52 protein-coding genes (2 of these 52 cut by a window edge) are annotated in these 56,915 nt (G+C 55.3%); 25 read left to right on the top strand and 27 right to left on the bottom strand.

What is annotated here, in order from left to right:
- On the bottom strand, positions 1-491 hold the 5' end (the start) of the coding sequence (locus ABLU67_RS04710; protein WP_014227544.1) for a quinone oxidoreductase. The gene continues 493 nt to the left of window position 1, outside the view; only the first 491 of its 984 coding nucleotides appear in the window; its start codon is at positions 489-491; the stop codon falls past the left edge of the window.
- Positions 492-552: 61 nt separating this feature from the next.
- Here ABLU67_RS04710 and dnaB point away from each other — a divergent pair, with 61 nt between their 5' ends.
- The 4 genes from dnaB (at position 553) to aphA (ending at position 5,539) form a co-directional block, all read left to right on the top strand.
- A complete protein-coding gene (gene dnaB / locus ABLU67_RS04705; protein ID WP_004097788.1) occupies positions 553-1,968 on the top strand; it encodes a replicative DNA helicase in 1,416 nt (471 codons plus the stop codon).
- 151 nt (positions 1,969-2,119) lie between these two features.
- Positions 2,120-3,199, top strand: coding sequence for an alanine racemase (gene alr / locus ABLU67_RS04700; RefSeq protein WP_004097789.1), 1,080 nt, complete (start codon positions 2,120-2,122; stop codon positions 3,197-3,199).
- 238 nt (positions 3,200-3,437) lie between these two features.
- The gene (tyrB, locus tag ABLU67_RS04695; protein WP_049079200.1) at positions 3,438-4,631 is read left to right on the top strand and encodes an aromatic amino acid transaminase; all 1,194 of its coding nucleotides are present in this window, start codon (positions 3,438-3,440) and stop codon (positions 4,629-4,631) included.
- A 194-nt stretch (positions 4,632-4,825) separates the two neighbouring features.
- Complete coding sequence (aphA, locus tag ABLU67_RS04690) at positions 4,826-5,539, top strand: acid phosphatase AphA (RefSeq protein ID WP_348852179.1); 714 nt, start codon at positions 4,826-4,828, stop codon at positions 5,537-5,539.
- Between the two features lie 13 nt (positions 5,540-5,552).
- Here aphA and ABLU67_RS04685 read toward each other — a convergent pair whose 3' ends face one another.
- Complete coding sequence (locus ABLU67_RS04685) at positions 5,553-5,690, bottom strand: hypothetical protein (RefSeq protein WP_157214916.1); 138 nt, start codon at positions 5,688-5,690, stop codon at positions 5,553-5,555.
- Here ABLU67_RS04685 and ABLU67_RS04680 point away from each other — a divergent pair.
- Positions 5,682-6,098 carry a secondary thiamine-phosphate synthase enzyme YjbQ gene (locus ABLU67_RS04680; RefSeq protein WP_038423946.1) on the top strand — a complete coding sequence of 139 codons (417 nt, stop codon included), beginning with the start codon at positions 5,682-5,684 and terminating at the stop codon, positions 6,096-6,098. The genes ABLU67_RS04685 and ABLU67_RS04680 overlap by 9 nt on opposite strands.
- Positions 6,099-6,100: 2 nt before the next feature.
- Positions 6,101-6,454 carry an MmcQ/YjbR family DNA-binding protein gene (locus ABLU67_RS04675; protein ID WP_004097793.1) on the top strand — a complete coding sequence of 118 codons (354 nt, stop codon included), beginning with the start codon at positions 6,101-6,103 and terminating at the stop codon, positions 6,452-6,454.
- 2 nt (positions 6,455-6,456) lie between these two features.
- Here ABLU67_RS04675 and ABLU67_RS04670 read toward each other — a convergent pair whose 3' ends face one another.
- The 3 genes from ABLU67_RS04670 to uvrA all read right to left on the bottom strand — a co-directional run bounded on the left by ABLU67_RS04670 (position 6,457) and on the right by uvrA (position 10,145).
- Complete coding sequence (locus tag ABLU67_RS04670) at positions 6,457-6,774, bottom strand: hypothetical protein (protein ID WP_004097794.1); 318 nt, start codon at positions 6,772-6,774, stop codon at positions 6,457-6,459.
- Positions 6,775-6,776: 2 nt separating this feature from the next.
- Positions 6,777-7,187, bottom strand: coding sequence for a hypothetical protein (locus ABLU67_RS04665; protein WP_014837137.1), 411 nt, complete (start codon positions 7,185-7,187; stop codon positions 6,777-6,779).
- 132 nt (positions 7,188-7,319) lie between these two features.
- Positions 7,320-10,145, bottom strand: coding sequence for an excinuclease ABC subunit UvrA (gene uvrA, locus ABLU67_RS04660; RefSeq protein WP_004097797.1), 2,826 nt, complete (start codon positions 10,143-10,145; stop codon positions 7,320-7,322).
- Positions 10,146-10,391: 246 nt separating this feature from the next.
- Here uvrA and ssb1 point away from each other — a divergent pair, with 246 nt between their 5' ends.
- Complete coding sequence (gene ssb1, locus ABLU67_RS04655; protein ID WP_004097799.1) at positions 10,392-10,919, top strand: single-stranded DNA-binding protein SSB1; 528 nt, start codon at positions 10,392-10,394, stop codon at positions 10,917-10,919.
- An 86-nt stretch (positions 10,920-11,005) separates the two neighbouring features.
- Here the strand turns inward: ssb1 and ABLU67_RS04650 are convergent, their stop codons facing one another.
- Positions 11,006-12,709: a lytic transglycosylase F gene (locus ABLU67_RS04650; RefSeq protein WP_348852178.1), complete on the bottom strand. Its 1,704-nt coding sequence runs from the start codon at positions 12,707-12,709 to the stop codon at positions 11,006-11,008.
- A 595-nt stretch (positions 12,710-13,304) separates the two neighbouring features.
- Between ABLU67_RS04650 and ABLU67_RS04645 the strand changes: the two genes are divergently transcribed.
- On the top strand, positions 13,305-15,566 hold the full coding sequence (locus ABLU67_RS04645; protein ID WP_025107697.1) for a TonB-dependent siderophore receptor: 2,262 nt from the start codon (positions 13,305-13,307) through the stop codon (positions 15,564-15,566).
- Positions 15,567-15,834: 268 nt separating this feature from the next.
- Here ABLU67_RS04645 and ABLU67_RS04640 read toward each other — a convergent pair whose 3' ends face one another.
- Positions 15,835-16,185 (bottom strand): AraC family transcriptional regulator, encoded by a 351-nt coding sequence (locus ABLU67_RS04640; protein ID WP_014227551.1) that lies wholly within the window; start codon positions 16,183-16,185, stop codon positions 15,835-15,837.
- A gap of 447 nt (positions 16,186-16,632) precedes the next feature.
- On the opposite strand from ABLU67_RS04640, the gene bamA reads away from it, so the two are divergent.
- Positions 16,633-19,056, top strand: coding sequence for an outer membrane protein assembly factor BamA (gene bamA, locus ABLU67_RS04635; RefSeq protein ID WP_025107695.1), 2,424 nt, complete (start codon positions 16,633-16,635; stop codon positions 19,054-19,056).
- 319 nt (positions 19,057-19,375) lie between these two features.
- Entirely contained in the window at positions 19,376-19,765 is a 390-nt protein-coding gene (iraM, locus tag ABLU67_RS04630; RefSeq protein WP_004097807.1) for an anti-adapter protein IraM, read from the top strand.
- 156 nt (positions 19,766-19,921) lie between these two features.
- On the opposite strand, the gene ABLU67_RS04625 is transcribed toward iraM, so the two are convergent.
- The gene (locus tag ABLU67_RS04625; protein WP_004097808.1) at positions 19,922-20,203 is read right to left on the bottom strand and encodes a YjcB family protein; all 282 of its coding nucleotides are present in this window, start codon (positions 20,201-20,203) and stop codon (positions 19,922-19,924) included.
- 543 nt (positions 20,204-20,746) lie between these two features.
- Here ABLU67_RS04625 and ABLU67_RS04620 point away from each other — a divergent pair.
- Positions 20,747-22,351 carry an EAL domain-containing protein gene (locus tag ABLU67_RS04620; protein WP_025107694.1) on the top strand — a complete coding sequence of 535 codons (1,605 nt, stop codon included), beginning with the start codon at positions 20,747-20,749 and terminating at the stop codon, positions 22,349-22,351.
- Here ABLU67_RS04620 and soxS read toward each other — a convergent pair.
- Complete coding sequence (soxS, locus tag ABLU67_RS04615; RefSeq protein WP_004097813.1) at positions 22,336-22,665, bottom strand: superoxide response transcriptional regulator SoxS; 330 nt, start codon at positions 22,663-22,665, stop codon at positions 22,336-22,338. The genes ABLU67_RS04620 and soxS overlap by 16 nt on opposite strands.
- A gap of 84 nt (positions 22,666-22,749) precedes the next feature.
- Here soxS and soxR point away from each other — a divergent pair, with 84 nt between their 5' ends.
- The 4 genes from soxR (at position 22,750) to ABLU67_RS04595 (ending at position 27,667) form a co-directional block, all read left to right on the top strand.
- On the top strand, positions 22,750-23,208 hold the full coding sequence (soxR, locus tag ABLU67_RS04610; RefSeq protein ID WP_004097815.1) for a redox-sensitive transcriptional activator SoxR: 459 nt from the start codon (positions 22,750-22,752) through the stop codon (positions 23,206-23,208).
- A gap of 257 nt (positions 23,209-23,465) precedes the next feature.
- Positions 23,466-24,134 carry a glutathione S-transferase gene (locus tag ABLU67_RS04605; RefSeq protein ID WP_014227554.1) on the top strand — a complete coding sequence of 223 codons (669 nt, stop codon included), beginning with the start codon at positions 23,466-23,468 and terminating at the stop codon, positions 24,132-24,134.
- A 389-nt stretch (positions 24,135-24,523) separates the two neighbouring features.
- Positions 24,524-25,873 carry an NCS2 family permease gene (locus ABLU67_RS04600; protein ID WP_004097818.1) on the top strand — a complete coding sequence of 450 codons (1,350 nt, stop codon included), beginning with the start codon at positions 24,524-24,526 and terminating at the stop codon, positions 25,871-25,873.
- 147 nt (positions 25,874-26,020) lie between these two features.
- A complete protein-coding gene (locus ABLU67_RS04595; RefSeq protein WP_004109468.1) occupies positions 26,021-27,667 on the top strand; it encodes a Na+/H+ antiporter in 1,647 nt (548 codons plus the stop codon).
- A 48-nt stretch (positions 27,668-27,715) separates the two neighbouring features.
- Here ABLU67_RS04595 and ABLU67_RS04590 read toward each other — a convergent pair whose 3' ends face one another.
- Positions 27,716-28,597, bottom strand: a complete 882-nt coding sequence (locus ABLU67_RS04590) for a LysR family transcriptional regulator (protein WP_025107691.1) — start codon at positions 28,595-28,597, stop codon at positions 27,716-27,718.
- A gap of 103 nt (positions 28,598-28,700) precedes the next feature.
- Here ABLU67_RS04590 and ABLU67_RS04585 point away from each other — a divergent pair, with 103 nt between their 5' ends.
- The 7 genes from ABLU67_RS04585 to ABLU67_RS04555 all read left to right on the top strand — a co-directional run bounded on the left by ABLU67_RS04585 (position 28,701) and on the right by ABLU67_RS04555 (position 35,958).
- Positions 28,701-29,111, top strand: coding sequence for a CidA/LrgA family protein (locus ABLU67_RS04585; RefSeq protein WP_004097823.1), 411 nt, complete (start codon positions 28,701-28,703; stop codon positions 29,109-29,111).
- Positions 29,104-29,793 carry an LrgB family protein gene (locus tag ABLU67_RS04580; protein WP_046876820.1) on the top strand — a complete coding sequence of 230 codons (690 nt, stop codon included), beginning with the start codon at positions 29,104-29,106 and terminating at the stop codon, positions 29,791-29,793. The genes ABLU67_RS04585 and ABLU67_RS04580 overlap by 8 nt, the downstream gene beginning before the upstream one ends.
- Positions 29,794-30,390: 597 nt before the next feature.
- The gene (locus tag ABLU67_RS04575) at positions 30,391-30,930 is read left to right on the top strand and encodes a fimbrial protein (protein ID WP_032747511.1); all 540 of its coding nucleotides are present in this window, start codon (positions 30,391-30,393) and stop codon (positions 30,928-30,930) included.
- Positions 30,931-30,991: 61 nt separating this feature from the next.
- A complete protein-coding gene (locus ABLU67_RS04570; RefSeq protein WP_025107688.1) occupies positions 30,992-31,678 on the top strand; it encodes a fimbrial assembly chaperone in 687 nt (228 codons plus the stop codon).
- Positions 31,632-34,220 carry a fimbria/pilus outer membrane usher protein gene (locus ABLU67_RS04565; RefSeq protein WP_348850863.1) on the top strand — a complete coding sequence of 863 codons (2,589 nt, stop codon included), beginning with the start codon at positions 31,632-31,634 and terminating at the stop codon, positions 34,218-34,220. Before ABLU67_RS04570 ends, ABLU67_RS04565 begins: the two co-directional genes overlap by 47 nt.
- The gene (locus ABLU67_RS04560; RefSeq protein ID WP_077254480.1) at positions 34,217-34,831 is read left to right on the top strand and encodes a fimbrial protein; all 615 of its coding nucleotides are present in this window, start codon (positions 34,217-34,219) and stop codon (positions 34,829-34,831) included. The genes ABLU67_RS04565 and ABLU67_RS04560 overlap by 4 nt, the downstream gene beginning before the upstream one ends.
- A 23-nt stretch (positions 34,832-34,854) precedes the next feature.
- Positions 34,855-35,958, top strand: a complete 1,104-nt coding sequence (locus tag ABLU67_RS04555) for a type 1 fimbrial protein (RefSeq protein WP_025107685.1) — start codon at positions 34,855-34,857, stop codon at positions 35,956-35,958.
- A 38-nt stretch (positions 35,959-35,996) separates the two neighbouring features.
- Here the strand turns inward: ABLU67_RS04555 and actP are convergent, their stop codons facing one another.
- From actP to acs, 3 genes are all read right to left on the bottom strand, one after another.
- Positions 35,997-37,646, bottom strand: a complete 1,650-nt coding sequence (actP, locus tag ABLU67_RS04550) for a cation/acetate symporter ActP (protein WP_025107684.1) — start codon at positions 37,644-37,646, stop codon at positions 35,997-35,999.
- A complete protein-coding gene (locus ABLU67_RS04545) occupies positions 37,643-37,957 on the bottom strand; it encodes a DUF485 domain-containing protein (RefSeq protein ID WP_025107683.1) in 315 nt (104 codons plus the stop codon). The genes actP and ABLU67_RS04545 overlap by 4 nt, the downstream gene beginning before the upstream one ends.
- A gap of 180 nt (positions 37,958-38,137) precedes the next feature.
- Positions 38,138-40,096, bottom strand: a complete 1,959-nt coding sequence (gene acs, locus ABLU67_RS04540; protein ID WP_047724829.1) for an acetate--CoA ligase — start codon at positions 40,094-40,096, stop codon at positions 38,138-38,140.
- A gap of 411 nt (positions 40,097-40,507) precedes the next feature.
- Between acs and gltP the strand changes: the two genes are divergently transcribed.
- On the top strand, positions 40,508-41,821 hold the full coding sequence (gene gltP / locus ABLU67_RS04535) for a glutamate/aspartate:proton symporter GltP (RefSeq protein WP_004109428.1): 1,314 nt from the start codon (positions 40,508-40,510) through the stop codon (positions 41,819-41,821).
- A gap of 36 nt (positions 41,822-41,857) precedes the next feature.
- Here gltP and ABLU67_RS04530 read toward each other — a convergent pair whose 3' ends face one another.
- The 8 genes from ABLU67_RS04530 to alsR form a co-directional block, all read right to left on the bottom strand.
- Positions 41,858-42,541, bottom strand: a complete 684-nt coding sequence (locus ABLU67_RS04530) for a tetratricopeptide repeat protein (protein ID WP_014837150.1) — start codon at positions 42,539-42,541, stop codon at positions 41,858-41,860.
- Between the two features lie 204 nt (positions 42,542-42,745).
- Positions 42,746-44,893, bottom strand: coding sequence for a formate dehydrogenase subunit alpha (gene fdhF, locus ABLU67_RS04525; protein WP_077598952.1), 2,148 nt, complete (start codon positions 44,891-44,893; stop codon positions 42,746-42,748).
- A gap of 256 nt (positions 44,894-45,149) precedes the next feature.
- The gene (gene alsK, locus ABLU67_RS04520; RefSeq protein WP_348852177.1) at positions 45,150-46,061 is read right to left on the bottom strand and encodes an allose kinase; all 912 of its coding nucleotides are present in this window, start codon (positions 46,059-46,061) and stop codon (positions 45,150-45,152) included.
- Entirely contained in the window at positions 46,045-46,740 is a 696-nt protein-coding gene (gene alsE, locus ABLU67_RS04515) for a D-allulose 6-phosphate 3-epimerase (protein WP_032695089.1), read from the bottom strand. The genes alsK and alsE overlap by 17 nt, the downstream gene beginning before the upstream one ends.
- 10 nt (positions 46,741-46,750) lie before the next feature.
- On the bottom strand, positions 46,751-47,731 hold the full coding sequence (alsC, locus tag ABLU67_RS04510; protein ID WP_014837152.1) for a D-allose ABC transporter permease: 981 nt from the start codon (positions 47,729-47,731) through the stop codon (positions 46,751-46,753).
- Positions 47,710-49,242 carry a D-allose ABC transporter ATP-binding protein AlsA gene (gene alsA, locus ABLU67_RS04505; protein WP_025107678.1) on the bottom strand — a complete coding sequence of 511 codons (1,533 nt, stop codon included), beginning with the start codon at positions 49,240-49,242 and terminating at the stop codon, positions 47,710-47,712. The genes alsC and alsA overlap by 22 nt, the downstream gene beginning before the upstream one ends.
- A gap of 65 nt (positions 49,243-49,307) precedes the next feature.
- A complete protein-coding gene (gene alsB / locus ABLU67_RS04500) occupies positions 49,308-50,243 on the bottom strand; it encodes a D-allose transporter substrate-binding protein (RefSeq protein WP_025107677.1) in 936 nt (311 codons plus the stop codon).
- A 59-nt stretch (positions 50,244-50,302) separates the two neighbouring features.
- Positions 50,303-51,190: a D-allose utilization transcriptional regulator AlsR gene (alsR, locus tag ABLU67_RS04495; RefSeq protein WP_004097852.1), complete on the bottom strand. Its 888-nt coding sequence runs from the start codon at positions 51,188-51,190 to the stop codon at positions 50,303-50,305.
- Between the two features lie 364 nt (positions 51,191-51,554).
- Between alsR and rpiB the strand changes: the two genes are divergently transcribed.
- Together rpiB and yjdP are read left to right on the top strand one after the other, a co-directional pair.
- Positions 51,555-52,004, top strand: a complete 450-nt coding sequence (gene rpiB / locus ABLU67_RS04490) for a bifunctional allose-6-phosphate isomerase/ribose-5-phosphate isomerase RpiB (protein WP_064358237.1) — start codon at positions 51,555-51,557, stop codon at positions 52,002-52,004.
- Between the two features lie 69 nt (positions 52,005-52,073).
- Positions 52,074-52,406: a DDRRRQL repeat protein YjdP gene (yjdP, locus tag ABLU67_RS04485; protein WP_014837157.1), complete on the top strand. Its 333-nt coding sequence runs from the start codon at positions 52,074-52,076 to the stop codon at positions 52,404-52,406.
- A gap of 33 nt (positions 52,407-52,439) precedes the next feature.
- Here the strand turns inward: yjdP and phnP are convergent, their stop codons facing one another.
- The 6 genes from phnP to ABLU67_RS04455 form a co-directional block, all read right to left on the bottom strand.
- On the bottom strand, positions 52,440-53,198 hold the full coding sequence (gene phnP / locus ABLU67_RS04480) for a phosphonate metabolism protein PhnP (protein WP_116280003.1): 759 nt from the start codon (positions 53,196-53,198) through the stop codon (positions 52,440-52,442).
- 15 nt (positions 53,199-53,213) lie between these two features.
- Entirely contained in the window at positions 53,214-53,777 is a 564-nt protein-coding gene (gene phnN / locus ABLU67_RS04475) for a ribose 1,5-bisphosphokinase (RefSeq protein ID WP_014837158.1), read from the bottom strand.
- A complete protein-coding gene (gene phnM / locus ABLU67_RS04470) occupies positions 53,777-54,913 on the bottom strand; it encodes an alpha-D-ribose 1-methylphosphonate 5-triphosphate diphosphatase (RefSeq protein WP_049083643.1) in 1,137 nt (378 codons plus the stop codon). The genes phnN and phnM overlap by 1 nt, the downstream gene beginning before the upstream one ends.
- Positions 54,910-55,596: a phosphonate C-P lyase system protein PhnL gene (gene phnL / locus ABLU67_RS04465; protein WP_004097859.1), complete on the bottom strand. Its 687-nt coding sequence runs from the start codon at positions 55,594-55,596 to the stop codon at positions 54,910-54,912. Before phnL ends, phnM begins: the two co-directional genes overlap by 4 nt.
- 197 nt (positions 55,597-55,793) lie before the next feature.
- Positions 55,794-56,552, bottom strand: a complete 759-nt coding sequence (gene phnK / locus ABLU67_RS04460; protein WP_004097860.1) for a phosphonate C-P lyase system protein PhnK — start codon at positions 56,550-56,552, stop codon at positions 55,794-55,796.
- Positions 56,549-56,915 carry the final stretch of an alpha-D-ribose 1-methylphosphonate 5-phosphate C-P-lyase PhnJ gene (locus ABLU67_RS04455; RefSeq protein WP_004097861.1) on the bottom strand. 482 nt of this gene lie beyond the right edge of the window, so only the last 367 of its 849 coding nucleotides appear in the window; the start codon falls outside the window, past its right edge; its stop codon occupies positions 56,549-56,551. Before ABLU67_RS04455 ends, phnK begins: the two co-directional genes overlap by 4 nt.

The raw sequence follows: 56,915 nt of genomic DNA, 5'->3' as shown, positions 1-56,915 counted from the left end.
AGCGCTTTGGCCCACTGACAGGCGATGAGCCCGACGCCGCCGGCCGCCGCATGAAATAAGAACGGCTCGCCCGCTTTGATCTCGTAGGTTTTCCGCAGCAGGTAATAGACCGTGAGCCCTTTCAGGAATGAGGCCGCCGCCTGCTCGAAAGAGATCGCGTCCGGCAAAATGGCGGCCTTATCCGCGGGCACGTTGTGGACGGTGCTATAGGCTCCCAGCGCCGATTGCGCGTAGACCACCCGATCGCCGGCTTTGATATGTTTCACGCCGCTGCCGACTTTGCTTACTACGCCAGCGGCTTCGGTACCCAGACCGCTCGGCAATGACGGGGGCGGGTAGAGGCCGCTGCGGATATAGGTATCAATGTAGTTGATGCCGATGGCCTTATTCTCTACCTGAATTTCGTGCTCTGCGGGATCTTTCGGCGTGAACTCCAGCGCTTGCAGAACATCAGGCCCTCCGTGCTGGTGAAATTCAATTCGTGTTGCCATGCTTCCTCCAGAAATGTGGTAATCTTTCGACCCATTCACTATCTCGGTAACTCCATTCACTATGGCAGGAAATAAACCCTTCAACAAACCACAGACTGAACCCCGCGAGCGTGATTATCAGCTCGATGGGTTGAAGGTCCCGCCGCACTCGATTGAAGCGGAACAGTCGGTGTTGGGCGGTTTAATGCTGGATAACGAACGCTGGGACGATGTTGCCGAGCGGGTTGTTTCGGAAGATTTTTATACCCGTCCGCATCGCCATATTTTCACCGAAATGGCGCGCCTGCAGGAATCGGGCAGCCCGATTGACCTGATTACGCTCGCCGAATCGCTGGAGCGTCAGGGGCAGCTGGACAGCGTCGGCGGCTTCGCCTACCTGGCGGAATTATCGAAAAATACGCCAAGTGCGGCGAACATCAGCGCTTATGCCGATATCGTCCGCGAACGTGCGGTGGTACGCGAAATGATCTCCGTGGCGAATGAAATCGCCGAGGCCGGTTTCGATCCCCAGGGCCGCACCAGCGAAGATCTGCTCGACCTCGCCGAATCCCGGGTGTTTAAAATTGCCGAAAGCCGCGCGAATAAAGACGAGGGGCCGAAGAATATCGCCGACGTGCTCGACGCTACCGTGGCGCGTATTGAACAGCTCTTCCAGCAGCCGCATGACGGCGTCACCGGGGTGAATACCGGCTATGACGATCTCAATAAAAAAACCGCCGGTCTTCAGCCGTCGGACCTGATTATCGTCGCCGCGCGTCCGTCAATGGGTAAGACGACTTTTGCGATGAACCTCGTGGAAAACGCGGCGATGCTGCAGGATAAGCCGGTACTCATCTTCAGTCTCGAGATGCCCTCGGAGCAGATTATGATGCGTTCTCTGGCCTCGCTGTCGCGCGTTGACCAGACCCGCATTCGTACCGGCCAGCTGGATGATGAAGACTGGGCGCGCATTTCCGGCACCATGGGAATTCTGCTGGAAAAACGTAACATCTATATTGATGACTCCTCCGGCCTGACGCCAACCGAAGTGCGCTCCCGCGCGCGGCGCATCGCCCGCGAGCACGGCGGCATCGGTCTTATTATGATCGACTACCTGCAGCTGATGCGCGTGCCGTCGCTCTCCGATAACCGTACGCTGGAAATCGCCGAAATTTCCCGCTCGCTCAAGGCGCTGGCGAAGGAGCTACAGGTGCCGGTGGTGGCGCTGTCGCAGCTTAACCGCTCGCTGGAACAGCGTGCGGATAAGCGCCCGGTCAACTCCGACCTGCGTGAGTCCGGCTCCATCGAGCAGGACGCCGACTTAATCATGTTTATCTACCGTGATGAGGTTTATCACGAAAACAGTGACTTAAAAGGCATCGCTGAAATTATTATTGGTAAACAGCGTAACGGCCCTATCGGGACGGTGCGCCTGACGTTTAACGGTCAGTGGTCACGTTTTGATAATTATGCTGGGCCACAATACGACGACGAATAAATAATTTGGCTATTTTATTTGCGATTTTGGGATTGGGCAGTGCTCGCCATCCTCACGTACTTCAGTACGCTCCGGTGGCTGCGCGCTGGCCGCACCCAAACTCGCTGCATCAATAACGCCAAATTTGAGATAAATAATTCAAGGAATTCAAATGCAAGCGGCAACTGTAGTCATTAACCGCCGCGCTCTGCGACACAACCTGCAACGTCTGCGTGAACTGGCGCCCGCCAGCAAACTGGTTGCGGTGGTGAAAGCGAACGCCTACGGACACGGTCTTCTTGAGACCGCGCGAACGCTCCCGGACGCCGATGCTTTTGGCGTCGCCCGTCTTGAAGAAGCCCTGCGCCTGCGCGCGGGCGGTATCGCCCAGCCGATCCTGCTGCTGGAGGGATTCTTTGAGGCCGCCGACCTGCCGGTGATCTCCGCCCAGCGCCTGCACACGGCGGTACACAGCCCGGAGCAGCTGGCTGCGCTGGAGGAAGCGGATTTACCCGAGCCGGTAACCGTATGGATGAAGCTGGACACCGGGATGCATCGATTAGGCGTTCTGCCCGAACAGGCCGAAGCCTTTTATCAGCGCCTGAGCCAGTGTAAAAACGTCCGCCAGCCGGTCAATATCGTGAGCCATTTTGCCCGTGCGGATGAGCCTGAGTGCGGCGCGACCGAACGTCAGCTGGATATCTTTACCACCTTCACGGAAGGGAAACCGGGGCTGCGCTCAATCGCCGCATCCGGCGGTATATTGCTATGGCCGCAGTCGCACTTCGACTGGGCGCGTCCGGGGATTATTCTCTACGGCGTATCGCCGCTCGACGGTGGATCCACCGGCGCGGATTTTGGCTGCCAGCCGGTGATGTCTCTGACCTCCAGCCTGATCGCGGTCCGCGAGCATAAAGCCGGCGAGCCGGTGGGCTACGGCGGAACCTGGATCAGCGAGCGTGATACGCGTTTAGGCGTTGTGGCGATGGGCTACGGTGACGGCTATCCGCGCGCCGCGCCGTCCGGAACGCCGGTACTGGTTAACGGCCGGGAAGTGCCGATTGTCGGACGCGTGGCGATGGATATGATTTGCGTCGATCTCGGGCCTGAAGCACAGGACCACGCTGGCGACGCGGTCGTGCTGTGGGGCGAAGGCCTCCCCGTCGAGCGGATTGCCGAAATTACAAAAGTAAGTGCTTACGAACTTATTACGCGCCTGACTTCACGGGTATCCATGAAGTACGTGGATTAATGTCAGCCAGCGCGCTTTCCCCCGGTGGCGGCCGACGCCTCATCGGGGCTACGGGTTCGCTACCGGCTACGGGCCGGTAGCCCGGATAAGGCGGTTTAAGCCGCCATCCGGGATGGGCGTTCACGTTGTCGCGTCAAATCCTGCCCGTTCTGTTTTATCCGCCAACATCCCCTCGACCTTCTTTCACATCCAGTTTATTGTGTTATAACGAGCCCATGTAAACCTGGAGAAACATCGCGTGTTTCAGAAAGTTGACGCCTACGCTGGCGACCCCATTCTCTCCCTGATGGAGCGTTTTAAAGACGATCCGCGTAGTGACAAAGTAAATCTCAGCATCGGTCTTTATTACAACGAAGACGGCATCATTCCGCAGCTGAAGGCGGTTGCCGAAGCGGAAGCACGTCTTAACGCCCAGCCGCACGGCGCCTCAATCTATTTACCGATGGAAGGGCTGAACACCTATCGCCACGCGATTGCGTCGCTGCTGTTCGGGGCCGATCATTCGGTACTGGCGCAGCATCGCGTGGCCTCTATTCAGACGCTGGGCGGCTCCGGAGCCCTGAAAGTCGGCGCTGACTTCCTGAAACGCTACTTCCCGGGCTCGCGCGTATGGGTCAGCGACCCGACGTGGGAAAACCACATCGCTATATTTGAAGGGGCTGGATTCGAAGTAAGTACTTACCCTTGGTTTGATGATAAAACCAATGGCGTGCGTTTCGCGGCTTTCCTTGAAAAACTCAATACGCTACCGGAACGCGATATTGTGCTGCTGCATCCCTGCTGCCATAACCCAACGGGAGCCGATCTTACCAACGCTCAGTGGGATCAAGTGGTTGAGGTGCTGAAAGCGCGTAATTTGATTCCTTTCCTCGACATCGCCTATCAGGGCTTTGGCGCCGGCATGGAAGAGGATGCCTACGCTATCCGCGCTATAGCGAACGCCGGGATGCCTATGCTGGTCAGCAACTCGTTCTCGAAAATCTTCTCCCTGTACGGTGAGCGCGTTGGCGGGCTGTCGATCGTCTGTGAAGATACTGAAACCGCGGGGCGCGTACTGGGGCAATTAAAAGCGACCGTGCGTCGCAACTACTCCAGCCCGCCGAACTTTGGCGCGCAGGTGGTTGCGGCGGTGTTGGGCGACAGCGCGCTGAAAGCCTCATGGCTGGCGGAAGTGGAAGGGATGCGCACCCGTATTCTGGCCATGCGTCAGGAGCTGGTTGATGTGCTGAAAGAGACGGTTCCGGGCGGTGATTTTGACTATCTGCTTAAGCAGCGCGGCATGTTTAGCTATACCGGTTTCAGCGCGGCCCAGGTTGACCGCCTGCGCGATGAGTTTGGCGTCTACCTGATTGCCAGCGGCCGCATGTGCGTCGCGGGGCTGAATGCAGGAAACGTGCGCCGCGTAGCGCAGGCGTTTGCTGCGGTAATATAAGTTCTTCCTGACCTTTTGCCCGCGCCAAATCATGACGCGGGCAATTCGCTTCCCGAAGTGTGATCATTCTCTTTTTATATGACATCAGAGCAGAAAAACCTTCCTATCCGCCTTCGCGGGGGGTAAGGTCTGGGTGCATTAATAAGCGTACACATTATTGAAAATTATAACGATTCGATTATTTAGGGAAAAATATGCGCAAGATCACCCTGGCCTTTGGGGCCGTCTGCTTACTGTTCACGCTAAATAGCTCCGTCGTTGCTCGCGCCTCCACACCGCAGCCGCTGTGGACGGGCACCAATATGGCGAAACTCGCCGAACAGGCGCCGATCCATTGGGTTTCCGTCGCCCAGATTGAAAATAGCCTGCTGGGACGCCAGCCGATGGCCGTCGGTTTTGATATTGATGATACCGTCCTGTTCTCCAGTCCGGGCTTCTGGCGCGGGCAGAAAACCTATTCCCCCGGCAGCGATGATTACCTGAAAAATCCGGAGTTCTGGGAAAAAATGAACAACGGCTGGGATGAATTCAGCATGCCGAAAGAGGTGGCGCGCCAGTTGATTGCGATGCACGTAAAGCGCGGCGATAGCATCTATTTCGTTACCGGCCGTAGCCAGACCAAAACCGAAACAGTATCAAAAACCCTGCAGGATGATTTTCTCATCCCGGCGGCGAATATGAACCCGGTTATTTTTGCCGGCGATAAACTTGGCCAGAACACCAAAACGCAGTGGCTGCAGGAGAAAGGGATCAAAGTTTTCTACGGCGATTCGGATAACGATATCTCCGCTGCCCGCGAGGTGGGCGCGCGCGGGATCCGTATCTTGCGGGCCTCAAACTCTTCCTATAAGCCGCTGCCGATGGCGGGCGCTCAGGGTGAAGAGGTCATTGTGAATTCAGAATATTAAGCTGCCCGCCGGCTTAATCATCAATCGCTAAAACGGCAGCCGGCACGCTGCCGTTTTTTTGTGCAAAATAGCGTGCCAAAGGTTTTACCTTTTCGCTTATTGCTGCACACTTAGGAAGGTTCATTAGTAAAAGGAGTGGTTTATGTGGCATCAGCAAACCCTGACGTTAGGCCCGAAAGTACGGGGCTTCCATCTGGTCACTGATGAAATTCTCGGGCAAATCCGCGAAATATCGCGGGTGAAAACTGGCCTGCTGCATTTGCTGCTCCAGCATACATCTGCTTCCCTGACGCTAAACGAAAACTGCGATCCGACCGTTCGCTTCGATATGGAGCAGCATTTTCTGCACGCCGTACCGGATAACGCGCCGTATGAACACGATTATGAAGGTCCTGATGACATGCCCTCGCACATTAAATCGTCGATGCTGGGCGTATCGCTGATGCTGCCCGTACGGGATGGCAGCGTCAGGCTGGGGACCTGGCAGGGGATCTGGCTCGGGGAGCATCGTATTCATGGCGGATCGCGCCATATCATCGCGACGCTGATGGGGGAATAAAAATGACAATTTCGGATTTATTGCAGTACTGCATGGCAAAGCCGGGCGCCGAACAAAGCGTACATAGCGACTGGAAAGCGACGCAGATCAAAGCGGCGGACGTCCTGTTTGCGATGGTAAAAGAGGTTGAGGACAACCGGCCAGCGGTATCGTTAAAGACCAGCCCTGAGCTTGCGGAACTGTTGAGGCAGCAGCATCGCGATGTTCGCCCCAGCAAACATCTCAATAAAGCCCACTGGAGTACGGTGTTTCTTGACGGCTCCCTGCCTGATTCGCAAATTTACTATCTGGTGGATGCTTCCTACCAGCAGGCGCTTGATTCGCTTTCCGAGGCTAAGCGTAAGCTGTTGCCATAGCGCTAAATTCTGCCCAGCAGCGCCAGCAGGGTCACATCAAACAGACGAAGCAGCGTGGACTGCAGATGAGCCTGCATGGCGATCTGTTCGTTGTTGGCGCGAATGCTGGCAATATCGCGCTGCCCTTGCAGGAGCAGAATGAGGTCGTCCTGACTTAACCAGCCGCGCGCTTTCTCCTGTAACGCCTGAAGCGTGAGCATCCCGGCGTCGCGAATGTCGCTGTCTTCATCATTTACAATCGCGTGCATAAGCTGCAACCACTCTGCCGTATTCACGCCGGCGCCGGCCAGCTGGGCGCTTAACTCTTCTATGGTGGACATGCTTATCTCCCTGAACGCTGTTGTTCGCCGTTGATGGCCTGCTGGTAAAGTTTTTCCGTCTGTTGCGCCAGAATTCCGGCCTCGAAAGGCGTCAGCGCTCTCTCCTGGGGGACGACGCGCCGGTACAGCCGCTGATAATTTTTCTCCAGCACGTGAAGATTACTCTGCCGTAGCGCATCGCTATCGCTTAACGCCAGGCTGAATAGCGGGCGAATCTGGCGATCCTCGTAACTGAGCAAGCGTTGGTCGAGTGGCGCTGCCGCCGCGTCGCTGATGAACTGCAGATGAAGCTGTTCCAGCATCAGCAGCTGCTGATGAGCCGTGCTGCTGTAGCCGTCTATCCAGCTGCAGGCGGTCAGCGCGAATAACGCCGCGACGAGCGTAAATCGATAAAGTCCGTGCTTTAAGTACATGATGCATCCTGCAATTTATGGCGGTGGTGCTATCTGATGACAGATGCCGTCCGGCCGCAAATCACAAAATATCAGCGGGAGAAAATGAGAGGAAATGAGGCCTCTTCCCGGGACGGGAAGAGGCAGATGAGATTACTTCAGCATGGGCTTGAGGAAGCGAGCCGTATAGGAGGCCTCGCACTCAGCGACCGTTTCCGGCGTACCGGAAACGAGGATCTCTCCGCCGCCGCTTCCGCCTTCCGGCCCAAGGTCAACGATCCAGTCAGCCGTCTTGATGACATCCAGGTTGTGCTCAATCACCACGATGGTATTCCCCTGGTCGCGCAGCTGGTGCAGAACCTCCAGCAGCTGCTGAATATCGGCAAAGTGCAGACCGGTGGTCGGTTCATCAAGGATATACAGCGTTTGCCCGGTACCGCGTTTGGACAGCTCGCGCGCCAGCTTGACGCGCTGGGCCTCGCCGCCGGAGAGCGTGGTAGCCGACTGACCAAGGCGAATATAGGTCAGACCGACGTCCATCAGCGTTTGCAGCTTACGCGCCAGCGCCGGAACCGCATCGAAGAACTCACGCGCTTCTTCAATGGTCATATCCAGCACTTCATGAATCGTTTTGCCTTTGTACTTAATCTCCAGCGTTTCGCGGTTATAGCGTTTGCCTTTGCACTGGTCGCACGGTACGTAGATATCCGGCAGGAAGTGCATCTCGACTTTGATCACGCCATCGCCCTGGCAGGCTTCACAGCGGCCGCCGCGCACGTTAAAACTGAAGCGGCCGGGCGTGTAGCCACGCGAACGTGATTCAGGTACGCCGGCAAACAGTTCACGGACCGGCGTAAAGACGCCGGTGTAGGTTGCGGGGTTAGAACGCGGCGTACGGCCGATGGGGCTCTGGTCGATATCGATCACTTTGTCGAAATGTTCCAGCCCCTGCACGTCGCGGTAAGGTGCCGGTTCCGCGATGGTGGCGCCGTTGAGCTGACGCTGGGCAATCGGGAACAGCGTGTCGTTGATCAGCGTGGATTTACCCGACCCGGAAACGCCGGTGATACAGGTGAATAGACCCACCGGCAGCGTCAGCGTTACGTCTTTCAGGTTGTTGCCGCGCGCGCCGGACAGCTTCAGCACTTTCTCCGGATTGGCGGGTACGCGCTGTTTCGGCACTTCGATTTTACGCTTGCCGCTCATGAACTGGCCGGTCAGCGATTCCGGCACCGCCATAATATCTTCCAGCTTGCCTTCAGCCACGACCTGACCGCCGTGTACCCCAGCCCCCGGGCCGATATCGATAACGTGGTCGGCGGCGCGAATGGCGTCTTCATCGTGCTCAACGACAATCACGGTGTTGCCGAGGTTTCGCAGGTGGATCAGCGTGCCCAGCAGGCGTTCGTTATCGCGCTGGTGCAGGCCGATAGAGGGCTCATCCAGTACGTACATGACGCCGACCAGGCCTGCGCCGATCTGGCTGGCGAGGCGGATACGCTGCGCTTCGCCGCCGGAGAGGGTTTCCGCCGAACGGGAGAGCGTCAGGTAGTTCAGACCGACGTTGACGAGGAATTTCAGGCGATCGCCAATCTCTTTCAGTACTTTTTCAGCAATTTGCGCACGCTGGCCGGAGAGCTTCAGGTTGTTGAAGAAGTCCATCGCGTGGCCGATGCTCATATCCGAGATGGTCGGCAGCGGGGTATTCTCCACAAACACGTGCCGCGCTTCGCGCTTCAGGCGGGTCCCTTCACAGCTGGTGCAGGGACGGTTGCTGATGAATTTCGCTAACTCTTCACGTACTGCGCTGGATTCCGTCTCTTTATAACGGCGCTCCATATTATGCAGCACGCCTTCGAACGGATGGCGGCGCACCGAGGTATCGCCGCGATCGTTCATATATTTGAATTCAATATTCTCTTTGCCTGAGCCGTACAGAACCACTTTTTGTACGCTGCTATTCAGCGTGCCCCAGGGCGCTTCCACATCGAATTCATAATGTTCCGCCAGCGACTTCAGCATCTGGAAGTAGTAAAAATTGCGCCGATCCCAGCCGCGAATCGCCCCGCCAGCCAGCGACAGCTCTGGGTTCTGAATGACGCGTTCCGGATCGAAATACTGCTGGACGCCGAGACCATCGCAGGTCGGGCAAGCGCCAGCCGGGTTGTTGAAGGAGAACAGGCGCGGTTCCAGTTCGCGCATGCTGTAGCCGCAAATCGGGCAGGCGAAGTTGGCGGAAAACAGCAGCTCTTCGGCTTTCGGATCGTCCATATTGGCGACGATGGCGGTGCCGCCAGATAGCTCCAGCGCGGTTTCAAAAGACTCGGCCAGGCGCGTGCTGAGATCGTCGCGCACCTTAAAGCGGTCAATCACCACTTCAATGGTGTGTTTCTTCTGCAGCTCCAGCTTCGGCGGATCGGAGAGATCGCAGACCTCGCCGTCGATCCTCGCGCGGATGTAGCCCTGCCCGGCGAGGTTTTCCAGCGTTTTGTTATGCTCGCCTTTGCGCTCTTTAATGATCGGCGCCAGCAGCATCAGGCGCTGGCCTTCTGGCTGGGAGAGCACGTTATCGACCATCTGGCTCACGGTTTGCGCCGCCAGCGGGACGTCGTGATCCGGGCAGCGCGGCTCGCCAACGCGCGCGTACAGCAGACGCAGGTAGTCGTGAATTTCGGTAATGGTGCCTACCGTTGAACGGGGGTTGTGGGACGTTGATTTCTGTTCAATGGAAATCGCCGGCGACAGCCCTTCAATATGGTCGACGTCGGGCTTCTCCATCAGCGACAGGAACTGCCGCGCGTAGGCGGAGAGCGACTCAACGTAGCGACGCTGCCCTTCGGCATACAACGTGTCGAAAGCCAGTGAGGATTTGCCTGAACCCGAAAGCCCGGTGACGACAATGAGTTTGTCGCGCGGGATGACGAGGTTGATATTTTTGAGATTGTGGGTGCGGGCGCCCCGAACTTCGATCTTATCCATTCACCTTTCCCGGTAGATACGCGGATTGCCTGGTTTGTTAGAAGGACAAACGGCAGAAACGGCTAATTATGACACAATTTAACCTGTTTGAATATACAGTATTGGAATGCATTTTCCGGTGGGATGTGTAAAAATGTCGCACCGCGAGAGTTATCTGGAACCTACTTCCCAGCTATCAACATAGCACCTGGAAATGGTACACTCGCGCGTTTACACTATTAAGAAACGCATTCAGGAGACACAAACATGGCCAGCAGAGGCGTAAACAAGGTGATTCTCGTCGGTAATCTGGGCCAGGACCCGGAAGTACGCTACATGCCGAGTGGTGGCGCAGTTGCCAACATTACGCTGGCTACTTCCGAATCCTGGCGTGATAAAGCGACCGGTGAGATGAAAGAGCAGACCGAATGGCACCGCGTTGTGCTGTTCGGCAAACTGGCGGAAGTGGCCGGCGAGTATCTGCGTAAAGGTTCTCAGGTCTATATTGAAGGCCAGCTGCGTACCCGTAAATGGACTGACCAATCCGGTCAGGAAAAATACACCACCGAGGTTGTCGTTAACGTTGGCGGCACGATGCAAATGCTCGGCGGTCGTCAGCAGGGCGCGGGCGCCCCGGCAGGCGGTGGTCAGCAGCAGGGCGGTTGGGGCCAGCCTCAGCAGCCGCAGGGCGGAAACCAGTTCAGCGGCGGCGCGCAGTCTCGTCCGCAGCAGCAGGCGCCAGCTGCCCCTTCCAATGAGCCGCCGATGGACTTTGATGACGATATTCCGTTCTAACGAAGCGTTAGCGTCGTAAAGTCATCTCTGAAAAAGCCCCTGTTCGGGGCTTTTTCTATTTTGTCACCCAGGCCATCTGCGCTATTTCACTGCGTGGCAGGTGCGGCAGGCGTGGCAGGTGTGGCAGGCGTGGCAGGTGCGGCAGGCGTGGCAGGTGTGGCAGGTGCGGCAGGCGTGGCAGGTGTGGCAGGCGTGGCAGGTGCGGCAGGCGTGGCAGGTGTGGCAGGTGTGGCAGGTGTGGCAGGTGTGGCAGGTGCGGCAGGCATCCCCACTGTCGGCACGACCTGATTTTTGGAGGCCGTCGTCGCCTGCTGTTTACGCGCTATTTCATCCACGATCAGCCGGTAAGCGATGTAATATTTATAGATATTGCTGACATAGCTTACGGTCTCGGAGCCGATCTTCTCGGCGGCCAGATACTCCACGTTGCCAAACCAGACGTTCGGATCAAAACCGCGCTTTTTGGTATCCGCCCGCAGCCGGGCGATGCGCGCGGGGCCCGCGTTATAAGAAGCGAATGAGAATAGCGCCTTATCAAGCTGGGTCATCGGTTCATCGCCATAGTAGCGGTCTATCATCCAGCGCATATATTTCACCCCGGCATGAATGTTGGGGTCGAGCTGCTTAATATCGCCGACCTTCAGCTCCTTGCCGGTGCTCGGCATTACCTGCATAACGCCAATTGCGCCGACGTGGCTACGCACCGACTGATTTAGCCGCGACTCCTGATAGCCCTGCGCGGCCATCAGCAGCCAGTCAACATCGTAGCGATCGCCATATTTGCGGAAGATCTCCACCATGGTCAGAAATTTACGCCGCTCTTTTTGCGCCGCCGCGTTTTTAACGTACCTGGCATCCTTCAGGTAGCGCAGCAGAATCGTATTACCCAGCTTGCTGCCCTGACGATTCTTGTTGATGAATTCATTAAGCAAGGCCAGCAGCTGCGGGCTATTGTTGCGTACCGCCCAGCCGATATTGCCTTCCTTGCGCAGAATGATGTTCTGATGAACCTGAATGTTGGGGAAAACCTGTTTCCAGAACAGAGCCTTGTGGCGGTCGACGACGGTCAATGGAATCAGGCCCGCGTTAAGCATCTCTATCAGATCTTCATCCTCCAGCGCTTCGGGCGCCGGTTCGATGGTGATGGGGGGCAGCGATTGCTGGGCAAAACGCGCGTTGAGCGCGACCAGGCTCTCGTAATAGCTCGATGAGGTACGCACAAAGACCGTTTTACCGGAAAGCTGCTGCAGATTTTCCACTTTGGGCGAGCCGGGGCCGGAAAGAAGCAGCTCCTGAACGTGAGAGTAGATTGGCGCGGTAAAGGTCATCTCCTGCTGGCGAGCGGGGGTAATCGTCAGGTTGGCGGCGATAATATCCCCCTTACCAGAGTTAAGCGCGCTGATGAGCTGGTCGCGGGCAACCGGAACAAAGATGATACGGACCTTAAGATGACGATGTTTGAGCTTTTTCTCCTTCGTCAGGCTTTGATTGAGGCTTCGCTCAAACTCCATAAAAATATCGTGAGTGGCGCCGCGCTGCGTCCCTTTGTTAATAAAGAAAAAGGTTTTGCTGAAGGTGGTTAATACGCGAATGGTTCGCCGGTCGAGCATACCCGGTAAATCTCCCTTCCATGGCTGCAGCATATCGTCAACGTTGACTTCCAGGGCCTCGCGCTCCTCGGGCTCTGACAGTTTATTCTCTGTGGCGGCGTAAACGGATGTGAAGCATAGCAGGGCGGCAAGGCATGCAAGTCCGCCGACAAGGTATCGATAGAACGACGACGTATTCATGGCGCGGTGCTCCGCAGGAGGATTTCCTTATTTTAGTCAATTTCTGGCCGTTAGCATGCCCGGCGATCGAGAATGTCGGTCGGTTAATCAGCTATTTTATTAATTAACAGGCTCAGTATTTATAGTGAAATAATAAAGAAATAAATATCGGTAATTATGGAGAGAATATGCTCGGATTGTGTTTTTTTAGTGTGGATATATTTTGATTATTTAAAGTGCAAATAAGGAGTAAACGTAAGTAATCATTTCATCTTTTTGTTTTTATTGAATTATTTAAAATTATTGCTGTGATGCATAATTATCCACTTGATAATAAATCTCATTTCTAATAACGTTGTGTGGCACAATACTCCTATTACTGCTGTTCGGCGAATGCTATCAAAGAATAGCGCGGTGCGTTTATTTCTTCATTTTTGCCAGAGTAATAAATCTATTTTGGTCGCTCATTATTTATTACTATCCCTATTTAAACGGGAGGGCCTGACTACGCCAAAAAAAGAGATGTTACGCCAGGCATGGAAGACATGACCGGTGTTTATCTGGCGGATGAAGAAGGCGTGCCCCGACGGCTAAAAAGAAAAACAGGGCATATTCCATGAAATACGATTCACACTACTCGCTGGCCGTGCTGATCCCGATGGCCATCTGGGGAGGGATGCTGCCGGCGCAGGCCGCTGACAGCAACACGCCAGACGATACGAAGAAATCAGAAACGGCTACGGCAAATGATGACGAAACCATGGTGGTCACCGCGGCGGCGCAGACGCTGCAAGCGCCCGGCGTATCGACCATCACCGCTGAGGAGATCCGTAAACATCCGCCCGCGCGCGATGTCTCTGAGCTGATTCGTACCCAGCCCGGCGTCAACCTCACCGGCAACTCCACCAGCGGCCAGCGCGGTAATAACCGTCAGGTCGATATTCGCGGCATGGGGCCGGAGAACACCCTGATTCTGGTGGATGGTAAACCGGTGACCAGCCGTAATTCCGTGCGCTATGGCTGGCGCGGCGATCGAGATACGCGAGGTGATACCAGCTGGGTACCGGCGGAAATGATCGACCATATCGACGTGATTCGCGGCCCTGCGGCGGCCCGCTACGGTAATGGCGCGATGGGCGGGGTGGTAAATATCGTCACCAAACCGGCCACCAGCGAATGGCATGGATCATGGAATACCTATATGAACGCACCTCAGCACCGTAAAGAGGGCGCGACGAAGCGGACAAACTTCAGCCTCAATGGCCCGCTATCGGATGAGGTCAGCTTTAATTTATGGGGAAATCTGAGCAAAACGCAGGCCGATGCCCAGGATATTAATTCCGGTCACGAAGCGGCGCGAACCGGTAGCTATGCGGGATCGTATCCGGCTGGACGCGAAGGCGTAGTGAATAAAGATATCCACGGTAAGCTGCGCTGGGAATTTGCGCCGATGCAGGCGCTGGAGTTTGAAACCGGCTACAGCCGCCAGGGCAACCTGTATGCAGGCGATACCCAGAATACCAATACCAGCACGCTGGTGAAAAGTATGTACGGTAAAGAGACCAACCGCCTCTATCGTCAGACTTATGGCGTCACGTGGACCGGCGGCTGGGATAACGGCGTGACCAGCAATACTTACGCGCAGTATGAGCACACCCGTAACTCGCGTATGAACGAGGGTCTGGCGGGGGGAACGGAGGGGATCTTCTCCAGCAGCGAATTCTCCGATATCGACCTGTCGGATGTGCTGCTGCACAGCGAGGTGAATATTCCGTTTACCCTGGGATTCGAGCAGAATCTGACGCTGGGTACCGAGTGGAACCAGCAGCGGATGAAAGATGGCGTATCGACCACCCAGTCGCTCTCTTATGGCTCCATTGACGGTATCTCGGCAACCGGGCGTAGCCCCTATTCCAGCGCCGAGATTTTCTCGCTGTTTACCGAAGATAATATCGCGCTGACCGAGAGCACTATGCTGACGCCGGCTCTGCGCTTCGACCATCACAGCATCGTTGGCAATAACTGGAGCCCATCGCTGAACCTCTCGCAGGGGCTGTCGGATGACTGGACGCTGAAGCTGGGCATCGCCCGCGCCTATAAAGCGCCAAACCTTTATCAGCTCAACCCGAACTATATTCTCTACAGCAACGGCCAGGGCTGCTATGCCAGCAGCTCAGCCTGTTACCTGATGGGGAACAGCGATCTGAAGGCGGAAACCAGCGTTAATAAAGAGATTGGCCTTGAGTATAAGCACAACGGCTATCAGGCGGGGCTGACCTGGTTCCGTAACGACTATCATAACAAGATTGAATCGGGCTACTCGGCGGTGGGAACGGCCAGCAACGGCACGACCAATATTTATCAATGGGAAAACGTACCGAAGGCGCTGGTTGAAGGGCTGGAAGGCTCATTAAACCTGCCGGTAAGCGAAACGGTCAACTGGAGCAACAACCTGACGTGGATGCTGCAGAGTAAGAACAAGACCACCGGCGATCGCCTGTCGGTGATCCCGCAGTTCACCCTTAATTCGACCGTCAGCTGGCAGGTACGCGACGATCTTTCGCTGCAAAGTACTTTCACCTGGTATGGCCGACAAAAACCTAAGCGCTTCAACTATAAGGGCGAGGCGGTATCCGGCAGCGAGCTGAATGAAGTGAGTCCTTACAGTATCGTCGGGCTCAGCGCGACCTGGGATGTGAATAAAAACCTGAGCTTGACCAGCGGCGTGGATAACCTGTTCGATATTCGCCACTACCGCGCCGGTAACGCGCAGACCACGGGGAATTCGACGACCGGCGCCTATCTGTATGGCGCGGGCGCGGAGACCTATAATGAATCGGGTCGGACGTTTTATGTCAGCGTGAATACGCACTTCTGATTATCTATTCAAACACCCGCCGGGATAGTGAACTATTCCGGCTTTTTATTTTTTATGTCGGGGAAAAAGGCAGTGATATAAATGATGACAAAATCTCCACGGCTTCTACACAATTAACTCAACTTAGCAGCTTACACTGTTTCCTGTTGATCGGGTCTGCTTGATCCCGGAAACGATTAACGGTGGCATCCTGCCATTTCCATTCTAACGTTGTGTTCCTCTTCCCCCTTCCATTCCCAACCGCAGCAATGCGGAGGAGGGGGATCCCCTATCCGGAGATACACAGGATTTTGCGAAACTGGCCAGGCGTAATCGCATAGTATCTTTTAAAGGTACGGTTAAAGGCGCTGATATCTTCATAGCCCGCCATAATACAAATATCAACGATGCGAAAAGCCGGTTTAACCTTTAATAAATCAAGGGCTAATTGCATCCGCTGTTGGCGAATATAGGCCATTGGCGACATGTTAAAATAGTGACGAAACAGGCGAAAAAGATGCCATTCAGAATAGCCGGAAAAGAGGCTCAGCGCCCGCATGGTGAGCCTCTTTTCAAGATTGTTTTTTATCCATTGCACCAGCTCGCTAAGCACTGAGCGCTGAATTTCATTTCGTGGCATGATATCTACTCATTTCATTATAATGGCAATCTGGCTGCATAATTTATTCACTATCTCTTCATTTTATCTACGGGGTTATAGGTTAGTTTGTGGCTGTTCTTGGTTTATCCCAGAGAGCATCATTCCTAACAAGATCTTTTTCCCCCTTTCAACCAATGAGAAAGGGGGCTTTTTGTTTTTTTTTAATTAAAAAACAAAAGATGTTGAATTTTAATATTGCCAGGAAATGCTTATCTGACTGGGTGGGAGAAGGAAAGTTCCATTAAAAAATAATTTTTTCACCATTCTCATATATCCATTTTTTCTCCATTTTCTCGTCATAATTGCGTGCAATTCTGCGCCTCGTTCAGGTTATTTAAAACGGCGTCAGAATCTGTCTGGCGCAATGAACTGCATTATTCCCAGCAGGTATCTGCTATTGCCAAATATCTTTTAGACGACACCTCCATGCTAAAAAAAACGAGTCTCATCGCCGGTCTATTGATTTCCCCTTTAACGCTTTACGCATCAACCGCCTATACGGTAGATGACATTCGTTTCGAAGGGCTACAGCGCGTTACCGTTGGCGCTGCGCTACTGAGCATGCCTGTTCATACGGGAGAAGAGGTTTCTAACGAGGATATCAGTGATTCGGTCCGCGCCCTGTACGCCAGCGGCAACTTTGAGAACGTGCAGATCCTGCGCGATGGCAGCACGCTGGTGGTGCAGGTCACAGAGCGGCCAACCATCGCTAAAATCAGCTTTTCCGGGAACAAATCCGTTAAGGATGATGCCCTCAAGGAGAATCTGGCCGCCAGCGGTATTGAAGAAGGCAGCGCGCTGGATCGCAATGCGCTCACGGAAATAGAAAAGGGGCTCCAGGATTTCTATTACAGCGTCGGGAAATATAGCGCTCAGGTCCATGCTGTCGTCACGCCGCTACCGCGTAATCGCGTTGATTTAACCTTTGTCTTTCAGGAGGGGGTATCGGCAAAAATTGCGCAAATTAATATTATTGGCAACCAGGCCTTTAGCGCAGAAACATTGCTGGACCAGCTGCAGCTTCGCGACAGCGTTCCGTGGTGGAACGTGATTGGCGATAAGAAATACCAAAAGCAAAAAATGGCGGCGGATCTTGAGACCATCCGTAGCTATTATCTCGATCGCGGCTACGCGCGTTTTACCATTAACTCCAGTCAGGTCAGTATTACTCCGGATAAAAAATCGCTGTATATCACGATCAATCTTACCGAAGGCGATCGTTATAACGTGGCCAGTACGGTCGTGACCGGCGATATGGCGCAGCATAACCAGGAAATTGAAGCGCTGGTGAAGCCTTTAGCGGGGAAATGGTACAGCGGCGCGGAAATCACGGCGGCTGAGAACAGCATTAAGACGCTGCTGGGAAAATACGGCTATGCCTGGCCGCAGGTTAATACCGCGCCGGATATTGATGAGACGAAAAAAAGCGTCGTTTTGCATATTAACGTCAATGCCGGACGCCGTTATTCGGTTCGTCAGATTCGCTTTGAGGGTAACGATACTTCCCGCGATGCGGTGCTGCGTCGCGAAATGCGCCAGATGGAAGGCGCGTGGCTGAATGACGAGAAAGTCGAGCAGGGGAAAACGCGGCTGGATCGTACCGGATTTTTTGAAACCGTCGACAAGCAGATCGTTCCGGTAAGCGGTAGCCAGGATCAGGTGGACGTGGTCTATAAGGTGAAGGAGCGCAATACCGGCTCCTTTAACGTTGGTCTGGGCTTTGGTACCGACAGCGGCGTGAGCTACCAGCTCGGCGTCACTCAGGATAACTGGCTGGGGACCGGCAATAGCGTCAGCTTCAACGGCACGCGCAACAGCTACCAGTCCTATATTGAGCTGGGAGCGACGAACCCTTACTTCACCGTGGATGGCGTCAGCCTCGGCGGCAAAATTTTCTACAACAGCTACGACGCCTCGGATGCCGATTCCGGAAGCTACAACCAGCAAAGCTACGGCGTTGGCAGTACGCTGGGATTCCCGATTAGCGAGAATAACGCCCTCAACCTTGGCCTGGACTATGTCCATAACCGCCTGACCAATATGGAGCCGGAGCTCACCACCTGGAGCTATCTTAACTCACGTGGCATCTATCCTGACGTCGTCACCAAAGACGGCGACAGCGGTGCGACCTATAGCGCCAATGACTATTTTGCCAGCGTTGGCTGGAGCTATAACAACCTCGATCGCGGTTTCTTCCCGCGGGCTGGGAATAAAAGCAGCCTGACCGCCAAGGTTACCGTACCCGGTTCGGATAACAGCTATTACAAAGTGACTTTCGATACCACCCAATATATGCCGCTGGCCGAGAGCAAAAGCTGGGTATGGATGGAGCACCTGCGCGCGGGCTATGCCGATGGGCTGAACGGCAAATCGGTGCCGTTTTACGATAACTTTTATGCCGGCGGATCGTCGTCGGTTCGCGGTTTTTCGTCGAATACGATTGGCCCAAAAGCGGCTTATTATCGTTGTAATGGTTCTGAAAGCAGCTACAGCACCTGTCCGCTGGACTCATCATCCGATGCGGTTGGCGGTAACGCGATGGCGGTGCTGAACAGCGAGTTTATTGTGCCGACGCCGTTTGTGAATGACAAATATGCCGACAGCCTGCGAACGTCGCTATTCCTCGACGCCGGTACGGTATGGAGCACCTCCTGGCAAAATACCGGCCAGACGCTGGCGGCCGGGATCCCGGACTATGGCGATCCGTCGCATATCCGGATGTCTGCCGGGATTGCGGTGCAGTGGATGTCGCCACTGGGCCCGCTGGTGTTCTCCTGGGCCGAACCCTTTAAAAAATACGATGGTGATAAAGCCGAGCAGTTCCAGTTTAATATTGGTAAAACCTGGTAATCCTGCTGCTTATTATTTGAAGGAGAGCTCGGTTCTTTGTGGTAAATGCTAAAAATAGTACCGCAGGCTACCGCTGTGGGTAGCCTGTAATTAATTGTCAGTATATTCTTATTTATGTATATTCCTGCGGGGCGCGCTTCTGGCTATTATGGTTAACCATTCATTATTAGAACACTATATTTAAGGTAAGCCTTATTGAGTACGGGTGGTATTGAGTATTGTCTGATATCACATTATTAATCGATAACCTTGCGGTTAGCTATCATGGATGCTATCACTATATAGAGTCATTTATCAGCAATGCCAGCAAGGATAAAAAATGAAATGGACTATTCATAATACGCTTGTCTGCCCGTATTCCGGCGTGGCTTTTTCTTCGATTTCCAGCCTGCGGTTTTTAAAGTTTATTCTTTGGTATGAAGCCGACATTTTATTACTGCCGGGAGAGTCGATGAAGCTCTACTCGTCCAGCGTGTTAATTAACGAGCAATATCATGCGGTAAAGGTTTATAACATCACGCGATACGATGAAGCCCAGTGGGAGAAATTGCGGGAGCGGCCTTCTTGTCCGTATCAATCTACTGCCACGACGGCAAACGCCTGTTCTTACCAGGCGCACTGCGCAATAAAACGCTGCCCGAACAACTTTCCACGCGGGCTATTGGGCAGTCGTCCGTCGGCCAGCGGAAGCGTTATAACCAGACCATAATGGTGTCATCGCTGCGGTTTATATCGGTGATGGGGTTAGGCTGTCGCAGAGGGGGAAATCGCGGGTGGCGGTGCTGTGCACCTGTCCGGGCAACCGGTTCACCGCCGTCTGGTGGTCCGGTTAGCGACATCGGCGCCCGGATAAGGTGGGCCGACATCAGGTCATCATCATCGGCCATTCGGGCGGAGTCTGGCTCATGACTTCAATCATCACGTCCTTGATATTGCCCCAGATTTTCGCCACGTCCAGCAGCGTAATGCCTAACAGACCGGTGGCGAACCAGCAGGCTGCGGCCAGGCCCATACAGCTACAAATCACCGCTAAACCGGCATAATCGCTTTTACGTAGCTGAATGTTCAACGAGCTGGCCAGAAACATCAGCACTGCGCTCACGAGTGGCCAGCGCAAAAGCACGACACTGGTAGTAATGGAAGCCATCAACCTATCCTCAACGAAATTTGGGAGCCTTTGACAACCGGATGAGACTGACGATGGAACGGCGCTCTGGCTATCTTCAGGCAAACAAGATCGTAATGAAACAACGTTTTTGTTTCATCAGCTAATGTGAACTATATCACACTTGTTCTTTTATTCACCAGCCAAAAATGGTGTTTTCTTGCGCTTATTAGCCATGTAAATAGCAGGGTTAATAAGGAGGGCGCGGGGCTTTCTTGCAATGTGAAGGCTGATTATAAGGGATTATCGGCGGTTTTGGTTTTTTAATAAGGTTTATGTTCTGCGGATTTTATTACTTATTCTGGCTAATTATACGGATAAACCGAATGACATAGTGGGGCTAATCTCATTATGTTGAGAATGTTTCTCCAGTGGTCCTATAAGCCAGTATTATTCATAATTCATCGTCATGAGGTTTTTACGTCAAAGCGTGGGTTGCTGAGATGCTCCGTTCATATCACAGTAAGCAGAGTTATCGGGGCTGTTCACCTTGATTAAGGCGTATCGCATGGATAAAAAGCGGAAATGAATCATAGCGCGCCGCATAAGGCGTTGAGAATATTTGGCATCGTGCTGGTCATTCTGCTGCCGGTGCTGCTGGCGTTGTGGTTTGCGCAAATTCGCGCCAAAGCGGAAACCGCCGATCAGCTGAGGCTGTTTTCTCGACTGGCGCTGCAAAAAACGGAGATGGTGATTCGTGAAGCCGACGAAGCGCGCGATAAAGCCCGCTTGTATCAGGGAGCGATATGTTCACCACAGCATCAGCAATATTTGCTCGGTATTGTTCGCGGCCTGCTCTATATCGACGATTTAATCTACGCCAACGGCACCCATTTCTTCTGCTCCACTTCGGTTCGCCGCCAGACGGGGTGGCAAATTCCGGCCGCAACCTATACCAAAAAGCCGGATGTCGCGATTTACTACTACCGCGAGACCCCTTTCTACCCTGGCTATGCGATGAACTATATGCAGCGCGGCAACTATGTGGTGGTGGTTAATCCGCTCTCATACAGCGCGTTGATCACCAGCGACCGCGACCTCGCCTGGGGCGTTTTTGATACCAAAACCCACCAGTTTTTTTCCGTCAGCAAGAATGCCGACCCCGATGAGCTGCATCGCCTGATTCGCGCTGAAGCGTCTTTATTTCACCAGGACGGCCGCGTTTATACCATCGCCCATTCCACCGTTCGCCCGATAGCCGTCATTATGTCCACTTCGCGCGTCAGCTATTATCAGAATTTTTATAATCAGGTGACCCTGACGCTACCGCTGGGGCTGATTTGCAGCGTATTGCTCCTGCTGGTGTGGTCGCGCACCCGTCAGCAGTACCACTCTCCGCGGAAGATGCTGCAGCGCGCGTTAAACCGTCGTCAGCTGTGCCTTCACTATCAACCGGTTATCGATATTAAAAATAACCGCTGCGTCGGTACCGAAGCATTATTGCGCTGGCCAGGCTTTGATGGGCCGGTGATGAGTCCGGCGGAGTTCATTCCGATGGCGGAAAATGAAGGGATGATCGCCCAGGTCACCGACTATGTCATCGATGAGGTATTTTCCGACCTGGGCGAGTTTCTGGCGCGGCAGCCGCATCTGTACGTGGCGATTAACCTCTCCGCTTCCGATTTCCATTCCGCACGCTTGATTGAGCACATCAACGAGAAGATCCAGCGCTACGCGGTCAAGGCGGAACAAATCAAAATCGAAGTGACCGAACGCGGGTTTATCGACGTGGCGAAAACGACGCCGGTGATCCAGGCTTTCCGCGATGCGGGATATGAAATCGCCATCGATGATTTCGGCACCGGCTACTCCAACCTGCACAATCTTCATGCGCTCAACGTCGACGTTCTGAAGATTGATAAATCTTTTGTCGACATGCTGACGAGCAATACCACCAGCCACCTGATTGCCGAGCATATTATCCAGATGGCAAACAGCCTGCATTTAAAAATCGTGGCTGAAGGCGTCGAAACGGCAGAGCAGGTAGCCTGGCTCCAGCAACGCGGCGTGCAGTACTGTCAGGGGTGGCACTTTGCGAAAGCGATGCCGCCGCAGGAGTTCATGCTGTGGCTGGCGAATGAGCGCACCTGCCTCAGCCCCTATCAGCCGCACTATCAGGCAGAAATTTGATGGCGATAGGCGGTCGGCGTTCGGTCAAATTCGCGACGGAACACCCGCGAGAAGGTTTGCTGCGACACGTAGCCGAGATCCATCGCGATATCAAAAATAGGGCGCTGGGTGGTTCTTAGCGCTTCCGCGGCGAGCAGCAGGCGGCGCTGGCGAATGTAATCGCCCAGCGTTTGATGCATCACGGCGCGGAACATCCGCTGCAGATACCATTTCGAGTATCCCGATTTTCTGGCGACTATATCAATGTTAAGTGGTTGATCGATATGTTCATCAATCCATTCAATAAGCGTTTGGATAATATCCTGATGGGACATAAAGCGGCCTCTCTCAATTCTCGATTCGTCGTTTTGTCTGCGGGCGAGTATAATTCCTCAAGTTAACTTGAGGTAAAGCGCTTTATGGAAAAGAAATCACCCCGCATCAAAATGCTGCTGACGCCCGGCGAAGTGGCAAAACGAACCGGCGTGGCCGTCTCCGCGCTGCACTTTTATGAAAGTAAAGGGCTGATCCACAGCCAGCGCAACGCGGGCAATCAGCGGCGCTACCGGCGCGACGTCCTGCGCGCGGTGGCGATCATTAAGATTGCGCAACGCATTGGTATTCCGCTGGCGACCATCGGCGACGCGTTCGGCGTACTGCCGGAAGGGCATAACCTCAGCGCCAAAGAGTGGAAGATGCTGTCGTCCCAGTGGCGGGAGGAGCTGGACCGGCGCATTCATACCCTGACCGCGCTGCGCGATCAGCTCGATGGCTGTATCGGCTGCGGCTGTCTGTCGCGTCGCGACTGCCCGTTACGCAACCCGGGCGATAAGCTGGGTGAAGAGGGGACCGGCGCGCGATTGCTGGAGGATGACTAAAAAACTAAAGCGCCACAACAGGGCGCTTTAGTTGTTTTCCGGTCTTGGTCTTTCGCACTATCCCGCTGGTACGCAGGAGGGTTTCCCCCGACGTCGGCTCACCTCAGTATTGCGCAATCTTTGATGGAGGTTCCGGTTTGCGCCGACAATTTAAGTGTGGCTCTTTTCTCTGAATTTGCCTCTTCAGTTTGCCGAAAAATTCCCGGCATCCGCCGCCTGTTCCTATAGTTAATTTGAACAAACAGCGGGAGAGGCCCATGTTAACGGTACATCATCTCAATCAGTCACGATCGCAGCGCGTGTTATGGGCGCTGGAAGAGCTGCAGCTGCCTTATCAGGTTGTCTCTTATCAGCGTGGCAAGGATATGCTCGCACCGGCGGAATTAAAAAGCGTTCATCCGCTGGGTAAATCGCCGGTGGTTGAGGATAACGGTCACATTCTGGCGGAGTCCGGCGCCATTCTGGAATATTTACAGGAAACCTATGATAGCGCCCGGCGCTTAAAACCTGAGTCGGTGGAAGATAAGCTGCAATATCGCTTTTGGCTGCACTACGCCGAGGGGTCGCTGATGCCCCTGCTGCTGATGAAGCTGGTGTTTGCCAGCCTGGGCAAACCGCCGGTGCCGTTTGGTATGCGCACGCTGGGTAATGCGTTGGGCAAGGGGGTACAGAAGGCCTGGCTTAACCGCCAGGTGGACACCCATGCCCGCTTTATTGAAGCGCACCTTTCCCGCCAGCGCTGGTTTGCCGGCGCTGAGCTGAGTATGGCCGATATTCAGATGAGCTTTCCCGCGATGGCGCTGCTGGCGCGCGGCGGCGTGGAGAATTTACCCCATCTGACGCAGTGGGTTCAGCGCGTGGAGCAGCGCCCGGCCTGGCAAAAAGCGGTTGAGCGCGGGGGGCCGTTCACCTTACCCGGCGAATAAACTATTACTAAAGCCGATGACCGGGGAAAATTGCTATCAGCGCAATACAAAAATGTTACCGGATTGCGCATGGACGATAACGTTTGCGCATCGGCTGGTTATTTCCTGAACGTCATAAGCGAAATTTAGGGAAATACGACAAACTTCAGTTGAAAAGGCCCGTCTAAAGGCTGGATAATCGTTTGCCTTTTTATTTTGCTCATCATTTCCTCTGCTGACAGAGGGGAGCAAAGTCATTCTTCACACCGTACTGTATGCGCGGAGTTAAACGTTTGCTTTTTCGCGGCCCCTGGCGCTGCGATGTAGCACAAGGAGATCGCGTTTAGCTGGCAGTGGATGGTCCACCACGCATTCGGACGAACGATAAAAATTCTCAGGGGAAGTTTTCTATGTCTACGCCTTCAGCGCGTACCGGCGGTTCATTGGACGCCTGGTTTAAAATTTCTGCTCGCGGCAGTACCGTGCGTCAGGAAATCGTTGCCGGTCTTACCACCTTCCTGGCGATGGTTTACTCCGTCATCGTGGTGCCGGGTATGCTCGGCAAAGCGGGTTTTCCACCGGCTGCGGTATTTGTTTCCACCTGTCTGGTTGCCGGCGTCGGCTCGCTGGTGATGGGGCTGTGGGCGAACCTGCCGCTGGCGATTGGCTGCGCCATCTCCCTGACCGCGTTTACCGCCTTTAGCCTGGTACTGGGTCAACAGATCAGCATTCCGGTCGCGCTGGGCGCGGTGTTCCTGATGGGGGTCCTGTTCACCGTGATCTCCGCGACCGGCATTCGTAGCTGGATCCTGCGTAACCTGCCGCAGGGCGTGGCGCACGGTACGGGGATTGGTATCGGTCTGTTCCTGCTGCTGATTGCCGCCAACGGCGTGGGCCTGGTTATCAAAAATCCGCTGGATGGTCTGCCGGTGGCGCTGGGTAATTTTGATAGCTTCCCGGTGATTATGTCGCTGGTCGGGCTGGCGGTGATTATCGGCCTCGAAAAACTGAAAGTGCCGGGCGGTATCCTGCTGACGATTATCGGCGTCTCGATTATCGGCCTGATCTTCGATCCTAACGTTCACTTCTCCGGTATCTTCGCCATGCCGTCGCTGAGCGACGATAAAGGCAACTCGCTGATCGGTAGCCTGGATATCGTGGGCGCGCTGAACCCGGTGGTGCTGCCAAGCGTGCTTGCGCTGGTGATGACCGCGGTGTTTGACGCCACCGGAACCATCCGCGCGGTGGCCGGCCAGGCGAACCTGCTGGATAAAGACGGGCAGATTATTAACGGCGGCAAAGCGCTGACCACCGACTCCCTGAGCAGCGTCTTCTCCGGCCTGGTCGGGGCGGCGCCGGCGGCGGTGTATATCGAATCCGCTGCCGGTACTGCGGCGGGCGGCAAAACGGGCCTGACGGCAGTGACCGTCGGCGTGCTGTTCCTGCTGATCCTGTTCCTCTCTCCGCTCTCGTATCTGGTGCCGGCTTATGCCACCGCGCCGGCGCTGATGTACGTCGGCCTGCTGATGCTGAGCAACGTGGCGAAAATCGATTTCAACGATTTCGTCGACGCGATGGCGGGCCTGATTACCGCGGTCTTTATCGTGCTGACCTGCAACATCGTGACCGGCATCATGATCGGCTTTGCGTCGCTGGTGATCGGTCGTCTGGTGTCCGGCGAATGGCGTAAGCTAAACCTGGGTACGGTGATCATCGCCGCGGCGCTGGTTATCTTCTACGCCGGCGGTTGGGCGATTTAACTTTTCCTGCTAACAACGGGCGGCTTTGGCCGCCCGTTTAATTTTTAAGCCACATCCTGTTTCCTTTTGCGTTAATCTGAGTAGCGTATTATGCCGAGACATGACGCCTCAGATGTAAAAAAAAGACACGCAGCAAACAGGGAACACATGGAAATATTCTTTACCATACTCATCATGACCCTCGTGGTCTCTCTCTCAGGGGTGGTTACACGCGTACTGCCCTTTCAGGTTCCACTCCCCTTAATCCAAATTGCCATCGGCGCGCTGTTGGCCTGGCCTACCTTCGGATTGCACGTTGAATTCGACCCCGAACTCTTTCTGGTTCTGTTCATTCCGCCGCTGCTTTTTGCCGATGGCTGGAAGACGCCAACCCGTGAGTTCATAGAGCATGGACGGGAAATTTTCGGTCTGGCGCTGGCGCTGGTGGTGGTAACGGTGGTCGGTATTGGCTACCTCATCTACTGGATCGTGCCGGGTATTCCGCTGATTCCGGCTTTTGCTCTGGCGGCGGTTCTGTCGCCAACGGATGCCGTGGCGCTGTCGGGAATTGTCGGCGAAGGGCGCATTCCGAAAAAAATAATGGGCATTTTGCAGGGCGAAGCGCTGATGAACGATGCCTCCGGCCTGGTCTCCCTGAAGTTCGCCGTTGCGGTGGCGATGGGCACCATGGTCTTTACCGTCGGCGGCGCGACGGTGGAGTTCTTCAAGGTGGCGGTCGGCGGTATTCTCGCGGGCTTTGTGGTCAGCTGGCTGTACGGGCGCTCGATGCGCTTCCTCAGCCGCTGGGGCGGCGATGAACCGGCAACGCAAATTGTGCTGCTGTTCCTGCTGCCGTTCGCCTCTTATCTGATCGCGGAGCATATCGGCTTTTCCGGGATCCTGGCGGCGGTCGCCGCGGGGATGACCATTACGCGTTCCGGGGTGATGCGCAGCGCGCCGCTGGCGATGCGCCTGCGCGCCAACAGCACCTGGGCGATGCTGGAGTTCGTGTTTAACGGCATGGTCTTCCTGCTGTTGGGCCTGCAGCTGCCGGACATTCTTTCCAGCTCGCTGGTGGCCGCAGAAGCGGATCCCAACGTCGAAACCTGGATGCTGTTTACCGATATCATTCTGATTTATGCCGCCCTGATGCTGGTGCGTTTTGGCTGGCTGTGGACGATGCGCAAACTGAGCCAGCGTTTCCTGAAAAAGAAACCGATGGAGTTCGGCTCCTGGACCACGCGCGAGCTGCTGATCTCCTCCGTCGCCGGCGTTCGCGGGGCGATTACCCTTGCCGGCGTACTGTCTATTCCTCTGCTGCTACCGGACGGCAACGTCTTCCCGGCGCGCTATGAGCTGGTGTTCCTCGCCGCCGGGGTGATTCTGTTCTCACTGTTCGTCGGCGTGATTGTGCTGCCGATTCTGCTGCGCCATATCGAGTCGACCGACCATGTCCAGCAGCGCAAAGAGGAGCGTCTGGCGCGGGCCGCTACGGCGGATGTGGCGATTGTCGCGATTCAGAAAATGGAAGAGCGTCTGGCTGCGGATACCAAAGAGAATATTGATAATCAGCTGCTGACCGAGGTCAGTTCGCGGGTGATTGGTAACCTGCGTCGTCGCGTTGATGGCCGCAACGATGTTGAAACGTCGATGCTGGAGGAGAGCCTCGAACGCCGGTTCCGCCTGGCGGCGCTGCGTTCCGAACGCGGTGAGCTGTACCACCTGCGCGCCACCCGGCAGATCAGCAACGAGACGCTGCAGAAGCTGCTGCACGACCTCGATCTGCTGGAAGCGCTGCTTATAGAAGATCAGTAACGCCGTACCTGTTCCCCGGGTCAGGCGTTGACGCCGCGACCCGGGGACTTACTTCAGCCAGAACGCCTTACTGCACTCCAGCCACGCTCGCGCGCTGTGCGACAGATAAACGCCTTCCCGCCAAATCATCCCCAGCTCCCAGCGCAGATCGCTCTGCAACGGCATCCAGCAAAAGCTCTGCGGGTCGAGGCGCTGGCAAATCGGCTCCGGCAAAATCGCGATGCCAATCCCCGCCTGGACCATGGCGGCCAGAAAATCCCACTGTCCGCTGCGCACGGCGATGCGCGGCTTAACATCATGCTGAGCAAACAGCCGCATCAGCTGCTGGCTGAGGGCGAAATCCTCGTTGTAAATCACCAGCGGATGCGCGGCGAGCGCCTGCGGCGACAATGACCTGAGGCCCTCCCATTGTGCCGTTCTCGGCGTCAGTACGCAGAGCGGATGGCTGAACAGAGATAGCGTCGTCAGGCCGCTGGCCTCATCAACCGGAAGTGCCGTCATGGCTAAATCCAGTTCGCCGTTGCTGACCGCCTGCTGCACGGTCAATCCGCCAAACTCGGAGATTTTCAACTCGATACCCGCATAGCGCTGGCGAAAGCGGCTAATCGGCTCGGCCATCAACATGCCGACCATCGGTGGGATCCCGAGACGCAGTACGCCTTTGTGCAGATGATTAATATCGCTCAGCTCCGACTCCAGCTGGTGAAATTCGCCAAGGATGGCCTGCCCGCGCTCGAAAACCACGCGTCCGGTATCGGTCAGCAGCAGCCGGCGACCGTCGCGGATCAGCAGCGTGCAGTTCAGCTCATCTTCAAGGTTTTTAAGCATCTTGCTGATGGTGGGCTGCGTGACGAACAGTTTCTCCGCCGCGCGGGTAAAGCTTTGCTGGCGAACCACTTCGACAAAATAACGCAGCGTTCGGATATCCATAATTATTCCCTGAGACTATACCTGTGATGATTTTAATTCATTTCTGCCGCGCCGGGCGGCTCTCTATACTGCACGCCTGTCTTCTTTTTCAGGAATACCGCTCATGGCCTTTGCGCCAGCTCGCGTGACGCCCTTCGTTATGCAACGTCTTCAGGTACCGGTTCAGGTCCTGATCTACGCCGGACTGTTCGTCTGCGCTGAATATTTAGTTAACTGGCTGCACCTGCCGCTTCCGGCGAATCTGGTGGGCATGCTGATGATGCTGGCGCTGATCGTCTGCCGGGTGATTCCTTTAAACTGGGTACGCGCCGGAGCCCGCTGGCTGCTGGCGGAGATGCTGCTGTTTTTCGTACCGGCGGTGGTGGCGGTCGTCAACTACGCGCAGCTGCTGATGGTTGATGGCTGGCGTATCTTTCTGGTGATTGGCTTGAGCACTACGATGGTGTTGGGCGCCACGGCATGGGTGGTTGATAAAGTGTATCGCTATGAAGTCAGCAGGATGAAACATGAGTGATTTTCAGCTGAGCCTCCTGTGCCTTCTTGTCACGCTGGGACTCTATTTTGCCAACAAGCGGCTTTATCGCCGCTTCCATAAACTGCCGCTGATGCCGCTGGTTTTCACCCCGATCCTGTTGGTCATGATGCTGGTATTCGGCCATATCTCTTATCAACGCTATATGGGGGAGACCCACTGGCTGCTGTGGCTGCTGGGCCCGGCGACGATCGCCTTTGCCGTGCCGGTATACGACAACCTGGCGATTATTAAGCGCCACTGGATGTCGCTGACGGCTGGCGTCACTACCGCCTCGGTTGTCGCGGTGACCAGTTCGGTGTGGCTGGCGCGATTATTTACCTTGCCTGATGAGATCCAGCGCAGCCTGGCGGTACGCTCCGTTACCACCCCCTTTGCGCTGGCGGCAGCCAAACCGCTGGGCGGCCAGCCAGATTTAGTCGCTCTGTTTGTCGTGGTCACCGGGGTATTCGGGATGGCGGTAGGGGATGTACTGTTTCTGCGTCTTTCTATTCGCGAAGGTATGGCAAAAGGGGCCGGATTGGGTGCCGCATCGCACGGCGCGGGTACCGCACGATCCTACGAGCTTGGCCCTCAGGAGGGCGTGGTCGCCAGCCTGGTGATGATGCTATCCGGAGTGGTGATGGTGCTGGCCGCGCCGCTGGTGAGATGGGCCATGTTCTGAACTCCTTTTTAATTAATCAACGCATACTCGCTAAGGTACTTTTCCATATCTCACGACTATTTATACTCATATGAATAGTCATTTCATCTTATCGAGATGAACGGTTAATTAAATATTCGTATTTGTAAGATAATCCGATGATATCATAGGTTTTATCCTTATTTGTCCCCCTCTTAAATTGTAATTAAATGTTTCAATTTGAGGTTTTTTTGATATTAATGAAGAATGTGAATATGTGAAATGATATTTTTTATGAATAAGTTTAATGTTTAACGCTATGATTTTATTTGGTTATTTATAATATATATATTGTATTGATTGGTTCAAAGTTATTATTCATTTGAGATGATTCACATATGGTTATTGAGAATAGTCTCGATTTTAGATACCTTATTGACGTGAGCTTTTATTATTGAATGGATTCATGTGGAACTAAAGCTCTTGTATTTATAGGTTAGTAATATTAAATGCAGGTTACTCACTCCCCATGCACATTATCGGCTTATAGTTTTAGCTGATGTCTGGCTTCATTCTCTAATAGACGCCATAAAACAATTGATGGATTGATTGTTAATCTTAATAAAAAGGGGAATACCAATGAACTTCAGTACCAAAACTCTTGCCAAAATATTAGCCTTATCTGCCGGCTGCGCTCTGGTTAATCTGTCTCAGGCCGCGAATACCATTACTTTTAAGGGTAAGGTCTCCGACACTACCTGTACAGCCACTATCGATAATGGCGTTTCGTCCATTGATATGGGGACCTCATCGGTAGCCGATCTGGATGCGAATATCTACGGTGCGGCGAAGAGTTTTTCTTTCACTTTAACCGGATGCCCTAAGACTACAGACGGCGGTACCAGTGTGGCCAAAGTGACGTTTGGTGGCGAAGCGGACACGACGAATAGCGATTACTTCAGGAACCAGGCGACAGACTCACCCGCTACCGGCGTTGCGGTGGCGATTTTTGACAACAAGGGTGCCCTGCTGAAGAACAATACGGAAGGTGCTGACGTCGATATTACCTCCGGCACCGCGACCATTCCTTTTACCGTCAAACTGGCTAAATCTGGCGCGGATGCTCCCACCAAAGGGGCGGTGCAGACAACCGTGACTTACAACGTTACCTACTATTAATTTAGCGTCATATAAACCGACAAAAGGGAAAGCTCGCCGCTTTCCCTTCCTGGACTCTACCATGAAAAAATTAGCTTACTTAATCTGTTTTTTTTCCTGCATGTCTGTCGCACAGGCCAGCGTGGTGGTGGGGGGCACGCGAGTCATATTCGATGGTACCCAAAAGGCGGCGACGGTCTCTGTGCAAAATAAGGATAACGTGACAAATATCGTACAGTCCTGGATCGCGGTTGTGGATGAGGCATCACCAGCAAAAGATTCCTTTATTACCACCCCTCCGCTGTTTCGCCTGAAGGCCGGCGAACAAGGGTTTGTCCGAATCCTCCGCTCAGGTAAACCGCTGCCCGAAGAGCGAGAGTCGATGTTTTGGCTGAATATTAAAGGTATTCCCGCTATGGATAGCGCGCCGGACAAAAACATGGTGCAGTTTGCCATTAACTCGCGGATTAAACTTATTTTTCGACCAGCGGCATTAAAAAATGCCATACCGGAAAAGTTTGCCGAAAAACTGCAGTGGTCTGCTGAAGGCAGAGATATTAAAGTTAAAAACCCCTCGCCATTATATATGAACTTTTCTGATATTACGGTTAATGGTAAGTCAGTTCCTGAAGCATGGTTTGTTGCGCCTTTTTCAACCATAAAAATACCGGTAGCAAACACATCTTCACCAGGGAAAAAGAAAATCACATGGAGCGTGATCAATGACTATGGAATGCCGGGACCAAAATATACCGCCATCATTCAATAACGTTGGACAGAATTTTACATTCCTGTTGAAACGTGGCTACGTTGCCATTATTTCCTGCTTTATCACTATCCCGTTACCCGCTATCGCAGGTGAGTATTTCAATCCTCACCTGCTGGAGGTCAATGAAACCGGTACAACGGCCGTCGACCTGAGCTATATTTCCCAGGAAACCGTCCCGCCGGGCGAATATAACCTTGATGTTTATATTAACGACGAATTTATTGCTTCCGAATCAATCAGCTTCACGCAACAGAGTGAAGATCGTGACGCTTCTTCACCCTGTATCAGCGTCGCGCATCTGAAAGCGTGGTCAATCAAAACGGAAAATTATCCCGAGCTCACGGTCGCGGGTTCCCGCTGTGCCCGACTATCCGCAATCCCTGGATGGGGAACCACGGTATTACTTTCACAACAGCGCGTTGATTTTAACGTACCTCAGGTCGCGGTGATGCATCATCCGCGGGGATATGTCCCTGAAAGCCGGTGGCAACAGGGTATTACCGCGGGGCTACTTAACTATAATCTCTCCGGGCAAAAGACCGATCCGCGGCACGGCGGCGAAGCGACGTCCAGCCAGTTTGTGAGCCTGCAGCCGGGTTTAAACGTCGGGCCGTGGCGTTTACGGAACTACAGTACTCTCAACCATAATGATGACGGCAACCACTGGGACTCGGTCTACAGCTATATTTCACGTGATATCCAGGCCCTGAAAGGCCAGCTGATCCTGGGCCAGACCTATACGTCATCAAGCGTGTTCGACAGTATTAGCTTCACCGGGCTACAGCTGAACTCAGATAAAGAGATGCTGCCGGATAGCATGAATGGTTTTGCGCCGGTCATTAAAGGCATCGCCCGCACCACCGCCGACGTGACGGTCTATCAGAACGGATACAGCATTTATAAAACAACGGTTCCCCCTGGCGCGTTTGAAATAAACGATCTTTACCCAACCGGGAGCGCGGGCGATCTGAATGTGACGGTAAAAGAGTCCGATGGCAGTGAACAGAGCTTTGTGGTGCCTTTTGCTTCGCTGGCGATTTTGCAGCGCGAGGGCCAGATAGATTACGCCCTGAGCAGCGGTAAAACGCGTTCGGGGAGTTCCGGCGGAAAAGAATATAGCTTCCTGCAATCTAACATTGCCTGGGGAGCATCGAGCAACGTCACGCTGTATAGCGGTTTTCAGCAGCTGGAGAACAAATACAGTAATGTTATCCTGGGCGCCGGGCTTAACCTGGGCACGATCGGCGCGCTCTCCCTCGATGCGTCCCAGTCCCGGGCGGATATAAAAGAGACGCCAACGTCGAATCACACGTCATCCAGCGAAGGGCAATCTTATCGCGTGCGCTTTAGCAAAGATATTCCGCAGACGGGAACCAACTTCTCCGTTGCCGGGTATCGTTATTCAACCCATGGCTATTATTCTCTGCAGAATTTTATTGATAGGTCGAATGCGCATAGCGGGTGCTGTTCATCAACGGGGCGGACTAAAGATCGTTTTGACGCTTCAGCCTCTCAGACTCTCTCAGGGTATGGTTCACTCTCCTTCTCTTTGGTCAGTGAATCTTATTGGGATAATTCACGCATGGAGTCGTTGGGCGTGAGCTACAGCAATACCATTGGCCGCATTTCCTATTTCATTAACTATTCCTATAGTCGAAATGTCCAGAGTTCAGGCCAGAATAGCGATAGTTCTCAGATCAGCGATAACCTTATTTCACTCACGGTGAGCGTGCCTTTTGGTGCGGATATCTCGGCCAGCTACAATATGAACAGCAGCCGGATGGGCGACACGACCCATAGCCTGGGTTTAAGCGGTTCGGCTTTTGCGGACCGTTCTCTGAACTGGAATATGCAGGAGGGTTACAATGCCAGCGCTAAAAGGACTTCCGGCAACGTCAATCTCAACTATCAGGGTTCAAAAGGTGAAGTCACCGCGGGATACGGGTATGACAGCTATAGCGCCCACTATAATTACTCGCTACGCGGTGGGATGCTCGCCCATTCCAGTGGAATAACGCTGTCACGCTATCTGGGCGAAAGCGTTGCGCTGGTTGAAGCGCCTGGCGTCAGCAATATTGCGGTGCGCGGGCAGACTAACGTGATGACTGACTCTGCCGGATACGCCGTTGTACCCTTCGTACGACCCTACCATGAAAATAATCTCTCTCTTGATGAACAGCAGGTCTCGGGAGCGGAAATCGATAATATTGCCAAAACGGTGGTCCCGACGCGCAATGCGATTGTAAAAGTTAAATATAATACCTGGATTGGCTATAAAGCGATGATGACTTTGCGTTTTAATAATAAAGAGGTCCCTTTTGGCGCCGTTATTACATTAGATGATGCAAGCCAGCAACCTCAAGAAAAACGCAGCACTATCGTAGGGGATTCCGGACAGGCCTATCTGACCGGGCTATCTGAAAAAGGCCGGTTATTTGTGAAGTGGGGTGATAGCAAAAATAGCCAATGCTATGTTAACTATGATTTATCCACCAATAAATCGGTTGATGATATCGTTTTTTATGCAGCGGATTGCCGATGATGAATAACTGGATGATTGCCTTGATACATAAATTAAGAATGGAATTAATGAGGGTAAATAATGGCGGGCGATTAATGAAATCGTTCGAGGTATTTATTATCACTATCGGACTTGCGTTGATGTTTGTAAGGCCAGCCTGGGCTTATGACGCCAATAGTACTGTTAATTTCAATATCACCGGTAAGATTGAAGAGCCCGTATGTGAGGTATCGGTAAAACCCTCCAGCGCTATCGATTTAGGAACGGTTTCCTATCAAAGTTTGAGCGGTAAACCGGGCGCGAGTAGCGCGGCTAAGATAGTTTCAATCGCCTTTGATAATTGCTCAAAGGGTACGGCGTCAGTGACGCTAATGTTTAGCGGTATTGTATTTGTTGGCAACGATATCAATGTATATATGAATGAGCTTTTTTCTGGTGCTCAGGACGTGTGGCTACAGTTGCAAAGCGCGGTGGACCAGAAAAACCTGGGACCAGGTGATAGCTATACCTATTTTTTCACTGATGGCGCTGAACATGTTTTTAATATGATCGCAAGAATGTATACGCCGAATGGTCGGGTGACGGCGGGCAGTGTCTCCTATACGGTCACGTTCAATGTTGCCTATAAATGATCTATTTTCGCCAGGGAAGAACTATGAAGACGTTAATTTTATTGCTGCTGGCCTGCTTATTACCGGCTTACAGTTGGGCATGCCAAACGGGTGCAAACTCGGGCGATATCGCTTTAACTAATTTACCTCCACAGATACTGGTTAATGCCGGTAGCTACTCGGCGGGGACCATCCTTTATGATTCAGGGCAGATAACGCATCCAACCACCTCCATTACGGATTGTCGGGGTTGGTTATATGCACTGTTCGGATGGAGCTCGGGGAATGCGGGCACCTTAGTGGGGGATAACATCTACTCGACCTCCGTGCAGGGTATCGGTATTCGCGTCAAATTCTGGCTCAATATCACAGGTGAATATGGTGGTGATAACGATGATTTTAATGCTGACTACAGCGTTCATCATATCGGTGATGCAGACTTGTATCTGGGAAAACCTAATGGATCTTTTGATGACAAGGCAAGCACATATTATGCGCCAACGTACCAGGTCCAGCTTGTGGCAACGGGGGGAGCTATTGCCAGTAACAGCACGCTGACGCTGGCCGATCCGATTTCCACGGTTTCTATTCTGGATCTTGACGGAACGATGGCTATTTCCCAGCTGCACGTGACGGGCTCGACAAAAATCCAGCTGACCCCGATGGGGTGTTCGGTTGATTCGACCGCGCTGAATTTCCAAATGGGCTCAGTGAAAACAAGTGAGTTTAATCTTTCTAACAAAGCTGGCTCAGCTCAGCAAACGCTGACCCTAACCTGTGAGCCGGGAACATTCGTGGCGATGCGCGTTACGGCGCCAGAAGCGGAGGGTGATAATTCCGATCATACCGTTATTGCGTTAACGTCCGGCGAAAACGTAGCGACCGGCGTTGGAGTACAGCTGAATCTTTATAACACACCATTAATCGTGAATAATGCAATCTACAGGGTATTTTCAGAATCGAAAAGAACGACTGTGACCAACCCCGGCTCGGAGGCCAGCTATACAATATTCACCGATCCTGATAATCCCGGCGGGGCGGCGGCATCGAACGTCCTGACGTTTACCGCGAACTATTACAAAACCGGATCTAACGTGACGCCAGGCACCGCGAATGCGAGCGGAACGATAACCTTTATCTACCAATAAAATATTCCCCGACCGGCAGGCCGGGGAACGGGCAATGATTAATGCGCCTGGCCTTTCTCGATGCCGATACCGGTCTGCGAACGGATAAACTGAGCGCGGAACAGCTCGCGCTCGCGCGCGCCTTCCGCTGAGCTATCGGTGGCGGAGAAGAACCAGATACCGATAAAGGCCACGGCGATAGAGAACAGCGCCGGATATTCATACGGGAATATCGCCTTTTCGTGACCGAGGATCTGCACCCAGATGGTCGGGCCGAGGATCATCAGAATCACCGCGGTCAGCAGACCCAGCCAGCCGCCAATCATCGCCCCGCGGGTGGTCAGCTTCGACCAGTACATCGACAGCAGGATAATCGGGAAGTTACAGCTGGCGGCGATGGAGAACGCGAGGCCGACCATAAAGGCGATGTTCTGATTCTCGAACAGGATGCCCAGCAGAATCGCCACCACGCCGAGGATCAGCACGGTAATCTTCGACACCTTCAGCTCCTGACGCTCGGTCGCCCCTTTACGGAACACGTTCGCATACAGGTCGTGAGAGACCGCCGACGCGCCAGCCAGCGTCAAGCCAGCGACCACCGCCAGAATAGTGGCGAAGGCCACGGCGGAGATAAAGCCGAGGAACAGGTTACCGCCGACCGCGTCCGCCAGATGCACCGCCGCCATATTGTTACCGCCGATAAGCTGACCGGCCGCGTCTTTGAACGCCGGATTCGCCCCCACCAGCATGATGGCGCCGAAGCCGATGATAAAGGTCAGAATATAGAAGTAGCCCATAAAGCCGGTGGCGTAGAACACGCTCTTACGCGCTTCTTTGGCGTCGCTCACGGTGAAGAAGCGCATCAGAATATGCGGCAGACCCGCGGTGCCGAACATCAGCCCGAGGCCTAGCGATAGCGCCGATATCGGGTCTTTCACCAGTCCGCCGGGGCTCATAATCGCCGAGCCTTTCGGGTGGACCGCCATCGCTTCGGTGAACAGATTATTGAAGCTGAAGCCGACGTGCTTCATCACCATAAAGGCCATAAAGCTGGCGCCGAACAGCAGCAGGACGGCTTTGATAATCTGCACCCAGGTGGTGGCGAGCATGCCGCCAAAGAGGACGTAAAGCACCATCAGCACGCCGACCAGCACCACCGCAATGTGGTAGTTGAGGCCGAACAGCAGCTGGATAAGCTTACCCGCGCCGACCATCTGGGCTATCAAATAGAGCGCCACCACTACCAGCGAACCGCAGGCGGAGAGGGTGCGGATCGGCCCCTGCTTAAGACGATAGGACGCTACGTCGGCAAACGTGTAGCGGCCGAGGTTACGCAGGCGTTCGGCGATAAGAAACAGAATAATCGGCCAGCCGACGAGGAAACCGAGCGAGTAGATCAGCCCATCGTAGCCGGAGGTGTAAACCAGCGCGGAAATGCCGAGGAACGAGGCCGCCGACATAAAATCGCCGGCAATCGCCAGCCCGTTCTGGAAACCGGTGATATTGCCGCCCGCGGTGTAGTAATCGCTGCGCGAACGTACGCGTTTTGAGGCCCACCAGGTGATATAGAGCGTCAGGGCGACGAAAATCAGGAACATGATAATCGCCTGCCAGTTGGTCGGCTGGCGCTGTACCGCGCCGGTGAGAGCATCCGCGGCATTGACGGTCAACGGGAGCGTGGCGGCGAGCGCCGTCAGGACTTTCTTCATGATGCTTTTACCTCGCTGAGAACGCTTTTCGTCAGCCGATCAAATTCACCATTTGCCCGCCAGACGTATATTCCGGTTAAGACGAAAGAGATAACGATCACGCCGATACCAATCGGAATACCCCGGGTGACGCTGGTTCCCGCATGCAGCGGCGTGCCCAGCCAGCCGGGGGCGAAGGCGATAAGCAGAATAAAGCCCACATAAATCACCAGCATAATCAGTGACAGGATGGCGGCAAACCTTTGCCGGGCTGCAACAAGCTCCTTAAAATGCGCACTATTTTCTATCCGCTGACAAATCTGTTCGTTCATCGTAGCGTCTCCAGAGGTTCCCTTTCGTCATTCACGCGCCGGTCGTCGGCAACACTCATCCGCCCGGCAGTTAACTGTCGGGAATCAGCCTGTTTACCGCTTTCCTGCTACCTGAAATCCTTGGGGAGTCGTAATTATATCCTCTCCCCTGGTGGGGAGAGGGTGTAGGGGATCGTTGGTTTACGATGGCATAGCGATGGCCTGCTTCTCTTCGAGCAGTTTTTCCACCACGCCAGGATCGGCAAGCGTTGAGGTATCGCCGAGGTTACTGGTATCGCCCGCGGCAATTTTGCGCAGAATGCGGCGCATGATTTTGCCCGAACGGGTTTTTGGTAACGAATCGGTCCAGTGCAGCACGTCCGGCGTCGCCAGCGGGCCAATCTCTTTACGTACCCAGTTGCGCACCTCGGCGTACAGCTCCGGCGTCGGCTCTTCGCCATGGTTGAGGGTCACGTAGGCGTAGATGGCCTGGCCTTTGATGTTATGCGGAATGCCGACCACCGCCGCTTCGGCGATTTTCGGATGCGACACCAGCGCCGATTCAATTTCGGCGGTACCCAGACGGTGGCCGGAAACGTTCAGCACGTCATCGACGCGGCCGGTGATCCAGTAGTAGCCATCTTCGTCACGGCGCGCGCCGTCGCCGCTGAAGTACATATTTTTAAAGGTGGAGAAGTAGGTTTGTTCGAAGCGTTCGTGGTCGCCAAACAGCGTGCGCGCCTGGCCCGGCCAGGAATCGGCGATCGCCAGGTTCCCCTCGGTCGCGCCTTCCAGCGGCGCGCCTTCGTTATCCACCAGCACCGGCTGGACGCCGAAGAAGGGACGCGTGGCGGAACCGGCCTTCAGCTCGATAGCGCCGGGCAGCGGGGTGATCATAAAGCCGCCGGTTTCGGTCTGCCACCAGGTGTCCATCACCGGGCACTTCTCGTTGCCGATCTTCTTCCAGTACCACTCCCAGGCTTCCGGGTTAATCGGTTCGCCGACGGAGCCGAGAATGCGCAGGGAAGAGCGGTCGGTGCCTTCGATGGCCTTATCGCCCTCCGCCATCAGCGCGCGGATCGCCGTAGGGGCGGTATAAAGAATGTTGACCTGATGCTTATCGACCACCTGGCACATACGCGCCGGGGTCGGCCAGTTCGGTACGCCTTCGAACATCAGCGTCGTCGCGCCGCAGGCCAGCGGGCCGTAGAGCAGGTAGCTATGGCCGGTGACCCAACCGACGTCGGCGGTGCACCAGTAGATGTCGCCCGGATGATAGTCGAACACGTATTTAAAGGTTGACGCCGCATAGACCAGGTAGCCGCCGGTGGTGTGCAGCACGCCTTTTGGCTTACCGGTCGAACCGGAGGTATAAAGGATAAACAGCGGATCTTCGGCGTTCATCTCTTCGGGCTGGTGTTCCGCGCTGGCTTTCTCGATCAGATCGCTCCACCACAGGTCGCGGCCTTCCTGCCAGTCGATTTTGCCGCCGGTACGTTTGAACACCACCACGTTTTCGATGCTCTTCACGTTCGGATTTTTTAGCGCGTCGTCGACGTTCTTTTTCAGCGGGATAGCGCGGCCGGCGCGCAGCCCTTCATCCGAGGTGATCACCAGGCGAGAGTTGGAATCGATGATACGGCCGGCGACCGCCTCCGGCGAGAAGCCGCCGAAAATGACCGAATGGATAGCGCCGATACGCGCGCAGGCCAGCATGGCCACCGCCGCTTCCGGCACCATCGGCATATAGATAGCCACGACATCGCCCTTTTTAATGCCCAGATCGAGCAGGACGTTGGCAAAGCGGCAGACATCGCGATGTAGCTCGCGATAAGTGATGTTTTTGCTCTGGCTGGCATCGTCGCCTTCCCAGATGATGGCCGTCTGGTCGCCGCGCTCCGCCAGATGGCGATCGAGGCAGTTAGCGGCGAGGTTCAGCGTACCGTCTTCATACCACTTAATGGAAATATTGCCCGGCGCGAACGAGGTGTTTTTCACGCGCGTATAGGGTTTTATCCAGTCAAGGATTTTGCCCTGCTCGCCCCAGAAGGCGTCAGGTTCGGTGACGGACTGCTGATACTGCGCCTGGTACTGTTCCGGGTTAATCAGGCAACGTTCCGCAATATTAGCGGGAATAGAGTGTTTATGTATTTGGCTCATGGCTTTTTTTCTCCTGTAGGTTGTTAAATATATGTCAAATAAACGTTAATAGTAGGGGCTTTGGCGGCTTTGTTTGCTATTTGGGGGGCAGATCACGCAATAATTAAATTGAATGAAAAGCAATCAAATGAAACTTTGATATGAAATAATTTCTGAAGTGGATTTATAGAAAATGAATATATTAAATATTTTTTATAACAAATACTTATGCAACATAAGGTGGGGATATTAGCGGGTTTATGCATAAAACCAGAGTAAACCGCTGTTCTTAAAGACTTGCGCAGCATGCCGTGCAAATGATACTGATATTGCGCGTTAAATAACCCTATAAAGCAACGCAACACAATTCATACCCCTTTCAGTGGGTGCCATTACCTCCCGGAATGGCGCTTTTCATCGAGGAAGTCTGTAGTGAAGAAAAAAACAAAAGTCAGCCTGGCCTGGCAAATTTTGCTGGCTCTGGTGCTGGGCATACTTCTGGGCAGTTACCTGCATTACCATGCCGAAAGCCGTGACTGGTTAATCTCAAACCTGCTGACCCCGGCAGGCGATATCTTTATCCATCTGATTAAAATGATCGTCGTACCGATCGTCATCTCGACCTTGGTGGTCGGTATTGCGGGCGTGGGCGATGCGAAGCAGCTGGGCCGTATCGGCGCGAAGACCATTATCTATTTTGAAGTGATCACCACGGTGGCGATCGTGCTGGGGATTACTCTGGCTAACGTCTTCCAGCCGGGGAGCGGAATCGATATGTCGCAGCTGGCGGCGGTGGATATTTCGAAATATCAAAACACCACGGCGGAAGTGCAGAGCCACGCGCATGGCCTGATGGGCACGATCCTCTCGCTGGTCCCGACCAATATCGTGGCCTCGATGGCGAAAGGCGATATGCTGCCGATCATCTTCTTCTCGGTGCTGTTTGGTCTGGGCCTCTCCTCGCTGCCCGCCACCCATCGCGAACCGCTGGTAACGGTGTTCCGCTCTATCTCTGAAACCATGTTCAAAGTGACGCACATGGTCATGCGCTATGCGCCGGTGGGCGTGTTCGCGCTGATTTCGGTGACCGTGGCGACCTTCGGCTTCGCCTCGCTGTGGCCGCTGGCGAAGCTGGTGATTCTGGTTTATTTCGCCATTCTGTTCTTTGCGCTGGTGGTATTAGGCATCGTGGCGCGGGTGTGCGGACTGAGCATCTGGACCCTGATCCGCATTCTGAAGGATGAGCTAATTCTGGCCTACTCTACCGCCAGCTCCGAGAGCGTGCTGCCGCGGATTATTGAGAAGATGGAAGCCTATGGCGCGCCGGCGTCAATCACCAGCTTCGTGGTGCCGACCGGCTACTCCTTTAACCTTGATGGCTCAACGCTGTATCAGAGCATTGCGGCGATCTTTATTGCCCAGCTGTACGGTATCGACCTCTCCATCTGGCAGGAAATTACCCTTGTGCTGACGCTGATGGTGACGTCGAAAGGGATTGCCGGCGTACCGGGCGTCTCCTTCGTGGTGCTGCTGGCGACGCTGGGCAGCGTGGGCATTCCGCTGGAAGGTCTGGCGTTTATCGCTGGCGTTGACCGTATCCTCGATATGGCGCGTACCGCGCTGAACGTGGTGGGCAACGCGCTGGCGGTGCTGGTGATCGCCAAATGGGAACACAAGTTTGACCGCAAAAAAGCGCTGGCGTACGAGCGTGAAGTGCTGGGAAAATTTGATAAAACGGCGCAATAAAACAGAAAGCCCGGTGACATCGCACCGGGCTTTTTCTTATCTTTTACTGATCCTGTCGAACTCTTCACAGCCGGTATCAAACCCCTCCTGACAGCTGACGTTGAGCCAGTGCAGCGCTTTCTGCTTGTTGGGTTCGATAAAGCCTTTTTCTCCCTGCTGGAAAAGCATCCCGGCCCAGTATTCAGCGTAGCCGGTGCGGGAGAGGGCAGAGCTCTCTTTAAAATACTGCGTCGCCTTTACGTCATCTTCCGGGGGATGAACGCCGCTGGCGTAGATAAGCCCCAGCAGCATCTGGGCGTCGACGGCTGAATCGCTTTCCGGATCCTGGGCGGCATGCTGTAACAGGGAGATGGCGTGCGGATAGTTCGGCGTACCGGCCTGCTGGTTCACCAGCACCCGGGCGAGGACTATTTCTCCCGCCCTGCTGCCGGTCTGCACCGACTTTTCCGCCAGCGCTTTCGCCTGGCGGTAGTCGGCCTGCTGCGGATTGCGGATTTTGAGCTGAGCCAGCAGCGCCAGCGCATCGCCGTCGCCCTTGTCTGCCGCTTTCTGCGCCCAGTATTCAGCCTGCGGAAAATCGCCGAAGCTGACGTAAGTGTCGGCCAGGTAGTACTGCGCGCGCGGGTCGCCCGCTTCGGCCAGCGGTTTGTACTGGCTGCCGGGTTCCATGGCGCCTGCGGCGACGCTTGCCATCACCAGCAGTAAATAGAGGTATTTCATTTTTTATTATCGGTAGAGGACATAGCGAGCAGTATAAAGGCAGGTGAAGGAGAAGAAAACGACGGGAACGAGTGGGGGATATGAACGTTTTACTCGAACCATCGTGCCGTCTGTTTCCCGGGTTGCGGCGTAAATTTCTTGCCCGGGCTACGGATTGTGTAGCCCGGACAGGTGCGAAGCACCGCCTCCGGGGAGGCGGCCTGATTAGCCCATCGCGCTTTCGCGCAGGCGGGTTTTCAGCTTATTGTACTCGTCAATTACGTACTGCTCGGCGGCCCGCTGGTCGGCAATCGGCTCAACGTTGACGGCGCAGTACTTGTACTCCGGCGTTTTGGTTATCGGGCTCAGGTTCTCGGAAACCAGCTCGTTACAGGCGCCAATCCACCACTGGTAGGTCATATAGACCGCCCCTTTATTCGGACGATCGCTGACCTGCGCGCGGGTGATAATACGGCCCTTACGCGAGTTCACCCACACCAGCGCCTCATCCTCAATGCCCAGACGTTCGGCATCGGCGGTATTGATCTGCGCATAGCCCGGTTCATCCGCCAGCGCGGCCAGCGCCGCACAGTTGCCGGTCATCGAACGGCACGAGTAGTGGCCGACTTCGCGCACCGTCGACAGCACCATCGGGTATTCGTCGGTGAGCTTGTCAATCGGCGCGACCCAGTCGCAGGTGAAGAACTGCGCCAGGCCGTTGGGGGTATCGAACTTCTCTTTAAACAGATAAGAGGTCCCCTGGTCGGCGTCGGACTCATCGCGGCACGGCCACATGACGTAGCCCAGCTCGCCCATTTTCTCGTAGGTGGCGCCGTAGAAATCCGGGCACAGATGACGCAACTCGTCCCAGATTTCCTGAGTGTTGTTGTAGTGCATCTTGTAACCCATCCGGGTGGCGATTTCGCTGATGATCTGCCAGTCGGTTTTCAGGTCCCACTTCGGCTCTACCGCTTTAAAGAAGCGCTGGAAGCCGCGGTCCGCTGCGGTATAAACGCCTTCGTGCTCGCCCCACGAGGTGGAGGGCAGGATAACGTCGGCCGCTGAGGCGGTTTTGGTCATGAAAATATCCTGGACGATAACCAGTTCCAGATCGTCGAAAGCCTTACGCACGGCGGACAGCTCGGCGTCGGTCTGGAGCGGATCTTCCCCCATGATGTACGCCGCCCGCACTTCGCCATGCGCCGCGCGGTGCGGTAGCTCGCTGATGCGGTAGCCGGTGTGCGCCGGCAGGCTGTCGACGCCCCAGGCTCTGGCGAACTTCTCGCGGTTTTCCGGGAACTTAACGTACTGATAGCCCGGATAGGTATCCGGCAGCGCGCCCATGTCGCAGGCGCCCTGAACGTTGTTCTGGCCGCGCACCGGGTTGACGCCGACGCTCGGCTTGCCGAGGTTGCCGGTGAGGATCGCCAGGCTGGTCAGCGAACGTACGGTCTCCACGCCCTGGTAGAACTGGGTGACGCCCATGCCCCACAGGATGGCGGCGGATTTCGCGCTGGCGTACATGCGGGCGCAGGCGCGGATCTCCTGGGCACTCACGCCGGTAATCTCTTCCACCGACTCCGGCGTATAGCCTTCGACGATTTTGCGATACTCTTCGAAGCCTTCGGAACGGCTGGCGACGAAGGATTTATCGTAGAGATCCTCTTCGATGATCACGTGCCCGATAGCGTTGAGCAGCGCGATATTCGAGCCGTTCTTCAGCGCAATGTGCATATCGGCGATGCGCGCGGTTTCGATTTTACGCGGATCGCAGACGATGATTTTCGCCCCATTGCGTTTGGCGTTAATCACGTGATTCGCCACAATAGGGTGTGAATCTGCCGGGTTATACCCGAAGATAAACACGAGATCGGTGTTGTCGATCTCGGTGATGGCATTACTCATAGCGCCGTTACCGACCGATTGGTGCAGACCTGCAACCGATGGGCCGTGTCAGACGCGAGCGCAGCAGTCGACGTTATTGGTACCAATAACGGCGCGCGCGAATTTTTGCATCACATAGTTGGTTTCGTTACCCGTCCCGCGGGACGAACCGGTAGTCTGAATCGCGTCCGGGCCATACTTCTCTTTAATGGCGCTGAGGCGAGTGGCGACGTAATCGAGCGCCTCATCCCAGGAGACGGACTCCAGCTTGCCGCCGCGCTGGCGACGGATCATCGGGGTTTTCAGGCGCGGGGTAAGGATCTGGGTATCGTTAATGAAGTCCCAGCCATAATAGCCTTTCAGACACAGGGTTCCCTGGTTGGTTTTCCCCTGTGCCGCCTCCGCCCGAACGATTTTGCCGTTATCGACCACCAGGTTGATTTTGCAACCTGATGCGCAATACGGGCAAACCGTGACGACTTTTTTCATCGGTCTTGCTCCAGTTAATCAATTGGCGCATACGCGCTATCGCGCCGTCACTATGCATCTTCTATGCCATGTTTTCACTGTGGGTATTGACTGATGATACGTCGTTTTTTTGGGCGAAATGCTGACGAAAAACAGGCTATCGTCAGTTTTGACGTGTCGACGCGGGCGCCTGTGACGCGGCCGGGTAGCCCGGCCAGGTGCGCAGCACCGCCGCCGGGGGGGAAGAGGCAGGTCCGGGCTATTGGCGTTACCTCGGCTAGCTTAAATACCGGCTTCTCGCCAGCGCTGCCGCGCCCTGAGCGCCGTTAAACGCGGAAGAGGAGGCGGCGATAAAGCGTACGGCCTGATACGGCAGCGGACGGCGGACGTAGGTTTTGATCATGGCGATGACGGCTTCACGCGGGAAGGCAGGCATATCCATCACGCCGCCGCCGAGGATCACCGCATCGGGGTCGAACAGGTTGATGCTGGTGGCGATGGCGCGGGCGGCGTGGTTTAGCAGCTGCTGCACAAACGGCTCCCGCGCGGCGTGAACGAACAGCTCGCCCAGTTCATAGGCGCGCGGCTGCTGTTCATACCAGCGCTTTAGCGCAATCCCGGAGCAGACGGTTTCCAGACAGGCGGGGTTGCCGCAGGCGCAGGTGAGGGCGTTATCGCCCTGCGGAATATGCCCCAGCTCGCCCGCCACGCCGTGGGCGCCGGTCCACGGCCCGCCGTTCAGCCAGACCGCGAAGCCCATTCCGGTGCCAAGATAGGCCGCCAGCACCTCCTGCTCCTGCAGGCCGTTCTGCTGCACATCAAAAGAGAGCTGCAGATTCACATCGCGGGAAAACTCCACCAGGCAGCCCAGCGCCGCTTCCAGCCGGTCGGCCAGGTTATACAGGTCGTCGGCGGCCAGCGGCAGATTGGGCGTTGAGATAATCGTCCGCTTGTCTTTTGCCACCAGCGCCGGAAATCCCATCACCAGCCCGCAGCAGTGGGCGTCGTGCTGGGTCAGCTGCTGCTGCAGCAGGTTTTTAATACCGTTGACCAGGCCGTCGGCGCTAATCACGTCGACGGTGCGCCGCTTTTCGCAGTGCAGCGCTTCGCCCTGCGCCGTTTGCAGGCAAAGCCGGATATGGGTCGCGCCCATATCCACGCCCGCGACGACGTTACGCTGTTTTTGCATGAGGCAGTACCTCGCGTTTTGCCGTCAGGATCTGCTCTGCCATGATCTGCCACGCGTCTTCTATCTTATCGGCGTGATTGAAGAGGCCTGATGTGCCGACGATAAAGACGTCCGCGCCCGCCGCCATCAGTTTTTGATAGGTGGCTTTATTGCAGGAGCCGTCGATTTCGATCTCGTAGCTCAGCCCCTCTCGCTCGCGCCAGGCTTTCAGTTCGGCGATTTTTTCCAGCATCTCCGGGATGAACGGCTGCCCGGCGAAGCCCGGATCGACGGTCATCACCGTGATTTTGTCGGCTTTATGAATGTAGTACTTCATGGTCTCAACCGGGGTTTCCGGGTTAAGGATCAGTCCGACCTTCATGCCGTGGCGACGGATCTCTTCGATCAGGCGGAAGGCCTGGCCGTTAATCGTTTCCGGATGCAGGGTGATAAAATCCGCCCCCGCCTGCGCCAGCTGGCTAATGTAGTCCTGCGGGCGGGTGACCATCAGATGGCAGTCCAGCGGTTTGCTGGCCAGCTTTTTGACCTGGCTGACGAAAAACGGCGACAGGGTCAGGTTTGGTACAAAATGACCGTCCATAATGTCGATGTGAAAATAGTCTGCGTGCTGGTCGATAAACTCGATCTGTTCTTTGAATTTCAGCAGATCCATACACATTAAAGAGGGAGCAATTTTCATGATAAATTCCTTACTTACTGATAAGACGGTCGAGGGCGACAGCCGCGATGATTAATCCGCCCATTACCACCAGCTGGTAGTAGGTTTGTACTTGCAGGATGTTCAGTCCGTTGTTGATAGTGCCGATAATCAGGCCGCCGATGACCACCGAGAAGATGCGTCCTTTACCGCCGAAGAAGCTGGTGCCGCCGATGATGGCGCTGGCGATGGCGTAGGTTTCAAAGCCCATGCCGGCCAGCGGTTCCGCCGCCCCGAGGCGGGCGGTGGAGACCACGCCGGCCAGCCCGGCGCAAACGCCGGAAATGATGAACACCAGCAGCATGTGGAACTTGACGTCGATGCCGGAGTAGAAAGCGGAGTGCTTGTTACCGCCCAGCGCGTAGATGTTGCGGCCCACGCGCATACGGGTGGTCAGGAACCACAGGATCACCGCCACAATCAGCGAGAAGATCACCGGAACCGGAATGCCCAGCGGCGTGGCGGCGAAAAAGTTAACGAAATCAAAAGAAAACCCGTACACCGAGTTGGCATCAGAGATCACCAGCGTAATACCGCGGAAGATGGCATTGGTGCCGAGGGTAATAATGAACGGATGCAGGCCGGTCCAGTTGACCAGGCAGCCGTTGATGGCCCCCAGCGCGCCGCCGACCAGCACGCCGCCAATCAGCGCCGCGAGGAACGGGTCGACGCCCGCCAGCATCAGCTTCGCGGTGACCATCCCGGAGAGCGCGAGGATCGCCCCGACCGACAGGTCGATCCCGGCGACGAGGATCGCGAAGAACTCGCCCATGCCGATCAGGACGGTGACCGAGCTCTGGACGAAGATCTGCGTAATATTGTTGGTCGTCAGGAAGTACTCTGACGACAGGGTGCCGAAGATGGCGACGATGATGGCGAGAATAAAAAAGGTGCCGTATTTATCCCAGAACAGCGCGAAGTTAAACGGTTTTTTCTCGCCCATTTCGCCTTTCACTCTTGTGGTAGTGCCCATGCCATAATCTCCTCTTCGCTCATGTCGTCGCGATTGGTCAGGATTTGCGTCAGTCGCCCTTCGCAGAACACGGCAATGCGGTCGCAGACGGCGATAATTTCAGGTAGTTCGGACGACACCATCAGGATGACTTTTCCGTCATCGGCCAGCTGGCGCATCACTTTATAAATTTCGGCTTTTGCGCCCACGTCGATACCGCGCGTCGGCTCGTCAAAAATGATCACTTCGGGGCTGCAGCATAGCCATTTGGAAATCAGTACCTTCTGCTGGTTGCCGCCGGAGAGCTCGGTGATGTTTTGATCGACCGAATGGCACTTCAGCGCCAGCAGCTTGCGCTGCTCCTCCGCCGTTCTGCGTTCGTCGCCTTCGCGGAACAGCCCCATGGCCCCTTTGTAGCCGCCGCGCTTCAGGCTCTGGCTGACCGCCATATTCTGGGCGATGGAAAAATTGGGGAAAAAGCCGTTTTCCCGGCGGCTTTCGGTGATATACCCCATGCCTTTCTTTAAGGCGTCGAGCGGCGAGCGGGGCGAGATCGCGTTGCCGTTGAGGTATATTTCACCGCTGCTACGCTTATCGACTCCAAACAGGCAGTCCATCAGCTCGGTGCGCCCGGAGCCGACCAGCCCGGCAAAACCGAGAATTTCGCCGCGATTCACGCTAAATGAGATATCGCGTACCTTTTTCTTGTCATGGCTGGTGACGTTTTTCACTTCGAACACCGTCTCGCGGGCGATGTTGCCGGTGCTCTCTTTCATGGCGTTGAAGCGGTTTTGCAGCTCGCGGCCGACCATCAGGCGTACGATGTCGTCGTTATTCACTTCGCTGACCTTCCCGCTGCAGACGCTGCTGCCGTCTTTCATCACCGTGTAGCGGTCGCAGATGCGGCGTATTTCCGCCAGCTTGTGCGAGATATAAACAATGGCGGTGCCCTCTTTACGCAGCTGGTTCATGATCAGGAACAGATAGTCCACCTCTTTATTGGTCAGCGAGGAGGTCGGTTCATCCATGATCAGCACTTTAGCGTCGAGCATCAGCGTCTTGGCGATCTCCAGCATCTGCTTGTGGCTGATGGAGAGATTCGCCACCTTTTCGTCTAAATCGATCTTCAGCCCGACGCGCAGCAGCATCATCGCCGCCCGTACGCGCATTTCCTTCCAGTCGATAACGTTGACGCCGCAGACTTTTTTCGTCAGATGGCGGCCAATATATAAATTCTCCAGCACCGTTAATTCATCAATGACGCTGAGCTCCTGGTAAATAATACCAATGCCGAGCTGGGCTGCTAATTTATGGTCAAGCTTGTGGTAGTTAACGTTATTAATCGTAATGGTGCCTTTGGTCGGTTCATGTATTCCCGACAATACTTTCATCAGCGTTGATTTACCGGCACCGTTTTCCCCTAGTAACGCATGTATTTCATGGGGGTAAATAGTTAAATCAACCGATTTTAATGCGTGAACCGGGCCAAAGGATTTGCCGATCCCCGCCATTGAAATATATGGCGTGAGCATAGAAAATTTCCTTTATTACCGCTGCGTGATTTCCCCTCTTCCAAAGAAAGAGGGGATGCACAGACCTATTTCGTCACCAGAATGGAATCCACCAGCGTAAACTGCGGGGCTTTATCCAGCGGGATGACTTTGCCGCTCTTCTCGGCGTCGACCATCAGCTTAAGACCCGTAGCGCCAATATCCGCCGGGTTCTGCGCGATAGTGGCGGTCATTTGCCCGGCTTCGACCATTTTGCGCGCTTCCGGAATACCGTCGGTACCCACCACCAGCACCTTGCCGGTTTTGCCGGCGTTCGCGACGGCCTGGGCGACGCCCATTGCCATGGTGTCGTTGGCGCAGTAAATCGCTTTAACGTTCGGGTTACGCTGCAGCACGTTCGTGGCGACGTCCAGCGCTTTGATGCGGTCCCAGTCGGCAGGCTGGCTGGCCACCAGCTTGATCTGGCTCGCTTTTTTGAAGGCTTCGGTGGCGCCGCTGCGGCGAGCTTCGCCTGAGGCGTTACCGGCTTTGCCTTCGATAATAGCGACTTCGCCGCCTTCCGCGCCGAGCTTGTCGATGATAAATTCCGCGCCTTTTGCCCCCACCGCCACGTTATCGGTGGTGACGAAACCTTCGACGTTGCCGCCGGCTTTCTTCAGGTTATCCATATCGATTTTTTCATCGAGGTTGACCAGAAAGATGCCCTTTTTCCACGCTTTGGCCACCGGCATGACCAGGTTTACCGAGGAGAGCGGCGCAAAGGCGATACCTTTGTAGTTTTTGTTGCTCAGGTCTTCAAACAGCTGCAGCTGCGACTGAAAATCCCCTTCGGAAGGCGAGGCAAAAATATCGACGCTTACGCCCAGCGTTTTGGCTTCGTCCTCAATACCCTTTTTCATATCCACCCAAAATGGATTGGATAAGGTTTTTAATACCACAGCATAATCGGCGGCGGCAAAGGCGCTGGTGGATAACATTACGCCCATGAGCGTGCCGCTGAAAAGTTTCAGATATTTATTCATGGCAGTATTCTCAGTGTAGGATACAGTTATATTGATCCCACCAGTGTGGGATCGGTTTTTTATTTAAGCGCGCCGGGTGAAAAGAAATTAACAATCGCGCCAGTTTTTTGCATATTTAAATTCGCTTGCTCAATGTTGAGCTGTGCAACGGAAACAAAAAACGCATCTAATAATGTGAGTTGTAATATACGCGCTGAGGCGTTACGCCCTAATAAAGGCGTCTCTGGTGCTGGCGAACAAATAATAAAATCAGCTAACTTGGCAATCGGCGAATGATAGCTATGGGTGATACAGATAATTTTCGCCCCGTTCTTTTTCGCCAGCTCCACCGCTGATTTGATATCGCTGGTGCGCCCGGAGTGCGAGACCACCAGCACGACATCGCCTTCCTTCAGCAGCGAGGCGGACATCATCATGATATGCGCGTCCGGGTAGGCCTGGCAGCGCACGCCGATGCGTAAAAACTTATGCTGCACGTCGGCGCAGATGGCGTTGGAGCCGCCCGCGCCGTACAGGTCGCGCTGGTTGGCCTGGGCAAAAAAGCGCGCCGCGCGGTGAATTTCGTCGACGTTCACGATCGACTGGCCTTCCATAATGGTGCGCAGGGTGATGTTGAATACCTTATTCACCACATCCTGCGGCGCATCATCAAAGGAGAGTTCGGTCGGTAACACCTGTTCAGACTGCGAAAAGTAGGCCTCCAGCGCGCTGCGCAGGTTACGAAAACCGCTAAACCCCAGCAGCTTAGAAACCTTAACGATCATGGCTTCTGATACCGACAGCGCTTCCGCGACGTCCTTGATTGCCGGCGCATCGCTGAGATTGCCGGGGGTAAGCAACCATTCAACGATACGGCTCTCGTTTTCGGTCATCCCTTCCTGCTTCATGCGAAGCCAGGGGGCAAGGCCGATGCCGTTAGGGAGCGAACTGGATTCTGTCTGACTCATCGCTTTCTCATTGTCCATAAAATGAAGACGACACTATATCACCACAGGCGAAACAAAAAAGATACTACCAACTTCACAAAATTGTATTTTTTATAAAGTTATGTTTATCGTGAAGTTTTGTTAATGTTGATTTCATCTTAATTTCATATAAATTCATTATAAATCATTGCGTTGTTGTTTTGTTTTGGTTCTTTTTCTGCAAGGTGAAAATCAGCTTAAATAACGCTTTCGTCTTGATTTGTAAAATTTGCCCGTGTAGAAAGGAGCCTGACGATGCTGTTTTCAGCGTTTCCTGGGGCATTTTTAGGCGTTTAAATCACAACGCTAACCATCCTTGTAAAGTTAACAACAGGCGAGGCTAAGTATGAAAAGGATTGCATTTGGCTGCGATCACGTCGGGATTATCCTGAAAGACGATATTCTTGCGCATCTGCGCCAGCGCGGCATTGACGTCGTAGATAAAGGCGCATGGTCCACGGAACGTACCGACTATCCGCGCTATGCCAGCGCCGTTGCTCAGGCCGTTGCCGCCGGCGAGGTCGACGGCGGGATCCTGATCTGCGGCACCGGCGTCGGCATCTCTATCGCCGCTAATAAGCACCCGGGTATTCGTGCGGTGGTGTGCAGCGAGCCCTACTCGGCGCAGCTTTCACGACAGCATAACGACACCAATATTCTGGCCTTTGGCGCGCGGGTGATCGGCCTTGAACTGGCGAAAATGATCGTCGATGCCTGGCTGGCTGCCGAATTTGAGGGCGGGCGACATCAGGGGCGAGTGGACGCCATCGGCGCGATTGAACAGCTGCGGATTTGAGATTCCTCCGCTACTCCCGGCGATAGCCCTTGATTAACGTAGAGCCAGCCCCCCGACGAGACTGGCTTTATGAAACGTTACTCTACCGCTTTGCTTATCTGCACCTTGTCCCTCGCCGGCCAGCTGGCGCACGCCGATATGATTGACGACGCGATCGGCAATATTCAGCAGGCCATTAATGATGCTTACCATCCGGGCGATAGCCGGTCTGACGATGATGACTATGATGATGGGCGCTATCAGGACAGCCGCCAGCAGAGCGCCGATCGCCAGCGGCAGTATGACGACCGGCGGCGACAGCTTGAGGATCGCCGACGCGAACTTGACGAGCGCCAGCGCCAGCTTGATCGGGACCGCCGTCAGCTGGAAAGCGACCAGCGCAGGCTGGATGATGATTATTGATGCGGCACGACTCTCGGCCTTCGCCGCGCCCGCTTAATCCAGCGTTATCTCCATTCCATCAAACCCAGCCTCAAATCCTGCAGGCAGAGAATGCTCCATCATCCATGCATCGAAGCGGTGGCTGATATGCGTGAGGATCACCCGCGGGCAGCCGATGATCTGGTTAATGGCCCGCACGGTGTTCAGGTCGCAGTGGTTGCGCGGCGGCTGCGGGCGCGGCTCGTGGCTACAGTCGATAATGATAAGCTGCGGCTGGTTATTCAGCAGGAACTTCAGCGTTTTCTCCGGCAGTGCGGCGGTGTCGGATAGCCAGGCGACCCGGCTGTGGGCCGACTCCAGCAGATAGCCAAACGTGAGCCTTGAGTGGTTCAGCGGCAGCGGCGTAACGCGCAATCCCTGAAGTTCAAATCTTACAAAGGGTTCGACGGTATGGCTGAAATCCAGCAGGCCAGGATGCTTAAACAGATCATCGCAGCCCTGTTCATCCGGGGGGCCGTATACCGCAATAGGTTCGCCCACGCCCCAGCGCAGCGGGAACAGGCCTTGAACGTGATCCATATGATAATGGGTGAGCAGAAACTGCTGAAAGCTGCCGGCGGGCCACTGGGTCATCAGGTCCGGTAGCCCGGCATCGAGCAGGGTCACCGCGTTGTTGTATTTGACGACCGCGCTACAGGGACGGCGACGATGCGCTTCGTCGACGCGGGCGCGGCGGCAGGCGGGGCAGTCGCAGCCGAAAACCGGTACCAGCTGCGCGCCGCCGGTGCCGGTTAAGCGGATAGTCAGGCTCATCTCTTCTCCTCGCGTTCAGGCAGTCTGCTGTTCGCGCCGGTTGCCGTGAATACGAATCAGCGAAACCAGGGCATCCACCGACTGGCTAAGTCGGCCATCGTTATTCAGCGTCAGACACTCGTTCGGCGTATAGCGCGCCGCGCGCGCCAGGCGCTGGGCGATTTCCGTCTCGTTCTCCCGTCCGCGCTGCTCCAGGCGCTGTCGCAGCACCGCCGGAGAAACCTGCAGACAGATGGGCAGCAGCGCGTCGGCATAGCGCGCCTGCGCCTGCGGCAGATGGGCGCGTGAACCGTTAGCGACCACGTCGAACCCGGCGTGCAGCCACAGGTCAATCTCGATGCCAATGCCATAGTAATTGTTGTTAGCATGCCAGCTAAGAGCAAACAGATGTTGTTCGGCGCGGGTAAAAAACTCATGCTCGCTGAGGGCGATATGGTTTTCACAGCCCGCGTTGTGTGGACGGGTTATGTAGCGGTGCGCCACCAGCAGCTGCGGATGCTCCCGCTGGCGCAGCGCCGCCAGCAGGCTGTCTTTGCCGGAGCCGGAGGGGCCGACCAGCCAAATCAGTTTCCCTGTCATCAGAAGACCCTCTTGCCTTGCCGCCAGACGTGATCAATATGGATATGCTCGCCGTGACGGCGCGCCAGCACCAGGTCCGCCCGCTTACCTTCGGCAATCGCCCCGCGGTCGTGCAGCCCCAGCGCCTGGGCCGGGTTTTTGCTCACCAGACGAATGGCCTGCGCGAGGGTAAAGGCGTTGCCCTCGTCGTCGGCGATGCGAAAAGCGGCATCCAGCAGGCTGGCGGGATAATAGTCGGAGGAGAGAATGTCCAGCAGGCCACTGGCCGCCAGATGGTGGGCGGCGACGTTCCCCGAGTGCGAGCCGCCGCGTACGATATTCGGCGCACCCATCAGAATGTTCATCCCGTGCTGGCGCGACGCCTGCGCTGCGGCGATCGTGGTAGGAAATTCGGCGATGACGCTGCCAAGCTGGCGCGATTCGAGCACATGTTCGCAGGTGGCGTCATCGTGGCTGGCCAGCGCGATATTTCGCTCGCGACAGATGGCGGCGATGCGCTGCCGGTTAGGCTGAGACCAGGCCGCCGCCAGCGCCATCTGCTCCTCTTCGAATTTGTCCATCTCTTCGTTGGTCAGGTGATATTTGCCCTGATAGTAGTCGCGGTATTTGCTGCGGTCGGCATACTGGCGCTGGCCAGGGGAGTGATCCATCAGGGAGACCATGCTCACCGGCTCGCGGCCAACCAGCTTCTCAAACAGCGGCAGGGTGGTGTGATGCGGCAGTTCGCAGCGCAGATGCAGCCGATGTTCAGCGCGGTTGAGGCCGCGCTTCTGCGTCTCTTCCACGGCGTTGATCATTTTTTCGAGATTTTCCAGGCGATCGCCGCCGTCGCGCACATCGCCAATAGCCACGGCATCCAGCACGGTGGTGATGCCGCTGGCGACCATCAGCGCGTCGTGGCTGCTCATCGCCGAGTGGGCGGGCCAGTCCACTTTCGGTCGCGGGGTGAAAAACTTGTCCAGGTTGTCGGTATGCAGCTCGATAAGCCCCGGCAGCAGCCAGCCGCCCTCTCCATCGATGGCCTCCGCCAGTCGGCTCTGGCTTTCGGCAAAGGCCGAAATTCTGCCGTCCTGCACTTCCAGCGAGCCGTTAATCACCTCGTCTTCGAGAACCAGCTTTACGTTATTGATAATCATGCTGAAATCCCCATCGGGTGCAGACGGTCGGCGACCTGGTTGCGCGTGGCCTCGTCGTGAAAAATACCGACGATCGCCGCGCCGCGGGCTTTGGCTTCATGGATCAGTTCCACCACCGCGGCGCTATTTTTGCCGTCCAGCGAGGCGGTGGGTTCGTCGAGAAGCAAAATCGGGTAGTCGACCGCGAAGCCGCGGGCGATGTTAACCCGCTGCTGTTCGCCGCCGGAAAAGGTCGAGGGGGCGAGGTGCCACAGGCGTTCGGGTACGTTCAGCCGCGTTAGCAGGCGGGCGGCTTTCGCGGCGCTCTCTTCGCGCGGGATGCCCAGTTCGAGCAGCGGCTGCATCACTACGTCGAGGGCGGAAATGCGCGGGATCACCCGCAGAAACTGGCTGACCCAGCCAATGGTGGTTTTGCGCACTTCCAGCACTTTACGCGGCGTGGCGGTGACCAGGTCCACCCATTCATCGCCGTGGCGAATATGAATGTGGCCGCTATCGGGGAGATAGTTGGCGTACAGCGAACGCAGCAGGGTCGATTTTCCGCTACCGGAATGGCCGTGCAGCACCACGCATTCACCGGCATTCACGGTCAGCGAGGCGTCGGCGAGTACTGGCAGACGGACGCCGTGCTGCTGGTGCAGAACAAAGGTTTTATGGATGTTTTCAACGCGGATGGCGTTCATTTTTAGCCTCATCGTGCCTGAATTTCCCCGGATCGCGGCGTGAACGCCTTATCCGGGCTACCTGATGCATTAACTCACGAAGCGCGACCGGGGAGTCCCGGAGGCGGCGCGTTGCGCCTGTCCGGGCTACCGGCTCGTAGACGGCCCGGGATCCGTAGCCCCGGTAAGCGCAGCGCTACCGGGGAGGGGGCATTCACTCAGTTCTGCAACACCGACGACACCAGCAGCTGGGTATAGGGGTGATGGGGATCGTCGAGCACCCGGTCGGTTAAGCCGCTTTCGACTACCTGGCCCTGCTTCATCACCAGCAGACGGTTAGCCAGCAGGCGGGCGACGCCGAGGTCGTGGGTCACAATCACCACCGCCAGGTTCAGCTCCACGACCAGGCCGCGCAGCAGATCGAGCAGGCGCGCCTGCACCGATACGTCCAGCCCGCCGGTGGGCTCATCCATAAACACCAGCCTCGGCTGCGTCACCAGATTGCGGGCGATTTGCAGGCGCTGCTGCATCCCGCCGGAAAAGGTGGTGGGCAGGTCGTCAATGCGCGAAGGCGGGATCTCCACCTCCTGCAGCCACTGTCCGGCGGTGGCGCGAATATTGCCGTAGTGACGGGACCCGGTGGCCATCAGGCGTTCGCCGATATTGCCGCCGGCCGAGACCTGGCGGCGCAGGCCGTCCATCGGATGCTGATGCACCACGCCCCATTCGGTGCGCAGCAGACGTCGGCGATCCGCTTCGCTCATGGCGTATAGCGAGCGCTGTTGATACAGCACTTCTCCCTGCTGCGGGGCCAGGCGGGCGGAGATCGCTTTCAGCAGCGTGGTTTTTCCGGAGCCGGATTCGCCGACGATACCCAGCACCTCCCCCGGCCACAGCTCGAACGAGACGTCGCTGAAGCCTTTGCCCGGCGCGTAGAGGTGGGTCAGGTTGTTCACCGCCAGTAACGGATGACTCATTTTTTCTGCTCCTCGCTCTGTTGGCGGCAATAGTCGGTATCGGAGCAGACAAACATCCGTTTGCCGCTGTCATCGAGCACCACTTCATCAAGATAGCTATGGCGAGATCCGCAGATGGCGCAGGGTTCATCCCACTCCTGAACGGTAAACGGATGATCGTCGAAATCGAGGCTCTCAACCGGGGTATACGGCGGTACCGCGTAGATGCGTTTTTCGCGTCCGGCGCCGAACAGCTGTAGCGCAGGCATCATATGCATCTTCGGATTATCGAATTTTGGAATCGGCGACGGATCCATCACGTAGCGGCCGTTGACCTTCACCGGGTAGGCGTAGGTGGTGGCGATATGGCCGAAGCGGGCAATA

The sequence above is a fragment of the Klebsiella sp. GN_Kp190 genome (assembly GCF_040061795.1).
GTDB lineage: Bacteria > Pseudomonadota > Gammaproteobacteria > Enterobacterales > Enterobacteriaceae > Klebsiella > Klebsiella michiganensis.
The sequence above is the reverse complement of the archived record's forward strand: the minus strand, read 5'-3'. Positions and strand labels throughout refer to the sequence as shown.

What these genes read in the sequence shown, in the direction of transcription:
- dnaB (WP_004097788.1), top strand. Translation starts at nt 553, where the DNA reads ATGGCAGGAAATAAACCCTTCAACAAACCACAGACTGAACCCCGCGAG.
- alr (WP_004097789.1), top strand. Translation starts at nt 2,120, where the DNA reads ATGCAAGCGGCAACTGTAGTCATTAACCGCCGCGCTCTGCGACACAAC.
- aphA (WP_348852179.1), top strand. Translation starts at nt 4,826, where the DNA reads ATGCGCAAGATCACCCTGGCCTTTGGGGCCGTCTGCTTACTGTTCACG.
- ABLU67_RS04680 (WP_038423946.1), top strand. Translation starts at nt 5,682, where the DNA reads ATGTGGCATCAGCAAACCCTGACGTTAGGCCCGAAAGTACGGGGCTTC.
- ABLU67_RS04685 (WP_157214916.1), bottom strand. Translation starts at nt 5,690, where the DNA reads ATGCCACATAAACCACTCCTTTTACTAATGAACCTTCCTAAGTGTGCA.
- ABLU67_RS04675 (WP_004097793.1), top strand. Translation starts at nt 6,101, where the DNA reads ATGACAATTTCGGATTTATTGCAGTACTGCATGGCAAAGCCGGGCGCC.
- ABLU67_RS04670 (WP_004097794.1), bottom strand. Translation starts at nt 6,774, where the DNA reads ATGTCCACCATAGAAGAGTTAAGCGCCCAGCTGGCCGGCGCCGGCGTG.
- ABLU67_RS04665 (WP_014837137.1), bottom strand. Translation starts at nt 7,187, where the DNA reads ATGTACTTAAAGCACGGACTTTATCGATTTACGCTCGTCGCGGCGTTA.
- uvrA (WP_004097797.1), bottom strand. Translation starts at nt 10,145, where the DNA reads ATGGATAAGATCGAAGTTCGGGGCGCCCGCACCCACAATCTCAAAAAT.
- ssb1 (WP_004097799.1), top strand. Translation starts at nt 10,392, where the DNA reads ATGGCCAGCAGAGGCGTAAACAAGGTGATTCTCGTCGGTAATCTGGGC.
- ABLU67_RS04650 (WP_348852178.1), bottom strand. Translation starts at nt 12,709, where the DNA reads ATGAATACGTCGTCGTTCTATCGATACCTTGTCGGCGGACTTGCATGC.
- ABLU67_RS04645 (WP_025107697.1), top strand. Translation starts at nt 13,305, where the DNA reads ATGAAATACGATTCACACTACTCGCTGGCCGTGCTGATCCCGATGGCC.
- ABLU67_RS04640 (WP_014227551.1), bottom strand. Translation starts at nt 16,185, where the DNA reads ATGCCACGAAATGAAATTCAGCGCTCAGTGCTTAGCGAGCTGGTGCAA.
- bamA (WP_025107695.1), top strand. Translation starts at nt 16,633, where the DNA reads ATGCTAAAAAAAACGAGTCTCATCGCCGGTCTATTGATTTCCCCTTTA.
- iraM (WP_004097807.1), top strand. Translation starts at nt 19,376, where the DNA reads ATGAAATGGACTATTCATAATACGCTTGTCTGCCCGTATTCCGGCGTG.
- ABLU67_RS04625 (WP_004097808.1), bottom strand. Translation starts at nt 20,203, where the DNA reads ATGGCTTCCATTACTACCAGTGTCGTGCTTTTGCGCTGGCCACTCGTG.
- ABLU67_RS04620 (WP_025107694.1), top strand. Translation starts at nt 20,747, where the DNA reads ATGAATCATAGCGCGCCGCATAAGGCGTTGAGAATATTTGGCATCGTG.
- soxS (WP_004097813.1), bottom strand. Translation starts at nt 22,665, where the DNA reads ATGTCCCATCAGGATATTATCCAAACGCTTATTGAATGGATTGATGAA.
- soxR (WP_004097815.1), top strand. Translation starts at nt 22,750, where the DNA reads ATGGAAAAGAAATCACCCCGCATCAAAATGCTGCTGACGCCCGGCGAA.
- ABLU67_RS04605 (WP_014227554.1), top strand. Translation starts at nt 23,466, where the DNA reads ATGTTAACGGTACATCATCTCAATCAGTCACGATCGCAGCGCGTGTTA.
- ABLU67_RS04600 (WP_004097818.1), top strand. Translation starts at nt 24,524, where the DNA reads ATGTCTACGCCTTCAGCGCGTACCGGCGGTTCATTGGACGCCTGGTTT.
- ABLU67_RS04595 (WP_004109468.1), top strand. Translation starts at nt 26,021, where the DNA reads ATGGAAATATTCTTTACCATACTCATCATGACCCTCGTGGTCTCTCTC.
- ABLU67_RS04590 (WP_025107691.1), bottom strand. Translation starts at nt 28,597, where the DNA reads ATGGATATCCGAACGCTGCGTTATTTTGTCGAAGTGGTTCGCCAGCAA.
- ABLU67_RS04585 (WP_004097823.1), top strand. Translation starts at nt 28,701, where the DNA reads ATGGCCTTTGCGCCAGCTCGCGTGACGCCCTTCGTTATGCAACGTCTT.
- ABLU67_RS04580 (WP_046876820.1), top strand. Translation starts at nt 29,104, where the DNA reads ATGAGTGATTTTCAGCTGAGCCTCCTGTGCCTTCTTGTCACGCTGGGA.
- ABLU67_RS04575 (WP_032747511.1), top strand. Translation starts at nt 30,391, where the DNA reads ATGAACTTCAGTACCAAAACTCTTGCCAAAATATTAGCCTTATCTGCC.
- ABLU67_RS04570 (WP_025107688.1), top strand. Translation starts at nt 30,992, where the DNA reads ATGAAAAAATTAGCTTACTTAATCTGTTTTTTTTCCTGCATGTCTGTC.
- ABLU67_RS04565 (WP_348850863.1), top strand. Translation starts at nt 31,632, where the DNA reads ATGACTATGGAATGCCGGGACCAAAATATACCGCCATCATTCAATAAC.
- ABLU67_RS04560 (WP_077254480.1), top strand. Translation starts at nt 34,217, where the DNA reads ATGATGAATAACTGGATGATTGCCTTGATACATAAATTAAGAATGGAA.
- ABLU67_RS04555 (WP_025107685.1), top strand. Translation starts at nt 34,855, where the DNA reads ATGAAGACGTTAATTTTATTGCTGCTGGCCTGCTTATTACCGGCTTAC.
- actP (WP_025107684.1), bottom strand. Translation starts at nt 37,646, where the DNA reads ATGAAGAAAGTCCTGACGGCGCTCGCCGCCACGCTCCCGTTGACCGTC.
- ABLU67_RS04545 (WP_025107683.1), bottom strand. Translation starts at nt 37,957, where the DNA reads ATGAACGAACAGATTTGTCAGCGGATAGAAAATAGTGCGCATTTTAAG.
- acs (WP_047724829.1), bottom strand. Translation starts at nt 40,096, where the DNA reads ATGAGCCAAATACATAAACACTCTATTCCCGCTAATATTGCGGAACGT.
- ABLU67_RS04530 (WP_014837150.1), bottom strand. Translation starts at nt 42,541, where the DNA reads ATGAAATACCTCTATTTACTGCTGGTGATGGCAAGCGTCGCCGCAGGC.
- alsK (WP_348852177.1), bottom strand. Translation starts at nt 46,061, where the DNA reads ATGCAAAAACAGCGTAACGTCGTCGCGGGCGTGGATATGGGCGCGACC.
- alsE (WP_032695089.1), bottom strand. Translation starts at nt 46,740, where the DNA reads ATGAAAATTGCTCCCTCTTTAATGTGTATGGATCTGCTGAAATTCAAA.
- alsC (WP_014837152.1), bottom strand. Translation starts at nt 47,731, where the DNA reads ATGGGCACTACCACAAGAGTGAAAGGCGAAATGGGCGAGAAAAAACCG.
- alsA (WP_025107678.1), bottom strand. Translation starts at nt 49,242, where the DNA reads ATGCTCACGCCATATATTTCAATGGCGGGGATCGGCAAATCCTTTGGC.
- alsB (WP_025107677.1), bottom strand. Translation starts at nt 50,243, where the DNA reads ATGAATAAATATCTGAAACTTTTCAGCGGCACGCTCATGGGCGTAATG.
- alsR (WP_004097852.1), bottom strand. Translation starts at nt 51,190, where the DNA reads ATGAGTCAGACAGAATCCAGTTCGCTCCCTAACGGCATCGGCCTTGCC.
- rpiB (WP_064358237.1), top strand. Translation starts at nt 51,555, where the DNA reads ATGAAAAGGATTGCATTTGGCTGCGATCACGTCGGGATTATCCTGAAA.
- yjdP (WP_014837157.1), top strand. Translation starts at nt 52,074, where the DNA reads ATGAAACGTTACTCTACCGCTTTGCTTATCTGCACCTTGTCCCTCGCC.
- phnP (WP_116280003.1), bottom strand. Translation starts at nt 53,198, where the DNA reads ATGAGCCTGACTATCCGCTTAACCGGCACCGGCGGCGCGCAGCTGGTA.
- phnN (WP_014837158.1), bottom strand. Translation starts at nt 53,777, where the DNA reads ATGACAGGGAAACTGATTTGGCTGGTCGGCCCCTCCGGCTCCGGCAAA.
- phnM (WP_049083643.1), bottom strand. Translation starts at nt 54,913, where the DNA reads ATGATTATCAATAACGTAAAGCTGGTTCTCGAAGACGAGGTGATTAAC.
- phnL (WP_004097859.1), bottom strand. Translation starts at nt 55,596, where the DNA reads ATGAACGCCATCCGCGTTGAAAACATCCATAAAACCTTTGTTCTGCAC.
- phnK (WP_004097860.1), bottom strand. Translation starts at nt 56,552, where the DNA reads ATGAGTCATCCGTTACTGGCGGTGAACAACCTGACCCACCTCTACGCG.